Source organism: Oribacterium sp. HCP28S3_H8 (assembly GCF_052064775.1).
Taxonomy (GTDB): Bacteria; Bacillota; Clostridia; order Lachnospirales; family Lachnospiraceae; genus Oribacterium.
In genome coordinates this window covers 57,672-115,342 of record NZ_JBQHUZ010000004.1, presented here as the reverse complement: position 1 = coordinate 115,342, position 57,671 = coordinate 57,672, and the positions used below count along the sequence as shown (strand labels likewise).

Genomic DNA, 57,671 nt, shown 5'->3' with positions numbered 1-57,671 from the left:
GGTATTGATGTATCAAAATCCAAGAGTACAGTCGCCATTCTCAATGGGGATGGCACCATCCGTGCTAAGCCTTTTGATGTTCATCATGTCGCTGGTGAACTGCATGCATTGGTCGATTACATCAAAAGGACGTCCGAACCTCCAACCATCCTTATGGAGCCTACCAGCCACTATCATTATCCACTTCTGAAAGCCTTTCAGGAAGCGGAACTCCCAGTCTGTCTGATCAATCCATACCAGATGAAGAAGTATGGCGATACCGAACTCCGAAAGGCGAAAACAGACAAACGTGATTCTCTGCGAATCGCTCAGTACGCACTTGAGAAGTCGTACTCGCTGATTCCTTACACTCCTCAGGACCAGAAGTATGAAGATCTTCGCTTTCTGTCCAGGCAATACAGTCAGAGGATATCAACCCTAACTGTTGCCAAAGTTCAGCTGCTCAGCCTTCTGGATGAAACAATGCCTGGCATTACGACCATTCTTCCTCTTAAAAGCAGGGATCCCGACAACTGTGTGCTTCTGCGTTTCATTAAGCGTTTCAAGTCTTTCGATGTAATCCGTAAGATGGGCAAGACACGTTTCCTGGACAGCTATCAAGTCCTAGTCAAAAAGACCAAGGATCGTTTTGCCGGTTCTAAGGGACTGGCTATCTATGAGCTGGTCCTTAACAGTGTTACCACCCGTGGAGAAAAACCCTTATCCGCAATGACTCAGGATCAATGTGTTGATCTCGTATCCACATCTCAGAAAGCTGCCGATGAGATCAATCTTTAAATGCGGATCATAGCAGAGACCATGCCGGAGTACAAAGTGCTTCGTTCTATGGCCGGCGTGGGGGACCGACTGGGACCGATCATTCTTGGAGAAATCGGTGACATTCGCCGTTTTCACAGTGGCAAAGCACTCAATGCTTATGCAGGCAATGATGCTCCGCCATATCAGTCCGGACAATTCGAGAGCCGGAATCGTCACATCTCCAAACGTGGCAACCCGGCTCTCAGAAAAGCTTGTTTTAAGGTAATGCAGGCTCTCAAACTGACAAAACCTCAGGACGATCCTGTTTACCTTTTTCTGCTCAAAAAGGAACAGGAAGGGAAACCATACAACGTAGCCAAAATGGCTGCCGTCAATAAGTTTCTGCGGATCTACTACGCTCGTGCAATGGAGTTGTACAAGTAAATCTGTCCGCTTTCATTATAGCTGTTAACTGCCGGCCTGCAACAGCAGGTCTTATTAAGGTTACTCTCTTTTTTGTTCTCAAGGTTCTCGAAATCATCAAAAATCTGCTTGACAAACATTAGCAAGATTTAGCCTTTTAAACCTTTCGCTTGCCTGTCCATATCTTCAATAACAATGTCGTAAATTTCTCCTAGCTGTGAACAGTATTCTAATACTTTCCATGGTTCATTTGTATGAAAATGAATTTTTATAAGTTCTTCATCTCCAACTGCTAACAAACAATCTCCGTTAAAATTGTTAGTGAAATATTCTCTAATTTTATCTTCCTCAAGGTTTTCGCCTTCTATTAAAAGTTGAGTATCATATTTAAATTCTAACATCTTATTATCCTCCAAATATCGATTTGTCAGCCAGGTACTTTATCGTATATCAACCTCTATTCCATACCTGACAAGAAGAGACGCGAATGTTAATCCGTTAATCAGAATAATTCCGTTTTCATCGGCTTTTTCTTTGGCTTCATCGGAGAATTCGTCTGTCAGATTGATAACCATCAAAATGGCATTTTTCTCCGGGATGCGAGCCTCCATCTTCACAAGCTGATCTACACCCACGATATCGCCCGTGTCTTTACCCGTCTTCTTCTTTGCCTGAACATAAATATGCGGCATCTTCACATCGCAGATTTCATAGATATTATACATCAGAGTATTCCGGTTAAAGCATTCAAAGACCAGATCTACATCTCCGCCTTCTCCGTCATACCAGTTGTTATCCGTCAGCGTGTAGCCGTTCTTTATAAACAGCTCTCCGATAATATCTTCAAATTTATGATTATCGATCTTCTGTAGCGCAGATTTGATCTGCTCGAGATATTGATTTCTCGCTGAAGCAGTCGCTCTGCTGACCATGGAAATCAGGTCTGTGCTGTCCTTTGCAAATTCGTCCGGCTGCTCTGCATGCAGACGCACAAGTTCATCTACGGATTCTTTGAAGGATTCACTCCTTACGCGGTTCAGGGGAGACTGATACGCTATGAACTTGCTCTTAATAGTCTGCGCATGCAGATTCTTATCATAGCTGCAGCTGAATACATCTTCAACTTCTATAATATGGCCGAAGTCCTCTGCCTCTGAAAGAACATCAAAGCGGTATTTCTTCTTACATTTCGCGATGACGAAGCTTCGGCATACATAATCTTCCTCCATGCTGACCTTCGGTACGATAATGTAATCTCCCGGTTTGATTTCCAACATGATTGAAAGATTGTTGTACCGGGCTCGCATCGTTTCGTCCGGGAGATCTTTTTCCCATTCAGCCTGCCATCCGGCCTTAAATGCATCATACGAAGAATCAAGGGCCATGCCATAGGTGCCCCAGCCCTGTCTCAGCAAATGCTTGCTCACCAGTTCGTTACGAATCAGCTTAAATCGATCATCGTAGTTTATTCGAAAAACGTAGTAATTACTCATTCTTTAACTCCTCAGTATCGCTATCCGATGCATCGATAATGACGTTGCTATTTTTATGACTTCTTACTTTTGTATCTTCTTTCACGCCGTAGTGAAAATTTCCTTTGATGAATTGATTATAAGCCGCCGATTGTAAAATGAAGTATAACGGCCTGATCAGAAGGTTCATACCCAAGGGTAAGCGGATTGATGACTTCACGTATTAAATTGTAATGCTATTTATTTTGCCATTGCATTTGTCACAAAAGGAAACTTAATAATAAGCTCCTTATCCTTCTCAATCATACTGAGAAGTCTGCTTGCAGCTCCTGATGGATGATTTGTTCCTGCTTCCCATGCTTCAACTGTCTTGTCTGAAACGCCCATATAACTTGCAAATATCTTCTGTGACATTCCGGTTGAATTTCTAATTTTCTTTACCTCATCTGCTTCATACACTTTAACAGGCTCAACTGTTACCTTTAATATACTCCCTATTCAATAGGGCATCAATTCGATTTTAAGCGACTTCATTATAATGTTCCCATGATTATGGAATGATATGTTTCATTCCCTTGTTCCAGAAACTGCTCATAATTCATATGGTGTCCTCCTTTGCATGAAATAAAAAAAGCCCGATCAGTTTATTCCAATAAAAGGAACATACTAATCGGGCTATGTAATGTAATAAACATTAAACACCTTCTAGCATCCTTGTAGCTTCCACAAGATAACCATATGCTTCAAGATTTCTCTTCCGGATATAAGCGAGGCGCTTATATTGATCGCCAGCAATACGTTCTTTCGCATATCCTGCTGCATCAGCAATCTTCGGATAATTCGTCTGTGTCAAAGCACTGGCGGCAAGACACATCACTGAACATGCTTTCTCAGCAGCGATTTCCGGTGTAAATTTCTTCCCAAGAATATGATCCGTCAGGGAGCGAATACCCTTCAGGTATTCCACATAGTCCTCTTTATCATATTCTCCACGGCTGATAATGCTGATGCAGGCCCGGATGGTATCTTTCAAAACTTTCTCTTTTTCCAATTCCAATCCCCGGAAAGCCAGTTCTTCTACAACGGCTCTGTCGTAGGTCGTACGAAACTGCTTCTGGTCCTGCATCCGCTCTGCCAAGATGGCTACATCAAACATTTGCTTGGCGATCTCCAGTTCTTTTCCCTCCCCCAGCAGGACGCCTGTGGTATGCGGGGCGAAAGCAGTCAGCTTGTCACCCAGAATGCATTCCATCGTTGGCATGGTTACCACAAGGTCGTCCGGAGCTGTGACAAGTAGATCATTACGAATGGGCTTTGTCACAACCTGGTCATACGGAGATTCCATGAAAACAATATCCAGCAATATGTAAAACTCTCTCTGCCGGACGGGGGAATAGTAGATAAATTTGAAGTGGCGTTTTTCTATATTGTTCCGCCCCTTACGGATATCCTCTTCCTTTCGCAGAAAGGGGAAGATGGTTCCCGCCTGCTCAATGTAGCTCTCCACATCAGTCCCCGGATCCACAATGATGTCGATGTCCGTGGATAGCCTGATCGGATGATCCAACAGGAGCATCAGGCTTGTGCCGCCCTTAAAGGTAAACTTCATCCCTACCTTAACGAGCGCCTCAAGAAGTCCAAATGCGTAAAGTACTCTCTCTAATAGGCCCGGATCTGTTTTGTACCTCGCCTGCAATTGGCGAATAAAGTCAAGATCATAGATTTTCTTATCAATCATGTCCATTCCTCCGATCTCAGCTCTATCTTTGTCTCATCCTCAATAAATTTTCGGATGTCAGATTTAAGATGACGCCTTCCGGCATAGCGAAAAAGTGCCAATTCATTGATTGCATATTTGCCAAATGCATCTTCGTATATCTGTCGATACTCAGCCTGCTCGATCAACTGGCCTGTCAGTTTCCGGCTGAATATATCCACCAGCAGCTTTTCAAGTGAAGCCTGCTTGCTTCCCGGTTGTGGTGCCGGAGCTCCGGATATCAATTTCTGGACGATAATCATATCGTCCGCGCGATATCGGTAATACTCCTCCATACCAGGATCCAGCAGCACCCGGGGATACTTTTCCAGCAGCATGTCAAAGACTGTTGTCTCCAGCCCACTTTCCACTTCAATAAAATAAGCGTTATGTGCCAACTGGTGGTTCACGAACTCATTCCACTGATAAAGCTCCCATGTCTGATATGTGATCAGCGGATACTCTTTATCAATCAAACCGACCAACTCATCCATCAGGGAGGATGCTTTGAAATGATAAGGCGATTTCACGGAAGTTTTTGAATAATGTCCGCGTCCAACCTTCATGATTCGCCCGTCGTCCTGAAGATCCAGCAGCATGCGGTATGCCTTCCGGTCCGAATAAGCTGCCTGGGATTCTTTTACCATCCCAACGAAATCCTTTGTGGTAAACGACAGGTTCTCTTTCAAGAAGCTTGTGATTCGATCTTGTTCGTTCATCCTCTCCATCTCCTTCATTATATTGCAACTTTGTCACTTTTATAAAAAAATGACAAAACTGCACCTATACTATACAGCATGTCATTGCCGGCTTCAAGTGCAGTTTTGTCACTTTTTATTCTTTTTGACGAAACTGTACAGTGAGGTAGGGACGGCCAGATGCATAGGGTGTCTGTCTTGAAGCAGTCATATACCCCGCAGTTCTACTGTGGGGCATATGACTCTCGCGGCATTCGCCATATGGACAAGCAAGCTTGTCCGCATAGCTCGTTGCTCGCGGAAATAAAAAAGGCGCTCACCTCTCATTCGCAATGAATTCATAGGTAAGCGCCAGACTTCACTAAGATATATTTATATTCTGTTATTTGTCGCATCGAAAAGCTTTCAATCCTAATGTTGATAAAACGTTGATAAAAGTCCTGCCCCGGTGGTCGCAATCCCGCATAAACACTGGGTTTTTGACCATTTAGTCAGATGCTGCCGTGGCAAACAAAAAGTATCCTCGTCATAGAAAACTTCCTTCCTCAGACGCTGCAAAGTGCCGTGTTCTGCGCTCATTTGCGGGGTTCCCTCTTCTCTTTCAAATGTACACCATGAGCCGAAAATTCCGGTAGTAAGGCCTTGGGCGGCAGTGTGCGGCAGGATGTGGTATACTGCGGACATTCAAGAGCCGTTTTCCCAGAGGGAAAAATGCCGGCCTGGCAAATGTACATTTTTTATCTGTTTTTTCAGTTTACTATGATACCGGAGACGACAAAAGACCCGGGAAACATTTGCACAATCGCATCCGTATCTTCCGCAGAGAAGCCAAGCGCACCGGCGACAGGCGCGGCATATTTGTCCCAGCTCCGGAGATCTTATCTCCGACATCCTGCATCTTCTTTCCTGCAGTCTGAATCTCCTGTCCGGCAACGGAGCCGAAGTTCTGATATTTTTTCGTCAGACTTTTCAGCTGCTGTTCGGTATCCGCGATTTCCCTGGTCAGCGCTTCCTGCTGGCGGATTGTATCATCAGTCTGCGGTCCGTTTTTCATCTGCTTGAAGGCTGACTTTTCTTCTTCCAACTTTTTCTAGGTCGCGTCAATCGCGTCTGTCAGATACTTCTGCTTCTGCGCCAGAAGATCGGCATTCCCTGGATCCATTTTGAGCAACCTGTTCACATCCCGGAGACTGCTCTGTGTGTCCCTGATCTGCTTGTCAACCTGCTTCAAAGCCGTAGTGAGCTTTGTGGTATCGCCGTCAATCTCGATTGTAATGCCCTTTATACGTCCGGATGCCATGCGCTCACCTCTTCAACTTCTGATGGAGATATACTTCTCCACATGATATATTTATCCGTGAAATCACAATTTGTGATTTCACGGAATTTACGAAAGGATATTTTTGAGGACCAGATTTATGATGCGTTCAGTTTAATCTCAACATTGATACAAAAGGCATCAAACGACATCATACTTATTGATGGCTATGTCGATACTGGAACGTTAGATCTTCTTTCAAAAAAGACTGATGGAGTCTCTGTTTCTCTTTATACAACGAATAGAGGTTGTCGCCTTACAGCATCCGAAATATCCACTTTCAATGGACAATATCTGACCCTGACTGTAAATTATTAAATACTTTTCATGATCGTTTTCTGATCCTTGATCAAAAAATCGGATATCATATAGGCGCATCGCTAAAAGATGCTGGCAAAAAAAGCTTTGGTTTTACTCATCTTTTTCTCACTTACAAGCTCATCCTATATATCTCTGCCACGTCTTCTTTCCTGAGATCTTTGATCCCTTTCAGCACGCCGCCCACACTATCACAGGCAGCCTGAGCCATGGCATCAATATTTTTATCATTCACACCAAGGTCAGACAGTCTGGAAGAAAGACCAAGTTTATTAAATGTCCAATCTTTCTGGGCTTCTATCGTCTTTTTAGCACCTTCCATGTCGGGAAGTCCTGCCTCCACGCCAAAGCATCTGCATCCGTATCGATAAAAAGCCGGAGCAGTGTTTTCATCGAGAACATATTCCATCCATCTGGGCATCAGAATACCGATTCCATGGCCGTGATTAATATCATAGTAAGCAGAAATCTAATGTTCCATCATATGGAGCACCATGCTTGTCTCACTTCCAAGATCCATGATACCTCCGGTGATCATTGTCTGTACCCAAGCCAGATTTTCTCTGGCTTTCAAGTTATCCGGTTCTGCAATGGCAATCGGCGCGTACTTAATCACAGAGGCTGCCATAGTCTCCATCAGTTCGTTAACCACATCCAGCTTATCTTCGCTGATAAAATAACGGCAGTCGGTGACATGAGAAAGAATATCCATACTTCCTGCAGCTGTCTGATATGCATTCACAGTCTTTGTATAAGCAGGATTTACAAAAGCTGCTGTTACCTGATAGACTTCCTTCCATGGAGACACTTTTTCCTTTGTCTCGAGATTTGTGATAACTGTCCAGGCGTCGTTCTCAGCACCGGCGGCGGAAAGAGTACCTATCGTAAATATTGGCAGCGCTTTTTCAACGGATGCTTTATCTGTCACAAGATCCCAGCAGTCTCCATCATACATAGCTGCTTCTGCTATTGCTTTTGCTGAATCAATTGTAGATCCTCCGCCTACAGCTAAAACAGCATCCACCTTGTTTTCTTTGCAGATTTTTGCTGCCTTGTTCACTGTAGTGTGCCTTGGATTTGGTTCAATTCCGCCACATTCCGCTACTTTTACACCGGCATCAATACAGATCTTCATAACCTGATCATATATCCCGTTACGTTTAATGGAACCTCCTCCGTAAACAAGCAGGACTGTTTTCACCTGATGTTTATGAAATTCATCCGCCAACTTTTCTAATTGTTTATCTCCAAAATATATTTTGGTAGGATTATGAAATACAAAATTAGTTGCCATATAATTACCGCCCTCGTCTTTGTTATGATTCCTTTTCGATGATTAGATAGTAAGAGCTACATTCATTGCATCATGAGTTGCTGCAAATACATTTCCTGCTTCTGAAGCATCTCCGATGGAATAAACTTCCTTACACACCTTGCTGGCAGCTTCTTTAAGAGGATTGTAGGCAACGGTACCCATGGCAAGAACAATGCTGTCAAATCCTGTCAGTTCACATGTCTCTCCATTCTTCTCATATACTACTCCATCCTTAGTAAACTTCAGTATTTTTGCATCCGTATACATATCGACACCATATCTGTGAAGGGCTTCCATCATCACAGGACGGTTATGGACAGGAAGATCACCGGCAATCATAGGCTTCATTTCAATAATGGCTGTCTCTCTGGTCTGTTCCTCCAGGAATTCCGCTGTCTCGGATCCAATCAGACCTCCTCCTGCAATCAGAACTTTGTGGCCTGTAACAGCTTTTCCGGTCAGCACATCATTTGCCAGTAAAATGTTCTCGTTATCGATACCTTCAATGTGCGGCTTCAAGGGGCTGCTTCCGGTAGCAAGAACAATAGCATCCGGTTTATCCTGTTCTAATAACCGGGCATTTACTTCGGTGTTCAGGAATACTTTCACTCCGTACTTCTTGCACTGGTGCTCATAGTAAGCAATCATTTTAGTAATATCTGTTTTCCCAGGGGGATATGCTGCAACAAGAAATGCACCGCCCAGATGATCTTCTTTCTCATATAATTTTACTTTATGCCCCCTCTTTGCAAGAATCCAGGCTGCTTCCAGTCCTCCCGGTCCTCCACCGATTACAGCAACATTTTTCTTTGTTTCGGCTTCTTTAATAATTTTCTCTGTTTCAAATCCATTAAATGGGTTAGATACACAGCTTACATGAGTATCTGCAAAGAGTTGATGGATACATCCCTGATTACAGCTGATACATGGACAGATATCTTCCAAATCTCCTGCAAGAACCTTGTTGGCATACTGGGGGTCTGCCATGCTCTGACGTCCAATGGCTACCATGTCCATATATCCGGAAACGACTGCTTCATTAGCTACATAGGGATCTTGAAGACGTCCGACTCCGATTACCGGAACACCGGCCATTTTTTTGATTTCACGCGGATAATCCCACATGTAACCTGGCTGATAATGGGAACAAGCAATGATATTCTGAATACTTCCATAAGTACCAATGGTAACATCTACTGCATCTATTCCTGCATCGACTGATGCACGAACGATTGCTTTTGCTTCCGCAAGACCAAGCCCACCTGTCATAAGTTCTTCGACAGCCAGTCGTATAATAATCGGGAAATCATTTCCACAGTTTCTGCGTATTCCCTTGATAATGGAAAGAAGAAATCTCATACGATTATGGAGGGTTCCACCAAACTCATCCGTTCTTTTATTAGAATGTGGGGAAAGGAACTGCTCGATCAAATAGCCACTTGCAACATGAAGTTCCACGCCGTCAAATCCGGCCTTCTGCACATTGACGCAGGCCTTTACATAAATATCAATCTGTTCATAGACTTCTTCCGTTGTAAATGCATGAGGAATCTCCTGCATAAGCGGACAGGGAACCGATGACGGGCCGCAAATCTGCTTGCCGCCATTGTAAGCCTGGCTTCCCTGTCGTCCATGATGAACAAGCTGCATAACGATTTTCCCGCCTGCTTCATGAATGCTTGAAGTCAGTCTCTTAAAACTCTCAACCTGTTCATCATTCCACATACCGCCTTCATATTTTAAGGACATGCCATCCGGTGTTACGGCTGTACATTCAGTGATGATGAGCCCCATTCCACCTCTTGCTCTCTGAGTATAGTATTCAATCAGGGCATCGCTGGCTAAACCTCCGGGCTCTCCAAGGTTCGTTCCCATAGCTGGCATGACCAGACGGTTCTTTACTGTCATACTTCCTATCTGTATTGGCTGAAATAATGCTTTAAACATAGTGGCTCCCTCCTTGTTGTAATAATGAACCATAAAACTCATTGACCGTAAGTCATCTGACCAATAGTCAGATGACTTACGGTCATTTTACTTTCCCTTCTGTTTTTTGTCACCAGCCATATCAACCAAAATCAAACGCTTTTTTTGTACAAAAAAACAAAGGAACGTTCAGTATCTCTTACTGATGGTTCCTTTGTGTATTCATTAATGCCGATTATACAGTTTATCGCTTTATTAATACAGGGGCCAGAAAACCTTCAATCTGTTCATTGAACATTTCTATCAGTTTTACAACCGTCATCTCCTCATTACAGATATGCCAGATAAATGCAGCTCCATAAATGTATGTGACTATCATCCAGGCAATCTTCCTGCAATCAGCATCTTTCTGTATCTCTCCAGAATCAACACCGGATTCAAGAATACTCTGCATCTGTCTTAAATCTTCCTCCAAACGTTCTGTACTCTGATATTCAATGACAATCTGACTCCATATATGACAGAAATCCCATCCAATTTCTTCGTACATTTTTTTTGCATATGCAAAGTTATAGTATCGAATCTTTTCGATGATTGACATATCATTCATTGACGATAATTCATTGTATACGTCCTGAATATTTAAGCCCATTACAGCAGCTTTAATGTAGTCTTCTTTATTTTCAAAATAATAATAAAACGTTCCTTTGGCAACATTGCATGCTGTAGTAATATCATTAATTGAGGTCTTGGAAATTCCTTTTTTCATTGCAATCTCCATTCCTTTTTTTATCAACAATTCTTTTTTCCCGGTCTGAGATGTCTCAGACTGCCTTGCAATCCTCTGTGCCGGGCTAATGTATTTTTCGTTCATTATCTCTCCATCTCTAATAGAACTGATTATGTGCTGAATCTCAATTAAAGAAAATATTGTGCTGAGATAAACTCCATCAATTCCGTCAATTGTTTATTGGGAATATGGCTCCCATTGCCTGCTAAAATACACCCTCCTGTTAATGACCTCATTTGGTCCAGGATTTCGTCCGCACCCCCAATATCCTGTTCATAAGTTTTCTGCCACGGATCATTGTGATGAATCACGTATGGCACAGCATCCTTATTCCGGCGGTCGGAAACCACCCCAATGTGATTCTCGAAGATCACGATATCTCCGCCCTGCCATTCCTGTGTATCGGATACGTCTGTTGTCAGACTGATTGCATTATTTCTGAACCAGACCTGCAGATTTTTCACTCTCCGGAAGTCGATATTCTTATCCGGCTCCACAATGTCATAATAATCAGGATGCGCAACAATGTCTTCTGACACAAGTTCCATCAGATCATAGCCTGCTGCCTTCATAGCATTCGCGACGACATCCGTGCAGACACCGTATCCGTCATCCGGATAGCCTATATTGTAATACCTGCTCTTATACTTCGGATGTGTTCCGACATAAGCAAGCGCGCCTTCCAGAACATCGACCTGCTCTATAGTGCCGCTATATTGATTGTCCGGTCTCCTGGAGGACGTATGCTGATAACATGACAGAACGGCAAACGCCACAGCAGCAATGACGCAGACCACTACAATCAGAATAGTCGTTATCGTACGCCTGGTTCTCCGCTTTTTGCCCGAAGTTGTATCGGCTGTCAAATCTTCCATGCTTTTTCCGCCTGACAAGCCAGCCATTCACCGCGCTTCTCTATTGACTCTTCTGTCCATTCGTTTTCTTTTAAGGCATCCTGAATGGTCGCAAGGCCAACCGCACACGCATCGAGTCCCGGCTTCGATTCTCCTTTTCCGGCCTTCTTCGTTTGCCAGTCTCCATCTCGAATTGAGGAGTTCAACGCCTGCGGGATAATCGCAAGGTTTCCCAATGTAAGAAGTTTGCTGTCACGCTCCTTTGCCTCTTCTTCCGTCGCGCAAGGCGGCCAGTTATTTCTCCACTTCTTTGGCATCATATGCTCAAGGCTGTAATTATTGAACCCCTGCAAAGCAGTCGCGGATTTATCCGATCTGATATAACTTTCAATCAAATACAAGATGCCACGCGTCTGAAGATTTGTAAGATGAGAATTCTGGAATCCATTCTCAACCTCTGCGTCTGTTGGAACATACGTTGTTGTCTCCTTGCTGTCTTCAAGCCTCTTAAGAAGCGAATCTGCATCTAAAGCCTGATTCCTGATCAGAAGTGTAAAGAGATTGTTGTAGTTCTTAGTAGAAACATGTGTGATCATTCTCCTCATCACGTAGCTCTCAAGGACATGGTAAATCTTCGTCAGTTCCTGTGGATCAGAGACATTCTTGACAACATAGAGCACATATGGAATCATCGTCGTATTCTTTAAGCCGAAGATCAGCACATTCATGCGCTCTACTCCGAACTCCTTCGGGATAGCCATATAGCAGTATTTCGGATCGAATGTCTTCCTGAAACAATCAGCATAGTCCTTCAGATTATCAAGGATAACTGTCTTGTCGCCTTTACAATACATTTTAATAAACTGCTGATATGACTGCGCGATCTTATCCACGCGAGCATACAGAATCTTGTCCTCTGTAGAGACATTGTATTGCTTATCCTGAATAAACTGTTGGAAGAAGGCATCGAAGAAGATATCGATCAGAGCCCGTTTCATACGGCCAGTTTCTATCTCGGTATCCCAGTACGCCTTGGTCTCATCATCTTTTTCGAAAACCTGCTCCCATTTGTCAACATATTCATTAACGGTTTCTCTGCTGAAGAAATAATTCTTCAACAGTTCTGACGTCGTCAGATTAACGCCCAGTGAATTGATCGTATCGAAGATCTGTTGCTCGTCTTCGTCTGTAGTAAGATCGATTTTTACAAACTGAACATTCTTCATGATACGAAGGACATCCAGCTTATTTGGATCTGCATGCTTCACAAAATAGTTGAACGCAGAAATCACCCTGGACTGAGGCTGAGGATTATCAATTTCTTCAGCCTTTTTCATAGCCATGGCTTTTTCAAACGCCGGCGAATCGTTTCTCCCGGCACGAAGAGCAATCTGCTCTCCATATACCCGGAACTGCGTGTCAAACAACTTCTGACCAGTTTTCAGGCATAATACTTTCAGAAAGATCAGAAATGTCGTCAGTCTTTGCTGTCCATCCACGACAGTCTTCCTGGCCGTAAAATTATCCCCCTTTTTCGGTGGTTCCCCTTCCTTCAGGATGATTGAGCCGAAGAAATGTGGTTTGTCCGTCTCTGTGACAAACTCCATATCGTTCTCGAACCGTTCCCAGAGATCCTCTTGCCAGACATAGGCGCGTTGGAAGAACGGGATTTCAAGCTGAGTGGAACTATTGAAAATATCCGCGATCAACGCTTTGTGTGCATCCATAATATTTAGTCCTCGACCTTATCCAGAAGTTGTTTTAATTTTGCGAGTTCTTCGCCATTCAGAGAGATTCCTTTTCCCATTTTTTCGTGTCCGGGAGCCCAGTCACGAATATCAAACTTCGGCGCAGCACCATTCCAGGACACGAGATTCAGTTCCCGTGTCCAGCCGCTCTTGCTTTCTGATAAAACTCCAAGTTCCTGTGTGATTTCATACTTAAAGTCAGCCATTATGTACCTTATACCTTCCAAGATCCTCCCCAGAGCTCACCTTCCATACTCTCATTCCATTAGAGATATTTCCTGTAACAAATGTTGCTGCTGTAGATACACTTTTGAAGGAAATATCTTTGAGCAATACATGATCTTGTTATCCCAAGTTCTATCTGCAAGATAAGAATAATCAAATTTTCGCAATGATAAGTTCTCCTTTCTCCCAAAGCGATCATTCATCACCCATTTTATCCGTTATTTTGGGAGATATTCTCTGCCGTTGGGAGAAAATCTCTACTCCCAATTATATTTTTTTTCTCCCAATATTCAATCATAATTGGGATCTATTTATGCTTTTCATTTGGATCCAAAGCACTTCTTCAGCAGACTATTATTGTTACATTCTCCCGCAAGATGATGGAATATCAGAGAAAAATACGGAACGCTCAGATTCTCCGGGCAAAAAAACTGCTTTTAAACCTGGACCCGGAGTCATATAAGAAGGGTCCGAATGACGTTACCCGCTTTATTAAAAGAGAAAACACTACCAAAAGTGGTTATATTTTGGACAAAGAGCGGATTGCCGAAGAAGAAAAATACGATGGCTATTATGCCATCGCTACAAACCTGGTTCCAGACAAGGATGAATCCGAGCAGGACTTTGTACGTAGTATTTTATCAATTAATGAACAAAGATATCGGATCGAAGACTGCTTCCGGGTAATGAAAACCAACTGGACACCCTCCGCTAGGCAGTAGCCTGGTAGATTCGGTCGATTTCCTCCTCAAAGATTTCATCCGGGGTCTTGTAACCCAGAACCTTCCTTGGGAGGCAGTTACACCAGGTCTCCACATCGGAGATCTGCTGACCGGTAAAGTCATCAATCCGCTTACCCTTTGGTATGAACCTTCTGATCAGGCCGTTATGCCGCTCTACGGTTCCCTTATCGCAGGACGTGTAGGGATGAGCATAGTAGACAAGCGTATCAGCCATCTTCTGTAAAGTGTTTCAGCACATACTCCAGAAACGCTGATCTGCTCAAAAAGTCATAATGCCTGCAACTTTGCTTTCGGTTGTTATCATAAGTTTTCTGACCAGCAGACGCCTTATAACGGGTCACGTGGCCGTTATACAAGGTAACTGAACCACGTGCCATTTCATTCGAGACAGTGCTCGGTGAGCAGTCGATCTCACGAGCAACTGCCCGAATGGAGTAGTTGTCTTTAAGACGAATCTGAATAAGAACTCGTTCCTCATACGAAAGATGTTTGCCTTTTATATGGGAAGTTATGGTAGCATAGGAGCAGTCCGTGGTGGCGATTCTCCTGTAGAAAGTTGGTTGTGGTGACTTACATTCTAACAAAGATCCTGCCATGGATCTTTATTTTATTCAGATGTCCAACTTCATTTTACAATCGGCGATTATTTTACTTTGTAGAAATTTTAGAATTTTTTCTCGGTTTAGAAGACGCATACAGACCGCCGCCGACCAGCATAATGATGCCGCCAACTGCAACAAATACCAGTCTTTGAACCGGAGGATTGGGAATAAAGATCAGCAACAGCACAAACACACCCAATACCAGAATCAGTTTGCCCAGCATGTTACGCTGACGATTGTCCAGTGCATCCTCTTCTTCGTTGCCTTCCGATACAACTTCTGTGGAGATATTTTCAAAGAACTGATCCACTTCCTTCTGTCGTTCTGGTTTCAGACCTTTGTAGAACAGTTTTGTTAAGAAGTAGAAGGGCAAAGTAATGCAAGCATGCAACACTACACCCAAAGTCAGAGACTGCATATCAGAGAATTCTCTGCTGGTAAGAGGGGTGGGGAGATGCAGGAAATTCTGAATCATCTCTGGAGTGACCACAAAGGCAACAAATGCGGAAACCAGACCACCGACCAGAATAGTCGCCCAGGCAGCCCAGTCAGGAGTCTTCTTCACAAAGAATCCCAACAGGGACGGAATCAGGATGGGCAATGCCAGCAAAGAAGAAACCATCATAGTCATATTGAACAGATTGGTATTTTTCAGGCTGTTGAGGAAGACGCTGGTTGCAATGATGACTGCGCCAAAGGCAAAAGTAGCAATTTGCCCTACCTTCAGCATTTTTTTCTCATCAGCCGATTTATTGATTACAACCTTATAGAAGTTGCGCACAAAAATACCTGCATTGCGGTTTAGTGCAGAGTCCATGGAGGACATGGTTGCTGCGAACATCGCTGATATCATCAGGCCAACCATGCCGGCAGGAAGTTCATTTTTCACAAAGATGTAATAAGTGGCGTCCTTGATGCTCTTACCCAGATTTGCCAGGTTCAATAAATCGGTATTGGAATAATTTGCAGCGACAAACCAATCCGAAATAAACCAGATAAACGGGCCGATCAGCATCAGGCCACATGCCAACAGTGCTGCCTTGCGTGCATTCTTGGTATCCTTTGCGCACATATAGCGATAGGAATCGATCATGTTATTGGTGCTGAGGAACTGCTTGCTGAAGGATGCGATCACCCACACGATGAGCAGACCCACATAATTATAACCAGAACCGAAGGGACCACTGTCCGGCAGACCATTCTGGAAAATCGGCACCAGGCCATCCGATCTGATCATGGCAACAATGGCAGCCACCACAGATACGGCCATAATCACGACCATCTGCAAAAAGTCGGTGGCCTTGCCTGCTGCACCGGTAAAGGTCCATGCGCTAAACTGGGTCATAAATGCCGTGGCGCCAACTATCCACCACAACATCTTCCAGCGCAATGGCGCCATGCGGTTCGTTGGGTGCAACATAATAGTTGTCGCCCTTGTGGAGAATGTACTTTTGGCCGTTCACTTCATATTCAAAACTGCCAGATAAAATATAGCTGACCTGCTCGTGCGGGTGCACATGCACTTCACCAACGGCTCCCTTTTCAAAAGTCACTTCCACTCCCATCATGTTTCCACCGTGTGTTAAATTCTTCTGGTGATTCCCGGCGCCGGATGGGTGGGTGTGATTTCTTTATACTTTAAAACCATTTTTATTTTCCCCCCCTTGTTCCGTAAAAACGGTAAATCAGATAAATGCCTGGCCGCCATTGATCTGAATCACTTCGCCTGTCAGGAAAGATGCTTTTTCCGATGCCAGAAATTCGATGACGTCTGCCACTTCACGCGGATCGCCCAGGCGCTTCATCAGGATGCCATCCTTCCAGCTCTGCACCAATGCCGGATCGGTCGCTGCATGGAACGGTGTATCGATGGTGCCGGGAGAAACCATATTGACACGGATGTTGAATTCTGCCAGATCCTTTGCCAGCGCACGGGAATAACTCTGCACGGCCCCCTTGGCTGCTGCGTAAATGGAAGCGCCGATGCCGCCGCCATTGGTCACAGCGATGGTGCTAAAATTGATCACCGATGCGTTGGTGCCCTTTTTAAGCAGCGGCAATGCTGCACGGGTGTTGAAAAATACGCTGTCAAAGTTCAGCGCCATGACCTTGCGCATAAAGTCTGTCTCCATCTCGGAAACACGCTGTCTGCCGCCCAGGCCGCCAACATTGTTGACCAACAGATCCAGAGAATCAAACTTTTCAGCAATCTTCTGGAAGGTCTCATTCACCTGCTGTTCATCTGTCGCATCACACAGATAAAAATGGGCCTTGATCCCCTTGCTTTCCAAATCTGCCATCACGGCGTCACGGCCCTGCTCATTGAGCCCGGTGAGGATCACTTCATAACCTGCCAGGCCTAAAACTTCTGCGGTCTTTGCTCCAATGCCACCGGTTGCACCTGTAATAACTGCTCTCATTTTCTTCCTCCATTATGTTTGATAAAATTTTATACTATCAGCTTCAACTGATATTTAGCATGTTCACCCGCTTGTCTAATCAACACCGTATGACGTGTTTGATTGACGGGATTATCCTTGGTCTTGAGCAAAAAGATCTCCTGCCCTTGCTTATGAACAACCTAAACCAGTCCTTCCCATATTCTTTTTTTAAAAGATACCATGCGACAAGCAGTGCAAAGATGCCTGTCAGTCCATTGCTGATCATCATCACAAGCCCCATAGCAATACCACCTGTCAATGTGGTATGATGTAAAAGAAACCGCAAGATCGGCAATCATCACAACGCCCTGATGCAACACCAGCACAAAGAATCCAGATAAGAGCACTTTGCTGACCGCCATTAAGATATTGACTGTCAAAATCTTTACCCCGTTGCCTCTTGCTTTTTCTATCATGATATACACGTTATTAAAAAAGACAAACACCAACGACAACATGATGACTCGATAATAGGTCCATCCGATATCCAGCAATTCCTGCGGGGTATTGGTCAAGCGCAAAATCCACTTACCTGACAAAATGAAAAATGCGGTGAGCAAAATCGAAATCACAAGTGCATAAAAGAAAGTGGTATTGACAGATCGTTTCACCAAAATTCATTGATCAGCTGAAAAAGCGCCATCGGCATGCAAACAGACAAAACACCTTGCAGCACATTGCCCTCCAAAAGAAATGTGCGTCTTTTTGTGTCCTTATCCTCTACCATGATTCTCATAAAATCTCCTGCATCCTGCTTTGCAAATGAGGGATTTCCACGCTCTCATTTACTGAGTTCATAATTATGAACTCAGTTCTGTTTTCTAAGTTAGTTATACGACATCCTATTGTTAATCGTCAATAATATTTTAAAAATTTTTTAAATCTGAGCATAACACCTAAAATATTTTAAAACACGTGTACATATATTACAAATCTCTTCTTTAGATTGAACTTCTCAATTTTGATGAACCAAGCTTTTTTGAAGATCATAATTGTCCTCTAGACAATTCCAGTATATTATGATAACCGTGAATAAAAAACACATAGTAAGTAAGGAACGAGAAATGAACAAGACTGTTGAACGTACCTTTGCCATTTTACAACTCATTGCCAATAGCAAACACGGAATCACCTTGCAGGAGATTTCAAACGAACTGGGGATTGCCAAAAGCAGTGCTTTTGTCATTGTCCATTCCCTGCTGGAACTAAACTATGTAAAGACACTAGAAAATAACGATAAAAAATATTGTCTTGGCGTAGAAACTTTTTCTCTTGGGATGAAGTATACCAATGATTTGGACCTGGTACAACAATGTGGCAATTATTTACCTGCTTTGGCTGAAAAGTATAATAAAACTGCTTTTCTGGGCATCCTCAATGATTGTAATATTGTTTATCTGTATAAATACGTTGCAAAAAACGCACGTCTTGCCACTTGTGCCATAGGCTCCAGTAAGCCTGCATATGCCACTGCACTGGGAAAAGCGATCATGGCTTTTTTGCCCGAACAGGAACAGCTACATCTTGCTGAAAAAATTCAATTTGATGAACTGACCACCCAAACTATACGGTCGAAAGAGGAGCTTCTTCATGAGCTGACTCTGACTAAGCAAAGAGGCTATTCCATTGAAAGAAAGGAGCTGGAAAGACTCACTTTTTGTTGTGGCGCTCCCATTTTTGACTACAAAAAAAATGTGATTGCTGCCATTTCCCTCTCTGATCTTGCCATTGAAAATAATAACGAAGAGCAAATGGCAAACGACTTAAAGGCGGTCGCTACAGAAATTTCAAAAATTGCTGGCTGCACATTTTCATGACTCTCCCCTTAGACCCTGTCCGAAAAATCCAATGTGTTGGTTAGTCTAGCAAAATGGCAATCATCCTTAGTAAAACCGCGCAGGCCATGAAGGACTTCCACGGCATCTCCATATCCCATCAGATGATTGAAACGTCTCAACCGCACTTATAAGGCTTCTTACCGCCCCCACAAACGGCTTTGACAACTACAATGGTGCTAACTATGACCTCGCGATATGGGTTGCTTACTACAACTTCCTGCGGCCACACAAGCTGCATAAGTTCCAGCCTCCAGTCAGGAATGACATCATTGCCAACGGCGAAAACATGCCGGGAAAATGGCAGCTCCCTAGCCCTCGGAGAGCTTTCAGCAGACTATATCTACAGATTTTCAAGGTTCGTCGGAGCCTTTTTCTTTGGCTCTTGGTTGTCATAGATTACTTGACACTATCATAGTCTATTCATCAAAAACGTATATGCAAACTGGTCAATTTCTGGTCCCAGTGATGGTCCATGCCCGCCCCAGGAATACTCGATCATCGTGGCGTCTGCGCCTGCTCTGGTCAGTGCCTGATACAGATGTTCGGTTTCTGACGGGTCGACCAGCGGGTCACTCCCACCGTGAAACAGGCAGACTGGAGGACATTCTTTAGAAACATATTGGATTGGACTCATCAGCTTAAGCAGCTCCACATATTTCCAGTCAGGATCCGTCGTGTCTCCCTTTTGGATTAACTCGCTCAACGTTTTCATATTATGTCCGGGACCGGTATAGCCGATGGCGAGCGCTAGAATCGAATTGGCATTATCATTGGACAAATTTTCAACCTCGGTTCCTGTAAGGTCCACCGGTTCCTGATCCATCTTTGCCGCATTTAACAGTACCTCCCGGGGAAGATCTGCCGGTGCATAAAAAAGGCAGGCAGCCTTAACGGAACTATCATACGCAGGATTTCCGCCAACATCTCCCTCAATTTCCGGATGTCCCTGACTTAACGCAAGCATTGCGGCAAGATGCCCGCCCGCAGAATTTCCAAGGGCTCCGATCCGATTTGGGTCAATGTGGAATCTTTCTGCATTCGCCTTAAGAAAGCGGATACATCCTTTCACATCATGCACGCATGCCGGAAACAGGCTTTGTGAAATCAGGCGGTAATCCGGGCAGACAATGGTATATCCCTGGTTTGTCAGTCTTACGAGATCCCGGCAGTACACTGCTTTCTGTGTTACCTGCTTATACTCTCCCCAGCTCCATCCACCTCCGAAGATATAGACAATGCAAGGACCGGGCTCAGTCTGCTGTGGATCCTGATAGATATCAAGCTTTAAGGTGTACGGCGTACCGTCCTTGAGCGTCACATCTGTATAAGGAATATCCTCAAACCGAGGCTTCTTTTCCGGCGGACATAATGGTTTAACCTTGGGTGACTGATACATTTTTATTTCCTCCTGCAAAAATTTAATGGTATAGCTGGTGACATCATATAATCATTATTCAATTGGAGTCATTACTTTCTGGTAAGTGTATCTTGCGCCATTTTCGGTGATTTTACTTCTTACAATAAAAAAGCTGGGACCAATCACATGAAATGGATATTTCTGCAATACATTTTCTGTATGGTAAAACATTGTCCTCTTTAATTTTTGAGGATAGTTATTATCACTTCTGGGTGGAACCAGACGCCGGTCAAATACGGTCAGATACTTTTTGACTGGAATTGCCTCTACTTTGTCATTGATCGGAAGTTCAAGCCTATCGTAGTTTTGCAGTATCTTCTGAGTTTAATATATGTTAAAATTGCCATGTACCAGATGAATTTTACAGCCGTTACTACAGATGTCAATGAAGAAAGTCTGTCTGTAAGACACTCATCTTCTTTTTTCATCACTATGCGTACTGCTAGTTTCAGTGCGGCGGAATGGAGATTTTTATGAAATGTTTAAAGTGTGGATATGAAAATCCGGAGGATGCAGTTTTCTGTGCCAATTGCGGCGCCAAAATAGTGGCTGCTTCTCAGGTTCCCGGATCACAGGATGTACATGCATCACACACGGGTAACTCGGAAACCGAACAAACTGTACAACAGACGGCTGCGCGGACTTCTGCGCAAACCGCAGAGAGCAAGACCAATCCGTCCATGGGAAATGCAGATTCATCGGCAGCACAGCAGGTGTACGGTCAATTCAAAGGACAAAGTCCGGAACAGGGAACACAGAACTTTGCACAGCATCAGGATAATTTCAATACTTATTACCATGAGCAGCAAAATAAACCGGGAAACGTATCCCAGTCTCCACTGCCGGATTTCAATCCCAATATTCCGCCAGAGTATCAGCCCATCACGATGTGGGGATATTTTGCATATGAAATTCTTTTTTCAATCCCGTGCATTGGTTTGATTGCGCTCATCTTCTTTTCCTTTGGAGGAGCTAAAAATGTCAATCTCCGGAATTTTGCCAGATCTTACTTCTGCTTCCTGATCATTGCATGTATTGTCTTTGCGCTGCTTGGAGGCTGTGGCATAGTTTTCAGCGCATTTGATTAAACATAAATTTGTATCAAGAAAAAAGTCATCCGAAAGCCACAAAGTTGTGGCAATCGGATGACTCTGCGTTATCAACGGATCATTGCAACATCCCTTTTTCCGCCATATCGAGATACCGGATGGCATTCCAATGTGTCGGCTCATAGGAAATGCATTTCCGGAAGGCTTCTGCGGCAAGCTGATCCTTACCGTATCCAAGATTTCCAAGCCCAATCAGATAATAGCAGTGGGCCTTATTTCGGCGGTTCCAGTCCTCCTCAAAAATCTGGAAATCCGGAAGCGATACAGCAAAATATCCAATTCGGACATCATCCTTCATATGACGCTCGCCATAGTCAATGAGCTTGTTGAAACGCGATTTTCCCGGAATCTCCTCTCCAAGCTGCTGCTTGGCAAGACCTTCAAACAGAATCATATCCGCAGGCTGATCATTGTAGTACATCATTCCTGCCGGTTCATCCGTGCCGAAGGTCGCTGTTACAAAATGCTGTTTCGCGGCATCAATGTTTCCGAGCTTCTGCTCACATATTCCAAGATAATAGTGAATGTGATTGTCCTTGGTGCCTTCCAGCTTGCCCTCTCCCAGGTTATCCGGGTAACGGAGAGCTTTTGTGAGCAGTTCCTTTGCTTCCGGCCAGTTTCCGTTACGCATTTCCTGTAAAGCCAGTCCGACAAGTGCATATTCATACTGCGTGGTTACCTTGCCTTCACCACCCTCCCACGGATGGAAGCGGTTTGCCATCATGAAATCATACGCTTTCTGGTACTGCCCGGTGAGATTTAACAGTGTTACATACTCCACCATGAGGTCATCGCGCTTTGTGAAGACGGAAGCATTCGCATCATAGTTTTTAAGACGCTCTGCTGCCGGGACATCAAGCTTCTTTAAAAGCTGGTCATACTCCAGGAAGATCCGGGGATCCTCAGGATTTAAAGTATAGGCATGGTCCATTGCGGATTTGGCGCGGGCAGGATCCTGTTCCTTGTTGTAATAGGCAATGGACAGATTTCGCCATACAATCGGGAAGTCCGGGCGGAGCTCCGACGCCTTTTCCCAGTCGCGGATGGCAGTGTCATATACGGTTTTGTCATAGTACAGGTTGCCAAGATAATACCAGGCATTGCCATCCTTCGGATTCCGTTTGACGGCACGTTGAAGGACAAGGATATCCTCAAGCTTGTTGGGAAATACCCAGTCCGTGGAGTCTGTCGAAGCCTTGGCATAAAGTGCGGTGGCGGTTTCCTGATCTCCACGTAAGTCAGCCGCGTATGCCTTGTAGTAATCCAGCATAGCCCAGTCTTCCGTGCAGAGAGACAGCTCCTCGATTGCTTCCGCATACGCACCGAACTCGATATAGTCCCGGGCAATGGTCAGGAAGTTTTCATGGTAGTTCCGGGCAAGCTTTACGACTTCTGCTCTAAGAGTGTCTGCATGCTCAGGATCCAGATATGCCTGCTCAAGGCGTGACACATAATCAAAAGGATCTACAACAAGGTTCTCGGAAATGCTTTGGAGAGCCGTATCTGTTCTGCCAAGCTTCCTGAGGATATACGTTCTGAGTCCTCTTGCCTTAACATTATGCGCATTTTTTACGAGACCTTTGTCCACAAGCTCCAAAGCGCTCTCAAAATTCCCACGTTTTGCCTCAATCGCCGCGAGATAATAGAAGCTCATCTCCTGCTGCTCATTGGACCAGCTTGCTTTATAAAATGCATCAAAGGCTTCATCGTCCCGCCCCTGATATAAAAGCGATAGCCCAAGGTTGTAATACGGCTCGGAATTATACGGATTAGGATTTTTCCAGGTTGCCCTGCGGATCGCTGTGCGGAAATACTTTTCTGCTTCCGTAAACTCTCCTCGACGCATCTTCAGAGAACCGTAGGCGTTGTTAATCCGGATGTCTCCCGGATCTCTCTTAAGGCCCTCAAGGTAGTACGGGTCCGGACGATAGGTTGCGTGCCGGTACTGCTCGATATGGAGACCTGTGAGATACAGCTCCTCATTGGTCATGATCTCGGCAGGATCCTTTGCTGCCTCTGCAGGATGCGGAAGATCCGGAATTTCCTTTTTGAGCGGTGTATAGCTTACAAGCTCTCTGCCATTGGCAAGTACGGTAAATGTAAGCTTTGTCTCATCCTCAACCCTGGTGTTCAGCGTCTTTTCATAAATATTCACAGGACTCAGATGTGCTGTTTCATCCAGTAGAATTTCGCCATCTAAGCTCAGCCGGAATTCAGCTTCCGGATAATCCTGCGTGCCATAGGCAATCATGTGAATGCCATCGTCCGTAACCTCCAGATTGATCGCGGCATCCTTGGACGCATTTTTGATCTGACCGACAGCCTTGTACGGCATGAAATACTGGGTGAAGGTTTTTTCCTCCATCGGTTTAAGCCATGTGAAATCCGGCTGATTATCGGTAAATACGCCGCACATCAGTTCAATATAGGGTCCGTCATGATCGGTGAGATTTCTGTCCCAGGCCTTACCGAAATCACCGCAGCCCCAGGTCCACTGCTTTTTACCTGGAGAGATATGATGATCCGCAACATGCAGAAGTCCTGCCCCAACCTTGTAATCGTATCCGCCGACAAAGTTGAAATCCGACTTTTCCGCCATATATGAGGTTGGAACCGGGATATTTTTATAACGGGAAATATCTACGCCGGCACTATAGTCATGCTTGTAATAGACACCGGTTGCAATCGGGAACCGGGAAACATCGCGCTTTCCATGATCCATAACGGCATGTACATCCGGCGGGAAGATAGACTGTGTGTAGTCATTGACCGGAACGGCAGGATTTGCCCACCAGAGGAAGGTCTGCGGCGTGCTGGTACGGTTGTAAAGCTGCCCCTTGATCTCGATATATGCCTTACCCGGATAGAGTGTGAAGCTTGCCTCGCCGCGGGTTCCGTACATCTGATCCGTATCGGAAATCCGGCAGGTTTTGGATCCGTCTGCATTTTCGATCAGCATATAGTCCACCGGTGCAAATGTTGTCGGGCGGTGATGCTGCGGCCAGTTGAATTCTATACCTCCACTGATCCACGGTCCTAAAAGACCTACCAGCGCTGGCTTAATCACATGATTATAGTATACAAAGTCATAGCCGTTGGTCTTGTCATAGGCACGCTGGATCCTGCCGCCAAGCTCGGGGAGAATCATCACCTTGAGGTATTCATTTTCCAGCCAGACCGCGTGATAGACCTTGTCTTCCTTTTGATCATATATTTTTTCAATGGTCGGATACGGGTAGATTCTGCCGGAGCTTCCCTGATAAACCCTCTTTTCCAGGAACATCGGATTCTTGTCTGGTTCACCGATGCCATAGGTCGGGATCTTGACCTCTTCCTCCCAGATTTTTACGACTGACATGACTGCCTCCTATTCCAAATGAAATCAGATAGATTTACTTATTTTTATTTCTTGCTTATAATATATCCTGTAATAACACTTAATTCATTAAGCACTTTTGCGGTTTAATTTTAAAAACTTGCTTTAAAGAAGCGGAAAGGAGCCTCTATGCTTTCCACTGAAAAATACATACGTGAGGGTTCGGATTTTTATGTGTATACACCCGGAGCTATGGCAAAGGGACTGCTTTTATATCCTATGATTATCGGTTATTTCCGTTATCTGCCCGGCTACTGGATCCGCCGCCAGTCCTTTGACAGCTTTCTCATCATGTATATCCGTAAGGGATCCTGTACGGTCGAGCTTGACGGCAGGACCTATCATGCGTATGAGGGGAATGTTGTCCTGATCGACTGCTATCGTCCTCATGCGTATGGTACGGACACCGGATGGGAGGCAGAGTGGATCCACTATGACGGCAGGCAGGCCAGAGGATATTACAATGCAATCGTGAATGATGCCGGTCCTGTGATTACGCTTAAGGATACATATCGTTTTGAGAAGTATCTCCATAAAATATATGTAAGCTTCCGGGATTCGCTTTCCATCCGGGAGGCGTTATTTAACAACTATCTTGTCAATCTCATGACAGAGCTTCTGCTTGCCCGGAATCAGGATGCTGCGGAGCAGGGCTCCCGAGGGGTCATTGATGATACCATTGCATATATCACAGAGCACATCAGGGATGAGCTTGCGCTGGGACAGCTTGCAGAACAGGCTGCGCTCAGCCCCTTTTATTTCAGCCGGCTTTTTAAAAAAGAAACCGGATTTACCCCGCACGAATATGTGATTGAAGCAAGAGTCAACGCTGCTAAATATTTCCTGCAGTCCGGAAAAATGAGCATTAAGGATATCTGCTTCAGCTGCGGCTTTACCTCCGAATCCAGCTTCTGTACGACGTTTAAAAAGGTGACAGGGCAGACACCCTCCCAGTATCGCACAAGTGTGGATGTACAATGAAGATTCATTGTTTTTTAGAACATGAAAGCCAGAAGCGTGAGGATATGTGCACACGATCGACAATCAGGGAGGCACGGTCCTAAGGACCGTGCCTCCCTGATTGCTTTTTCGGACCGGGATTGGTCCATATATTTTTTGGAGTTACAGGTTTAACAGTTTATTCCGCATCCTTACCCATGGTATCCTTATAGTTATCCGGAGTTACGATAACTGCAGGTACTGCGGTTTCCATATCCGGGGTTTCACCGTTAATGAGCTGATACAGAACTTTTACAGAGCCTTCACCGACAGACTGGGATGAGAAGTATGCAGCAGCCTTCATGCAGGTACCGTCAGCGCCCTTGTTGTTCCACTCATCCTTTGCCATATATGCACCAAGTCCTACAACGCAGGCATCCTTATCAAGACCTGCGGACTCCAGTGCACGGCAGGCACCAATAGTTCCTTCCTCGTTGGCACCGGTTACAAGCCATTTTTTAACTTCCGGATGCGCTGTGATGACAGAAGATGCAGCGGTGTTGCCCTTATCGGTTGTTCCATCGTAATCTGCCTTATAGATCTTGGACTGATCAAAATCCGGGCAGTCTTTTGTGAACTGATCAATTTCGCCTTCGGCTCTTGGTACGCAGGAAGATACGGTATCCATCGTAAGGATCAGAAGTGCCACATCATCCTTGCCAATAAGATCATTATCCTTGGCATATTTTGCGAGCCATCCGCCATTTGCCTGACCGATCACATAAGCATCAATACCTACCCAAGGTGCTAGCTTCTTGCCATCTGCATCCTGCAGAGCATCATCTGCTGCGACGATCGGGATTCCGGCACCCTTTGCTTTGTCCACTGCTGCCTGCGACATGGTCTGGTCAGGAATACAGGTAACAATACCTTTCGCATTGTTTGCGATTGCGTTATCAATCGCCTTTAAATATTCCTCCGGATTCATTTTGGCATCCACATAGGTGAAGGTGTCGCCCTGCGCTTCTACTGCTGCCTGGGCTGCTGCGCCCTCATCAATAAACCAGGTCTGGTCACCGGCCTTGTAAATGCCATATACAACGCCGGCCTTGCCACTGTCTCCAGCCGGTTTTGCAGCCTCGGTTGTATCTGCTGCTGCACTACTGCCGGCGTCGGCTGCTTTCGTCTCTGCCGCTGTTGTTGCCGCAGCTGCTGCGGTTGTAGCGGAAGCGGATCCTCCCTCAACGGAGCATGCCGCCAGAGATCCGGTCATAGCAATTGCCATACCGAGAGCTGCCATTTTTCTGAGATTAGACTTTTTCATGTATTTCCTCCTCTGCGCTTGGCGCAATAATAATAGTTCAGTTGGTTTAGATTGTTCGGATTAGAGTTATCGATTTGACGGATTTTCCTCTCCTGAATTTTTAATTTAATTTTACCTGCTCTTGATCTGCGGATTCAAAATTGCTGCTTCAGAATTTCTGCTGTTTAAAGGTTCTTCATGGAGAGTTCCAGCAGCTCCTTCTCTCTCCTCTGCTTACGGATATAGTCGGTTGTCAGTGCAAAGAGAAGCAGTCCGCCTTTGGCTACATACTGCCAGAAGGATGGTACATTTACCATGGTGAGTCCTGTATTAAATGCCTGAATCAGGATAATACCTAGAATTGTGCCTCCCATGTCTCCGACACCACCCTGGAAGGATACACCACCAAGGATAACAGCAGTGATGGCATCAAACTCAAGGTTGACATTGGCTGCCGGCTGTCCGGAGTTCATACGTGCCGAGAAGATGATGCCGCCGATGGCGCAGAGTGCACCCATCATGATAAATGATGTAGTAATGATCCGTTGCGGATTTAAGCCTGCAAGTCTTGCGGCTTCCTGTGAACCGCCGATCGCATAGATGGAACGACCGAATTTGGTCTTGGATAGTACAATACCAAAGACAACAATGCACAGGATCATGATCCATACGGAAACAGGGATATTGAGGATCCGGAGCTTACCCAGTAAAAGATAGGATTTGTTGGAAATCGCAATGGGTTTTCCACCGCAGATGATGTAGGCAAATCCGCGGATTACAGACTGCGTTACGAGGGTTGCAATAAAAGCTTCCAGATGGATCTTATTGACCATAAAAGCATTCAACACACCAACAACCATACCTGCGGCAATCGTGATGATGCAGGCAAGTAAGAAGGGAAGTCCCATGCTTACAAGCGTCGCGGCAAGCACACCTGAAAAAGCGGCAAGAGATCCCGGGGACAGATCGTTCTGCCCTGCGATGATCAGGTAGGTATGTCCGATTGCCACGAGACCGACGAGGGAAGCGGCAATCAAAATGTTGATGACATTGGTAATGGATAAAAAGTTACGGTTCAGCAATGTAAAAAGGATAAATACGACGATGATTGCTGCAATGAGGACCAGCTTATCGCCGGAAATTTTCAGTTTTTTCATTTTTCAACCCTCCCGATCATAGCGAGACTCAGAAGATTTGTCTCAGTTGCTTCCTCTCTTGAAACCTCTCCGGCGATCTGCCTGCCTTTCATAACGATAATCCGGTCGGATAAGCCGATGACCTCCGGAAGCTCGGAGGAAATCAGTATGACGCCAAGTCCCTGCTTTGCAAAGCGACAGATCATGTTGTAAAATTCGGATTTCGCGCCGACATCAATACCCTTTGTCGGTTCGTCCAGAATCAGCACTTTAGGATTTGTTCCAAGCCATCTGGCGACAATCACCTTCTGCTGGTTTCCGCCGGACAACTCAACAATTTTTTTATCCGGTGACGGGGTTTTGACACGGAAATTACGGATACCCTCTTGAGCGGCTTCCCGCTCCTCCGCGGTATTTATAAATCCGAGCTTGTTGGAGTGCTTGTCCAGCATGGAGATATTGATATTATCTGCTACGGAAAGGTTTGCAATGATGCCCTGCAGCTTCCGGTCCTCCGGCACCAGTACAATACCCTCATCCATTGCATCATGAGGCGAATGAATATTCAGCTTCCTGCCTTCAAGAATCACCTCACCGCTTTTCATCCGGTCAGCACCGATGATCGCCCGCATAAGCTCGGTACGTCCTGCTCCGACCAGTCCGGAAAATCCGAGCACCTCACCTTTACGGAGAGAAAAGGAATTGGGCTTTACATAATCCGAGGAAACATTTTTTACTTCAAGCAGAACCTCACCGATTTCTTTATTCCGGTCCAGATTGTTGTAAATGTCGCCGAGATCCCTGCCTACCATCATGCGGATCATCTCGGACTGAGGACATTCACCGGTCTTAACCGTATCGACATAGTGACCATCCTTAAAAATTGCCACCTTATCCGTGATTTCCTCAATTTCTTCCATCCGGTGTGAGACATAGATGATGATCTTGTCTTCTGCCTTAAGCTTACGGATAATTTTAAATAATGACTCGATTTCAGAATCGGAGAGGGATGCTGTGGGTTCATCAAAGGCAATGACCTTGAGATTCTCCCGCGAATACGCTTTCATGATCTCGACCATCTGCTGGTAGGCGATACTGAGATCCTTGACCTTTGTATCCGGCCGGATTGGGAGACCGAAATCCTCGATGATTTTTTCTGCCATGCGGTTGGCTTTAGCAGTATCGATCATGCCGAATTTCCCAACGGGCATCCTGCCGAGATAGATATTTTCCGCGACAGAGAGCTCAAGCAGGATCTGCCGCTCCTGATAGATGATCGAAATACCTTCCTCGATGGCTTCGTGCGGAGATTTGAAATGCTTCTCTGCTCCATCCAGGAGATACTTTCCGGAAGTCGGCTGATAATCGCCGTTAAGCGTTTTTAGCAAAGTGGATTTACCTGCGCCGTTCTCCCCGAGAAATGCCAGAACCTCACCGGAGTATGCCTTGAATGAAATGTCATCCAGCGCCTTCACTCCGGGAAAGTATTTTGAAATATGCTGAAATTCCAGGACATGTTCCATGCCATGCTCCTTTCATCTGTAGAATACGTATTTTTTTAACTGACTTTATTGTAAGTTAGTTTTTCTGCAAAATCATTGCCTTCATTTGCCGATGCATTTTCAAATCTTGCTCTCATTACCATGATAATTTCTTTTTCGGCAGTTTTTAAATATACTGTAAAATGTACAAATAAATGGAGAAAAATGCCATGAATATAGAAATTGTGAAAGATCATACGATAAAAAGCAGAGAATACTTCAGAATATTTACCAGTTCTGGCATGCAAGTGACGCTTGGAACGTATGGAGCTGCTATTGAGGACATTGCGCTTCCGTTTACAGATCATGCGGTAGGTCGATATTGTCCGGCAAGTGCAGACCGTTCTGAGCTTAGACATTCGATCGTGCTAAAGGAAGCAGATGAAGCTGCGCTTTTGCGTTCCGGATCCTATGCCGGGAGGACGCTTGCCCCCAATGCCGGCAGGATCAGCAGAAGCGCTCTCAATATAGAAGGACATTGTTATACGCTGATGCCCAATGAGGGTCAGAATCAACTGCACGGAGGTCCGCATAATCTTGCGCATGAGGACTGGGAGGTCGAGTCTCAGGAGCAGGCGCCGGATTCTGTACGGATTACCTTCACGGCAGAGCAGGCGGATGGCGTGGACGGATATCCGGGCAATCGGAAGTACCGGGTGGAATATTCTGTGGAGGATACGGGCTGGATCCGGGTGAAATATCATGCGGAGTCTGATCAAGCGACCTATATCAATATGTCCAATCATACCTACTGGAATCTGACAGTTCCGGAGATCCTGCAAAACCAGGTGGCGGATGGGTCTAAGGAATATCAGGCTGATCCATGTCAAGGCTCCGGACTCAGGCAGGAGCTCGAGATTTCCGCCAATAATGTAGTGTTGAATGATGATCAAAGTCTGCCGAGAGACATCATACCGGTATCCGGCACGGCATTTGATTTCCGTACGCCGGCAGTCATTGCCCATATGCTGCATTCTGAAATCCTGAGGGATGATATTACGGACCGGCAGTTTCTGATTGGCAGGGGCTATAACAATGCTTATATCCTGACGCGGGCAAATCTTAATCGTAGGGTACGAGGCGTAAAGCGTGAGGATGCTCTGAAAAAAGCCTGTACCTTGCTGGATCCGGTCTCCGGGCACAAAATGATTATGATGACGGACGCACCGGCGCTGGTGCTTTATACCGGTGGGTATCTCGATGTGCCCTCGTCTTATATCGCATTGGAAGCGCAGGACATCCCGGATGTTGGTAATCTCCTCCCGGAGCGGATGCAGATCACCGATCCGGAGCATCCATTTCACAGAGAAATCCGGTATCGTATCTCGTAACCATAAAATGAATCAATGTAAAATTCTGTAATATTAAATCTTTGAATCTGAAACAAAAATGCCTCCTGTACCGTCAAGCACCGGCATGGGAGGCGTTTTGCGCAGTTGTATGAAGGACATCATATTTACTGCGGCATTATTATAGCATGATTATTAAATATTTATAAAGTAATACCGATTTTAATCTGCTAAAAATATTTAATAGACAGTATTTAAAATATTTATCCAAAATGATAGAGATCTTAAAAAATCATTTCTCCGGATCTCCGCTCTCATTTCCGCTTTCGGATGTGGCATCCTTAACCAGGTGTGGACGTGACGCTACTGTTTCCGTGGTGCCTGTCTCAGACGGAGCAGCAGCCGGCTGCTCCTGGCGCTGCATTACCAGTCCCTGACCCTTGGGGTTAATGATAAAACCATCATACTTTGCTGCCATAGCGAGCACATTTTGATAGTTCAGACTGTTGGGACGGAATTCCGTATCCTTAAAAGCCTTGATGAACTCAAACACATCTGTAAACACGGGTAGAAAACGCTTACCGCCAACATTCAATCCAGGAACCTCGACACTTTTTCTTGGAGCCTGCGCGGCAGTTCCCTCTGCAGCAGTGCTGCCAGTCATGGCTGCACCGGCGTTTCCGGAAGTATCACCATTTGCAGTGGCATCCGGAGTTACCTCCTCTACCTTGGCTGGTACCAGGAAGACCGCCTTGGACATAAATGCAAGGATCCGGTCAAAGCGCTTTTTGAGAAGTTCCTGCCGTGTCGGATAATTTACCGGCCATTTAAATTCGCAAAGATAATCGTTAATGGCAAAAACCAGTGCCGGATTATGAGGCGGGATGGTCTTGGGATCCTTATTGATATAGAAAGGTGCGGAAATCTCCGAACGCTTCAGAAATCCCTTGTAATAGCCATTATCTACGATGATATTTTCATCCCCGAGGAAGTACAGCACATCAAAAAGTCCAAGTGCCTGCGGCTTCTCCGGATCCTGCGGTGCAAACATCCCCGGAAACTGCATAATCCGGATCGCCCGGTATTGCTGCTGATAGAGTGCGGCACCCTTTTTGGCATGCTCCTCGTCAAGATACAGCTGAACAAACTCATTATCAATCAGTGGATAGCCTGTGCGATTGTCATAAAGCAGATAGTAATTTTCGGACCGCCGGATGGTATTTAAAAACTCTGTATGGATTGCCTGGCGGTTCTCCTCAAAATTCTGAAGCTTTGCCTGTGCCTGGGCAAGATTAATTGCCGCCTCCAGGAACAGAAGCTCCTGCAGGTTAAGCTTCTTAAGATCAGATGGCTTAAGCTCCGGTTCATAGATCAGATTTCCAACCCGGGTCTTTTCCTCCTCGGTAAGCGGATCCTCGATCACTACCGGTGCTGCAGCGTCATTGTCCGGGCGCTTGACATTCATCTGATTGATCCTTGGCATAACCGGCCACTGAAAACCCTCGTGCGCCTTTTTCTGCTCTTCCACGAGCTCCTCATGCCGCTTTACCTTCTCCTCCTCAAGGGCAGCCTCCTCAGCTTCCTTTTCCTTCTTGCTTTTGCCAAATATATTAAAAAAACCCATGCGTTTCTGTCTCCTTTGCTGAAATGATAACTTTTTAATTATAGCATAGATGTATCCGGCAGAACAATCAATTTTACTGTTGCGATGACCTTCCGGGTTCTATTTAGCTTCCATGACCACCGTACTCAGGTGCCTGCTCCATTTTCAGATACGTTTTTTTGCCTTTTCTATAGGCAGAAGACAGCAAGGCCATAGACTGAAAAATGCTCAGCAATCCAGAAGCTTCGCTACGGTATCCTTTGTGAATGTCACTGCCCCGGCATGCCGCGTTTCAATCTGGTAGAGTGCATTTGCCGCAAGATGCTCCGCGACCTGCTCCAGATCCCGGATTCCTGTGGTGTCCCGGTACTTCTTTATAATCACATCTGCAGCGTCCGGTGTAACAACACACTCTTCCGGGGACATGCTCATGCGCTTCAGCACTTTTGGCAGAGAGAAATGCAGGAAGATCTCCTTTTTCTCTTCCGGCGTATAATCCGGAATGTCGATCACGGCAAAACGGCTCATCAGCGGTGCGGAAATCCGGGACTTATCATTGGCAGTGGCAATCGGATAGACACCACTTGTCGGAATCATGCACTCTATGTAATTGTCCGTGTAGCCAAGGTTATCCAGCAGCGTCAGCAACGCGTCTGCCGGATTTCCGTTGACACTTGCGCTGTCCGCTTTATCAAGCTCATTGATGATAAAGACGATATTGGAGGAGCCTGCCTCGGAAAAGGCTTCCATGATCCGCCCTGCTTTGGCATTGGCATAGACTCTCGGACTTCCGGTGAGCGCCTCAGAATCGTGAATGGCACTCATGTCCAGCGCGGTCCATGGAAGCCTGAGGATCCGTGCCACGGAGTATGCAATCTGTGATTTTCCGATTCCGGCGGGACCTGCGAGCAACAGTCCGTATGCCGGAAGCGTATGGGTCCGGTTGATCTGAATGATGGTTTCCATGATGCGCTGCTTTACCCGTTCCAGACCATAGAGCTCCTCATCCAGGATCTTTCTCGCTTCTACCGGATCAATGGACGCAAAGTAGCTGCTCTTCCATTGTACATTCAGCACCATCGAGAGGGCGCGCTGTGCGTGACGCCGCTCTTCCGGACTGATGGTATTGGTTTTGATAAGCGTAACATTTCGTTTTGCCCAGGACCGGATGTTTGCGGGGAGACTTCTGCCGGCGCAATTCAGATAATCCAGCATCGCGTGCAGGTCTGTCATCCGGAGAATTTCTGATTCCTGTTCCTCCTCTGGCGCCTCCTCTCCCATTTCTTCAGCCCGGCTCTGTAAAAGACGTCGGATGACGAGCTGCAGGAAACTGTCCCGGGAGGGATTCACCGCATAATCCATGCTGTCCACTGCACGGATTTTGTATACACCATATCCGCTTCCATCCGGGGCAGAGGCGCCGGTCAGCCGGACAAAAACCTGATTCTCGCCGAGCCATCTCACAAGATCCTCAAAACGCTGGTCTACAAGAAGCAGATCCGTTTCTTTTTCTGCGAATGCAGCTGCCTCGACGGGTATCGTTTCCCCGGAAGCTACAGAACCGCTGGAAGCTGTCTCTGGACTTGTTCCGGAAATGCTGCCTGCGGCTATAGCAGGAGTGGCAATAGTAAACTGCGTACCTCTCAGCGGATTTTTAAAGCTGCCATAGAGATGATGGGGAAAATGCTTCCCCTCATCCTTCAGCACAAGAAACGGATGTGCAGCATCTGCTGTTTCCTGCTCCGAGATAAAGGTGGTATACGTGATACGCGAAGCTTCCTGATTCTTTATGTCTGTGCTGCCATCCGACGCAGCATTAAAGTCAAAAACTCGATCCATAAAAGCACTCCTGTGGTTTATTCTCCTAAATAAAGCTAATACTACCATACCCGGGAGATTTCGGATAGAAAAATTCTCTTAATAAAAAATACTCCCTCTTACTGCTGATCCAGTAAAAGGGAGGTATCTTCTATTTTAGAATCTTATCATCGCTGCAGCTTGTCATTTATTTCCTGCCATGCAGTACCGGCGAGAGATATGGATATACCATAAAGGCAATTGCCACATCAATCATACCCTTTACAAAAGTAAATGGCACGTTAAAGGTCAGAAGTGACTGGAAAATGCTCTGCATGGAAGGGATGATTGCCTGGTATGCTGCAAGAATCGTCTGCTCCGGCATGAAATTGTAATATACCGGATAAACGATATAGTAGTTAGACGGCAGAGAAAATACTGCCATGGCAATGGCGCCGACGATTGAGCCAATGAGCGCGCCACGCTTGTTTTTCTTAAACTTATAAACTGTGCCGGCGGTTCCGACAAAGACAGCACCCAGCAGGAAGTTGGACAGCTCTCCCACGCCAAAGCTACCGGAGTCCAGGACATGCAGGAGATTTTTGATAAATTCAATGGCAACACCGCAGATCGGACCCATTGCGAAGGCACCGATCAGAGCCGGCAGGTCGGAAAAATCAAATTTGATAAACGGCGGCATCAGCATCGGCACCGGGAGCTCAAACAGCATCAGCACAAATGCTGCTGCGGAGAGGATACCGGTCATGGCAATAATGCGGATACCCTGTGCGGTCCGATCGACAGATACGGTTTTTGTTTTCATGTTTGTGTTCATAAATGTCCTCCTTAAAGATCTCGTCCTAAGGGGGTCTGCTCTCCGTCTTGCCCGGTCAGTATCCAGCTGTTAGCGAAATGCTGCCAGCAAAAAATCCCTGCATCCAAAAGGATCCAGGGACTCATAAAGCAAAGCATATAAGCAAAACCTCTTCTTTCATCCAGACTATACTGTTGGTACCGGAGTTGCACCGGTTCGGCTGCTATCGCAGGTCGCGGACTTTACCGCCAGTGGGGAATCACACCCCGCCCTGAAGATCTTTTTTTATTTTCAAACATATTCTACTGACTTACGGTGAAAAAAGCAATAGTTATTATGTGTGAATGTATTTTTCTCCACAGATACGCTTTTTTCCATTGTGCTTGGACCCATACAAAAGCTGATCAGCATTACGGATCATTGGATTATTTTATTATGAATCTATAATTCTATTGCCTGAAATGTGAAAAGAATGTGAATTTGCTGCATGAAACATTCACAAAAATAAATAAGAGATATTTAAAAATATTTGGTTAATCATTTTTATCCGACAGGGGTAAAATACAAGATACAGATAACTAATCTGTATACCGTATTCACCTTGGGGCTGCATTCCGCGATGCAGATTAATCTTTAACGGGGTTGCTGCCGAGGATGCATACGATGTTTCCTTCCGACGCCCCAGGCATAAGGACGTACGACATTGACAGCGGAATCATCCGCAGAAAGAGGTATAGTTATGGAAACATTACAGGCACAGAAAAGAGATCTTAGTGTAAAGGCCAAGAAGTTAAGACGTGAGGGTCTGATGACCGGTTCGATCAGCGGCAGAGATCTTAAGGAGTCTATCTCTCTTGTATTAAGCCAGAAGGATGTTGCAAGACTGATGCAGGATCATCATGTTGGCAGCCAGGTAAATGTGAAGGTTGACGGCGAGGATCACAGAACCATGATTAAGAGCCTGAACTTTAACGGTCTTGCGCATCAGTATATTGACATTACATTCCAGGAGCTTGTCAAGGGTGAAAAGATCAAGACTTCCGCTCCGATCGTACTTGAGCATGAGGATCAGGCACAGGGCTTCCTGACAAGAGGTATTGAGGAAGTGAAGTTTGAGACCTATCCGAGAGATCTTGTTGATGAGATCAAGGTTGATGTTTCAAAGTATCCGGTTGAGAGCAGCATTACTGTAGGTGATCTTGACATTGCCAAGAATCCGGAATTTACAATCCTTACTCCGCTTACAGACATTGTGCTTCATGTTGCAGCACATAGACATGTTAAGGCAGAGGAGACAGAAGCTGCAGAGACCGCCGATGCAGCAGCCGTTCCAGCAACAGCACAGGCGAGCAACGATAAGCAGTGATGAGCTTTCCTGTGATATAGATGGCATGAAGTCATCCGATTATCCGCGACTTTGCGGATTTCGGATGACTTTTTTTAAAATTCCCATGGAAAAATCATCCGAACTTAGATAGATCAGTTTGCTTCGGTCTCGGTTACTGTCGTAATCCCCTCTCCTACATTGGGATGAAAGGCGGAATGTACGGCATCTATCACAAAAAGCAGGATCAGACAGATACAGATTCCGCGCCGCGCACCCGCGCTAAGCCACGCATAAATATTGTTTAGGATCGGGGCAAATACATAGGTAAAAGCCACACCACCCAGTCCAAAAACAAGAAGTCCTTCCAGGCAGATCCTGCCCTGGAAATTAAGGAAGTATCCGTCATAGTTCCACCACTCCTGATGATAAACGATTTCCAGAAAGACCGCCGTAAAATACTCTATGGTACCGCAGACTGCGACAGAACCAAGAAACAGAAGCCACGGACGATTCCTTAATGGCCGCAGCAGAAGCAGGATCAGTACACCGCCAAAACCGTAAATTGGAAGCCATGGACCAAGGAGCACACCGCGATTTACAAATTCACCGTTTTCCGCAAGATGCAGACTTACCTCCCAGACCCATCCCACAAAGGAAAAGGTAAAGAAAAACAAAATATAAGTTGTCGGAGAGTATCGCTGCTCTGCTTCCCGGATCATAAGCCATTGCCGCTCTGCAAGAGGACTTGTAAGATACTGCTCCTCCGGATAGCTTGAAGCCACCGGAGATGGCAGATTAAGCTCGGAATCATCAATTTGCTTTCCATTCACAAGCTCTGCCCGCTTTGCTTCCTTCAGCTGCATATAAAGCTCCGCATGGATCGTCTCGAGATACGGCCTTAAATAAAAAACCGAAGTCAGATTAAACGTCACAAGTCCCAGGAGACGCCAGCCAAGCAGACTCCAGTCCAGACAGAACATCCTCCACTTCTCTCCATCCGTAAGCTGTCGGGACAGTGCGAATGCATCTGCCTCGGAGATGCCCGGGTTTTCCGCGAGGATATACGGAATCATACGGTATTCATAGTATTTTACCGGTCCCATCACGATGGTGAGCATCCAGAGCAGCGCACGGATATAGCGCAGCAGCATGATTTTGGCAACATTCAGAGTTTTGCCCACCCGATAGACATGGAAAATCCGGTCAGCGCTTGTATCAAGATAGCGGCGATGCTCGAGAAAGTACCGCTTGAGACCTACCTGCAGCACATTTTTGACAAAAATAAAGACAAAGGCTGTAAGCACCGCCATCAGAAAGATAATGACAGACCGTGCCACATGCCCGTGAAAAACAATTTCATTGATGCCATTTAGTATTCCGAATGTCATGGATCCGGAGCTGGTCGCTTCATTGACAAATACCGACAGCACACCACGGGTGTATTTCTCTGTAGTGGTCTCAGGATTAAGATGCACCGGAAACAGATCCTGCGATAGAACCAGATCCTCCAGGATTTCAAAGTTTGTTTTTTTACTTGCAATGGCACCCAGAGAATCCGATAAATTACCGGAAAGATCAACTCCTGCAGCCTTAAGATTCCCAGGAAGATTCCGGAGCTGGTCCGGTGCAGTCGATGTCACGATTTCCGAGGCACGCTGCTGCAGCGCGGTACGGGTATCCGTCGCAAAGCGGTAACCTCCCTGCGTGATCAGCCCGACCATAAATACTATGAGGACATTCCGGAAAAAATTACGTTTCAGATCCACCCTCGCATTTTTTTTAACTTCTCTTATGGAAAACATGGGCACCTCCCGTCCAGGCTCATTTATAAACCACTATAGCATGGAGGAGAGGTGCCGGCAAGATTTTAGAAATTTTCTGTTCCGGGCTCGGATTTTAAGATATCAGGCTCTGCCTGAACCTTTTTTTCAATATTTACAACAGGCTCCGTGACCTTTGGTTTCGCGGCTGCAGGAGTCCTGGAGGTTTCTACAGTCTCCGCTGCTGCACTTACGAGCGATACAAGATTTGCGAGATCCGAGGGGATAAAGAGCTTGGTTGCATTCCCGTCTGCCACCTTGCCAAGGGTTTCCAGGCTTTTAAGGCGAATGACGGCTTCATCGGCGCCTGCGTCCTTGATCATCCGGATACCTTCCGCGGTCGCCTGCTGGATCTGACGGATGGCCTCGGCACGACCCTGCGCCTGATCAATCAGCGCCTGCTTCTCCGCTTCTGCCGCAAGGATACGTTTCTGCTTGTCAGCCTCAGCATCCAGAATCAGTGCTTCCTTATGACCCTCTGCCTTAAGGATATCTGACTGCTTGTGACCCTCCGCTTCCAGAATCTCTGCTCTCTTGTTGCGCTCCGCCGTAACCTGCTTCTCCATTGCCTGCCGGACATCATCATTAGGCGTCAGAGACTTGATCTCCACACGGCGCACGAGAACGCCCCAGTCATCCGTTGCCTCGTCCAGGACGCTCCGCATGGTATCGTTGATTTTGTCCCGGGAGGTGAGCGCCTCATCGAGTGTCATTTCACCGACCACATTACGCAGTGTCGTTGCCGCGAGCAGTTCGATCGCCTTTTCCGGATTGGTGACACCATAGGCATATTTCCGCGGATTATCGTCATTTTCCCGTACCTTGTAAAAAACAACCGAGTCTACCTGCAGCATGACATTGTCCTTGGTGATGGCTTCAATTGCGGCAAAGTCTCCGACCTGCTCCTTGACATTGACACGTTTGGCAACTCTCTCAATGAGCGGAATCCGGAAATGAGGTCCGGCGTACCAGGTCGAATGATACTTGCCGAGGATTTCCATGACATAGGAGTAACCCTGCGGCACAATCACGAGTACGGACATAAGCACGGCGAGTGCCAGGATAACGAGAATTAGAAGAAACATCAGAAAACCCATACTACCTTCCTTTCTTTTCTTTCAAGCACTTAACAAAATAATACATTACCTTTGCTGTGAGACCCCAGATGATGCCGCGTTCGGTCCGATAAAAATAATAATCTCTTGGGGCGCCGGTCCACTTGTTTTCAGTAAATTTACGGAGATCCTCGGGCAGATCAGCATTCACCTCTGTGTTTTGACGGGTGTGCCATATGACCGGTTCTGTTTCCATAAAAAAGCTGAGTGGCTGAATGATGATATGGTCAATTTCATCCGGAGCATAGGTAGCTTTGTAATTATGGAGCTGACCGAGATAGGAGGTGACTTCAATGCTCCGTGGACCTTCAATCACATGCATGGGCGCAAGAATGTCAATATCCTGCGGCTGTATCAGCAGTTCCTCGGAGGTTTCCCGGACAGCGGCCTCCTCCGGCGTTTCTCCGGGCTCGATTTTTCCACCGGGAAAACAGATGTCGCCTCCCTGCGTGATTCTTGCATTACGGATTTCAAACAGCACAAACAGCTCTCCGGCAATATCCAGCAGCGGGATCAGCACTGCAGCACGATTGTGTTCAGCGACATGTGTCAGCGGATGCTGAGCGGTTTTGGCAATAATTTCGTTTATGGTTAATGCTTGATACATAGGTATTGATTTCGTTGCAATTATTTTATCTTTGGTAGTTTTGACTACCGTTTCCATTGTTACTCTAAAGCTGCGGCGCACTTCTCAAGGAGAGAAATAATCGGCAGGCGCTGCGGGCAGGCACCTTCGCATTGACCACACCGGATGCAGTCGGAAGCCTTGCTGCCATCCTTTACCGCGCGGGCATAGCTTGCAAGCGCTCCCTGATGATTGTTGAGCAGATTTTTATTCATCGCGGCAAAAATATCCGGGATGTGCATCTCTACAGGACAGCCTGCAGTGCAGTAATGGCATGCCGTACATTTGATGAGATTCAGCTTCTCAAGAGCATCCTGCGCATTTTTAATTACCTGCTGCTCTGCTTCTGTCAAAGGCTGGAAGTCTTTCATATAGGACAGATTATCATCCATCTGCAGGATGTCAGACATACCGGACAGCACGGTGATGCAGCCGTCCAGTGAAGCTGCAAAGCGAATGCCCCAGGACGCAACGGAGCTCTCTGGTGCCGCGGATTTTAAAACAGACGCGACACCTTCCGGCGGGTTGGCAAGCGTTCCGCCCTTGAGGGGTTCCATGACTACAAAAGGAACCTTGTGCTTTCTTGCGATTTCATAGTTTGCGCGGGACTCCACGGATGGATTATCCCAGTCGGCATAATTGATCTGAAGCTGAATGAAATCTACATCCGGATGCTCCGTCAGAAGCTCATCTAAAAGTTCAGGTCCTGCATGAAAGGAAAAACCCCAGTGACGTATTTTCCCTTCTTGCTTTAAATTCCGGACAAAATCCCAGATGCCATATGCCGTATAGGTTTTATAGTTATTTTCCTGCACAGCGTGCAAAAGATAATAATCAAAATACCCTGCGCCGGTCCGCTCCAAAGAAATGGCGAACTGCTTTTTTACATCCGCTTCACTGGGGTGTCCAAGCGATGCGTTCATTTTGGTCGCCAAAGTAAAACGATCCCGTGGATACCGCTGCACCAAGGCTTCTTTAATGGCTCTTTCTGAAGCACCGGCACCATATACGTATGCGGTATCAAAATATGTAAAACCTGCTGCCATGAAATGATCTACCATGACCTTAAGCTGCTCGATGTCAATGTCTTCCGTGCCGGGCAGAACCGGCAGACGCATGAGACCAAAGCCAAGCTTGCCCGTAGCTTTGCCAAGATACTCTCCATATGTTTCCATACTAAACCTCCTATGATCAGCTTGTTTTACAATGTAGTATATTGGTGATGACAAGTGATTTCGTTACGACGATGCATACGATCGGTGCCTTTTTAGCTGGTATTTCTTATTATATGATGAAAAATCTTTTCTGAAAAGAAAAAGTTGGAATCTGTTAAAAGCAGAAGTACCCGGAAATACCCGGGGATTGAAATCAAAGGATCATTCAAGAGGAACTCAGTCATAGACAGAAAAATGCAGATCAGTCATTGAACTGATCTGCATTGGAAATCTTATGTAGATTTAATTGTATTTCTTACGGAAACTACAGCTTAAGCCTTTCGGTAATGCAGTGATTATGCCTTGGCAGCATCAACAATCAGCTGAATGTAGTTGGCAGTATCCGCAAGCGTTGCGCCGGAAACGGAATCTACTGCGTTGTCCTTGCCTGCAAGAGACTCGGCATCCGCAATTGTCATGGAATCTACTGCGGTCTGAATTGCATTATAGTTGTCATCAATTCTGGTGGTAGCCTGTGCGTGCTCCTTCATGAGCTCGGAATAATAGTCGGCATTCACTCTCTTGGACCCAAGAACCTTACCCTCTGCATAGCCCTGTGCAAAGTCTGCATCGGAGTTTGGAACACCTGTCACACCATCTGTGCCGGCATCAAAGAACTGGAACTCATCGATGTAGCTCAGAACAATCTTCTCTCCATCGGTAACAACAGCTGCAGTTGAGAAACACTTTGTGCCGTGTGCAGCACCGATAACAGCATTTAAGCGGAGAGGCGCATCTGCTTCATAATCCACAGACTCATTCTTCTGTGCATTCTTAGCAGCCTCGGCGATTGCCTTGAGATAGTTTGCGGTATCCTTAAGTGTTGCACCAGAAACAGAATCAACTACATTGTCCTGTCCGGCAGCCTTCTCGATTTCATCAATGGTCTTGCCTGCAGCAAATGCTTCAATGGCATCGTAGTTGTCATCGATTCTTACAGTAGCCTGTGCTTTTTCCTTCATGTTCTTGGAGTAGTAATCTGCAGATGCTCTCTTGGAAGCAAGCGCAACACCCTGCGCATAGCCCTGACCGAAATCGGAATCCGAATTTGGAACAGGATTCACACCCTCAGCAGTTGGATCCATGAACTGATATTCATCGATATAGGCAGCAACGACCTTATCACCGCTTACTACAGCATAGGTCTGTGTAAAGCACTTTGTGCCATGAGCGGCAGACAGAGCTTCACCGATCTGGATCTTTCCTTTTACGGTAAAATCTGCACCCTTGGTGGTTTCTGCCTTAGCCGGAGCTTTGGACTCTGCTGCAGCCTGTGTGCTTTCCTTGGCAGCTTCACTGGCAGCCTCGGTCTCTACCTTCTCTCCCAGTGCCTGCGCAGCCGCATTTTTAGCTGCGGTTGATGTAACTGTTGCACCGGAAACACCATCGATATTGGAACCATTGGCAGCAACGATCTGCTTGCCAAGCTCCTCCAGTGCCTTACCGCCGACATCCGGAGTCTCATCCTTTCCCTCTACAGTTGCAGCGGTGATCTTATCACCTTCCTTGGTAATGGTTACGGTAACGGTACCGCCAAAACCTTCGGCTTCTCCTTTAAGAGTCTCTGCCTGAGCAGCGGCTGAGCTTCCTGCTGCAGCAGTAGTTGTTGCATTTCCGCTTGCACCACATGCAGCCAATCCAAGTACCATTGCAGATACGACAGTAGCTGATAAAACTTTCTTCATCGAGATATCCTCCTCGTAAAAATGACATTTGCGTCACAGAGATAGCATATCTAAGACAGAGCATATTGTCAATTAAATAACAGAAATCATTATTAAATTTAAGAATTTAATGGCTGCTATAATATTTTCGATAATGCCGACTTTTTATATATTCGAAGCAGCCTGCAATAACAAATCCTCCCAAAAGACCGCCCAGATGTGCAATCAGATTAATGGAGCCATCTTCCAGCGCAGGGCTTAGAGAAATCAGGATGGAGAAAAGAACCCGCTTTATGGGGAAAAGTCTGCGTAATTCCGGCAGCATTGCAAAAATAAGAAATACAGCGGTAAGTCCAAAGATTCCGCCTGAAGCGCCTGCGGACAGGCGTGCGGTTCCGCTCAAAATATCCCATGCCATTGTGGCAAGATTCCCGGAGATGCCGGCAAAGCCATAAATGGCAAGAAACCGGATTTTACCATAATATCTCTCGACGATCGGACCTTCGACCATCAGGGCAAGCATGTTGCTGGCAAGATGCTCAAAGCCAAAATGTACAAACATAGCGGTGACAAGACGATACCACTCTCCCTGCATCAGGATATATGGTGTATACATGGCTCCGAAGCGGAGTGCAATATCGGGATTTTCGCTTCCGCCTGCAAGGGCTTCCAGGAGGTAAATCAAAATATTGATTGCAATTAATAAGAACGTTGCCCATGGAATATCTGCGCGAGTTTGCTTCATGCTAGGTACCTCTCAGAGATGTTGCGTCTGTAAATGCAAAAAGCTCAGTGACCGAAATCACTGAGCTTTTATGTACATGCGCCTTCAGGGACTCGAACCCTGGACAAATAGATTAAGAGTCTACTGCTCTACCAACTGAGCTAAAGGCGCCTGACGGAAATATACTATACACATTGAGAACCATTCTGTCAACTGGAAATTTTAAAAAAAATATTCATGCGCCAGCTGCAGCCTACCGGAACGCCGGCAGGTTCCAGCGGAAATAGATGGCAAGGAAACGAATCAGAACCGTACAAAGCATGCTGATCACAGCGGCAATCAATTGCTGCAATCCTACCGTCTGAAGCTCTGTATATAGCAATGCTCCGGCAATTGCCGCAATTCCATAAACCCGCTTCCGCATAATGAGCGGCATCTGCCCCGCCATGATATCACGCAGGATACCTCCGCCGATTCCCGTAAGGACGCCGACAAAGGATGTAAGGAAGGTATTGTCGCCATAGCCCGCATTCACCGCAGTGCGGCATCCGACCACTACAAAAGCAGCGAGCCCGATCGAGTCGGCAGCATTCAGGATCAGAGCTGTTCTGGCATGTGTCTGGTCAAAGCGGTCAAAAAAACGTTTGCCTAGACGATGCCGTTCCAAAACAAATGAAATCAGGCATGTCACAAAGGACACATCCACATAAATCGGACGGCGGAACATTGCAGGCGGTGTTTCTCCGAGAATCAGATCCCGGATCATTCCACCACCGACCGCGGTGACGCATCCCAGCAGGATCGCTCCAAAAATATCCATTTTCCGCTCTTTGGCAACCATTACACCGGATACGGCGAACGCAACGGTTCCGATCATTTCCAAGGCAAAAATAAGGTGATCAAAATTCATATGTTCAATTTATAGTATCGCTCTAAAATACACTCTCATATAAGATGCCGCAGCACTTATTTACTGCACTTGCTTAGTTTAACAATATTTATTTCAAAATACAATTGACAGACATGTATTCCTGTGATAAATTATACGAGTTCTCAGAAATGAGACAAGCTGGCATAGCACAGTCGGTAGTGCGTCGCATTGGTAGTGCGGAGGTCACCGGTCCGATTCCGGTTGCCAGCTTTTTTATTTTTGTTTTAAGACCTGGAAATGAGTGTTGCTTTATACTACTTTTTCCCTGGTCTTTTTTTTATCTGAAATACATGAGTTTATCTGTTCATCCGGAATGCATGAATTGTTATTTGTCATAGTCCCGTTTCCCAAAGATTCCGGTGCCGACCCGGATCATGGTGGCGCCCTCTTCCACTGCCACTGTGTAATCGGCGGTCATGCCCATAGAGAGGATGTCTGCATCGACGCCGGGATATCCTGCGGCTTTAAGACGTTCCTCTAAAGCCTTGAGATTTCTAAAGTGAATGCGGTTGGTCTCGGCATCTTCCGTGTAAGGCGCAGATGTCATAAGACCACGGACATGGACATGAGGCAGAGCGCCGATTTTTTCAGCCATCGGCAGTGTTTCCTCCGCAGTGAATCCCCATTTACTTTCCTCTCCTGCGATGTTTACCTCCAGCAGGATATCCATCACCTTATCGTGCTTTGCCGCCTGCTTCTCGATCTCTGCGGCAAGTTCCAGACTGTCTACGGAATGAATCAGAGTCACCTTGTCAATGATATATTTAACTTTGTTTCGCTGCAGATGACCGATCATATGCCATTCCGCCCGGTCGCCGAGTTCCGCATACTTGGCAGTAATTTCCTGTACGTAATTCTCGCCAAACAGATGCTGCCCGGCAGCCATAGCGACTTCAATATCATTGACTGATTTTAGTTTGCTGACCGCGCAGAGGGTTACTTCTGCCGGATTCCGATGAACTCTCTCGCAGGCAGCAGCAACATTGGCATGCACCTCCCGGAGATTTTCCCGGATTTCCTCTGGAGTCAGTTCATATTTATCTTTCTCTAACTGCATTGTTTTCACCTCACAAAAACTACAAGCTGCTAAAACCTATCCTCAGAACCTCGTCACGGATTCCAGCATCCGCACAACAAGCTCAAGTCCCTCGCGATCCTCCGGATGAAAACGGTCCAGGAAAATACTATCAATATCCAGCACACCGATCACCGGGTGCTCTGGTTTCCGGAGGTCATGGATCGGGATCACAATTTCGGAGTTCGTCTTACTGTCGCAGGCAACGTGTCCCTCAAACTCATGTACATTTGCGACAACCAGGGGTCTGTCCTCTGCCCATGCGGTGCCGCAGACGCCTTTATGCGGATACAGATGAATGCAGGCAACCTTACCTTGAAACGGTCCCAATGTCAGATGGTCCCCATCGACAAGATAGAAGCCCGCCCAGTTTACATCCGTCACCGTATCATAAATCAGAGCCGAAGTATTGCTCAGTACCGGAATCCGGTCCGGGTCCTCTTTAGCGATTGCCTCAATTTGCTTTGCCATCAGTTCATATTGATTCATACTATGATCCTTTCGTTGCCAGGTGGATTCGTTTCACCATTTTAAATCAGTCTGTTTCCGGGGCAAAAAACTCGATGATTTTCTGGATGGCAAGATCCATGCAGGTGGGATTGGAGAAGGGATGGTCTGCATTCTCGACCTTAACAAGCTCGATCACATTTTTATCTGAGAACTCCTCTGCTTCGGAAATCGGTACCATCTCATCCTTTGTTCCGTGAATCATCAGGATGCTGTCCGCATAATCCATAAAATCGGGCTTACTCATGTCATGGACCTTCAGGTCATCAAAAAAGTCCTGAGTGAGCTTGATTTTACGGTCAAATCCGCGGATAATCTCTTTTCCTTTGGCAAGCTTGTCCTCCTCTTCCGGGGTTACTCCGGCATGCAGTGAGTCGTACATCTTGATTGCCGGGCAGCGGAATGCGATCCGGTCGTAAGGATTCGCACCTCGTTCATTAAGATACCGGAGTGTAATGTAGGCACCGAAGCTTGCACTGTAATTATACACCCGCTCTGCGTGCATCTCCGATTTCACATACTTTGTTACAAGATCCAGATAGGTTATACACTCCTCCGGGATCAGCTTGTTGCGGGCGTCCTTGCCATGGCAGGGCCAGTCAAAGCAGACCACGCCGTAGCCATGATATTTTGTGGTAATGCGCTCTGCGAATTTCTCAACCGCGTGATTATCCTTATTGCCGCCAAAGCCATAGGTTGCCACGACAATGTTTGGCAGTTTGTGGAGATCTTTAGCATAGTAAAGCTTGCACCGGATACTAAGTCCGTCTTCATTCAGGTCAAAATATTTCTGCATTTTATTATCTCTTTTCCAGTTTTTTCTAGTCTTTTTCTCAGCGCCTTTTTCTCAGTTTCCTTTTCTTAAACCCGATTTCAGGCTTAGAAATATAAAGCCCCAGCCATTTTGTATATGCCCGGGGATCAGATGTAACGATTTCAAATCTCTTTCATTTTCTGCATGCATCCTTATCAGATTTAAAACCTTGATGCAGGTTTAAGTCGATCGTCTGATAGGGGATCTCAATGCCCTCTTTACGGAAATCCTCGACGATTCTCTCGCGGAGATTGCTGCAAGCCGTGAAGTTCTCATTCACAGTATCCGTCCATACGGCAAATTTAAAAATTACGCCGTTTGAGGTAAGGTTACTGGTGGTGATGGTGATATCCTTGCGGGTGACATAGGGCTCGGTTTCCAGCGCATGCCGGATCACCTTCCGCACCTTGTCAAAATCCGAGTCATATGCCACTTCAAATTCCAGGAAATTTCCGGTTCCGGCTACATAGTTTGCATTGACGATCACCGCCTGATCAATGACGCTGTTCGGCACAATGTTGCTCTGTCCATCATAGCTCTCGATCACTACATGCCGGAAGGTCATATCCTTTACGATACCCTCCGCGATGAGGCTGCCGCCCTGCAGGATCTTAACCTTCTGCCCGATCTCAAGCGGGCGGGAAGCGGACAGCATAAAGCCGGAAATCACGTTGCTGAGCGTCTGCTGCGCTGCAAAGGTTGCAACTGCAATGAGTAAGGTACTGCTCTGCAGGATCACGGTACTGATTTCCCGCGTTACCTCAAACTGTGACAGGATGGAGTAAATCGCGATAAAAAGCAGCACAATATTTAAGAAGCTGTGCAGAAACTTGGTAAAGATACTGTTTCGTCGCTTCTGGATCCTGCGGAAGGTAAGATTGCTGAAATAAATCAGCGCGGCAAACACAATGACGATCATGAGGATCGAGAAAATTTTCTGGAAGTGTCCGTCTGACAGTAAAAGCTTTTCCATGCCCGAGTGAGACCCCTTCCTATGTTACAGCACCATCACAAGAGTTCCGGCGGTAAGCAGGATGATACCGATCAGGGACTTTGCGTTAAACGGCTCATGCAGCAGTACAAAGGCAAGGATCAGAGTAAGCACGGTACTCATTTTATCTACCGGCACAACCTTGGAAGCCTCTCCGATCTGCAGCGCCCGGTAGTAACAGAGCCAGGATCCGCCGGTGGCTAGACCGGACAGGATCAGAAACAGCCAGCTTTTCCGGTCAATACTTCCGAGTCCGGTCTGGGCATGCGTGAGAAATACCATTCCCCATGCCATGATGAGGACCACAAAGGTGCGGATCGCAGTTGCAAGCGTGGAATTTACACCGTCGATTCCGATTTTGGCAAGAATCGATGTAAGAGCTGCAAAAACAGCAGAACCAATTGCAAAAAACAGCCACATAAGGATACCTCCTGTTAAGTTCAGAAATATTTTGCCCGGATCTCTTCCACCGGCATGTCCATCCCGGTCCAGAGGCGGAAGGACGCAGCACCCTGATACAGCAGCATATCGGAACCGTTCATCGTGACAAGATTTCGCTCCCGAGCCATACGGAGGAGCTTTGTCTCCTTGGGATTATAAATGACATCTGTCACCGAGAGCCCCTCATGAAAACAGGAAGCATCCGGGATAAGGCAGGCATCGGTATTCGGAGCCATGCCAACATTGGAAGCATTGATCAGTACATCTGAGCCTCCGATTTCCCTTTTAAGCCCGCATTCCGTATAGTCAAAGAGCGCGACCTTACAGTTCGTTTCTGCATTCAAACGGGAAACGACCTCGCGGGTGCGGTCGATAAAACGGCTGCTGGAACGTGCAAAAACACTGATTTCTCTTGCACCGTCCAGCGCTGCCTGCACCAGGATCGCGGTTCCCGCACCACCCGTGCCCATGAGCGTAAGCTTCCTGCCACGGTACTGGATATTTTCTGATTCCAGTGCCCGGAGGAAGCCGGTTCCGTCTGTGGTCGTGCCTGTAATGCTGCCATCCTCCTCAAAAATTACGGTATTCACCGCACCGCAAATCCGGGACGCCTGGGACAAGCTATCGCAGTATTTCACAATATCATTTTTGAGTGGCATTGTGAGATTCATGCCCCGCACATGCATCGCTTTGAATGCGGGCAGAATCTCGGGGAGACGCTCAGGCTTCACATCAAAGGCAAGATAGCAATAGTCAAGTCCCAGCTTCCGGAAGGCATAGTTATGCATTGCCGGAGAGAGACTGTGTGCGACCGGCGAGCCCAGAAGGCAGATCATCCGGGTGTGTCCGCTGATTTCATATGGTTTTAAGGTCTCGTTATGCTCCATGACGGATCATCCTCATTTCATAATCATTTCATAAGCCGCTGCCGTACAATCTCATACGCAAGTACGCCGCATGCGACAGACGCATTCAGGGAGTCGATATCTCCCTTCATCGGGATTGATGCCACCATATCACACTTCTCCCGCACGAGCCGGGAAACGCCCTCGCCTTCGTTGCCGATCACAAGACCGATCGGACCGGTCAGATTGAGCTTGTACATGCTCTCTCCGCCCATATCCGCGCAGACAAACCAGAGCCCCTGCTTTTTCAGCGTATCAATGGTACCTGCGATATTGGACACCTTGGCGACTCTTGTATACTCAAGCGCGCCGGCACTCGTTTTGGCCACCGTTGCCGTGAGTCCCGCAGCCCTTCTCTCGCGAATGATTACGCCGTGAGCGCCTGCGAGATTTGCGGTACGGATCATTGCGCCCAGATTATGCGGATCCTCAATGCCATCCAGGACAAAGATAAAGGGATCCTCCCCCTTCTCTTTTGCATAGCTCAGGATTTCATCTACAGTATAGTACCGGAAGGACGCAAGGTATGCTACAGCTCCCTGATGATTGCTGCCTTCAGAGATCTCGTCCAGACGGGATTTCTGCACAAATTCAGCTTTGACACCCGTCTTTTTTGCCTCCCGTAAAATTGTGGAAATCGGTCCGTCCTTCAGACCTGCCTGGATAAACAGGCGGTCAATCGTTTTGCCGGAGCGGAATGCTTCCAGCACCGGATTTCTGCCGATCAGCGTGAGCTCTTGGTCTCTCATGATTCAGTGTTTCCTTTCTTTGCAATCTCCAGAAGATGCCTTGTACCTATGCCGATCAGCTCAATCATCCGCGCATATTCTTTACGGATGTAAAGCCAGCCGATCAGCGCTTCAAATCCGGTCGCGCGGTGATACTCGAGGATCGAGGAATTTTTAGAATGGGTTTCAGACTTCTGGTTTCTTGCACGGCGGTAAAGATTCTGTTCCTCCTCGGTGAGCATATTGTTTCCGAGGAAATAACCCATGATCTCGGACTGGGCATGTGCGCAGACCAGCATGGTTTTCTGCTTGTTCATCCGGTTGATGTTTCCGGGATAATGCTGTATGACGTATTCGCGAACTGCAAGGTCGTAGAGACAATCCCCGAGGTAGGCGAGCGCCAGTGGAGAGACGGCATTCGCATCCATATCCTGGAGCTCCATGGTTTGCCGATACATCTGAAGAAGAGAAGTTTCTGACGGATTTACAGCAGAACTTATAACAGAAGAAACAGGAACCGAAGCTTCTGCCACGGCCCCTGCGGTTGTATCATTGATTTTGTGATCCGTATCACGCAAGCGATTGACCTCACTTTTCTGCTTCAGACTCTCGACCACTTTACACCCTCTCTGGTGTCCTTAAGGACGATACCCATCTTGAGAAGCTGGTCACGGATTTCATCGGCGCGGGCAAAGTTTTTAGCCTTGCGGGCAGCCTGACGATCCTCAATCAGTTTTTCTACTTCCTGATCCAGATCCTCGGATTTCTGCTCTGTGCGGATACCGAGAACGGAAAGAAGGGTTTCCAGGGTTTTCAGCACATATTCCGTCCATGCCTTGGTGGAGGACTCGGTCACAGAAACATTCGCAAGACGTACCAGCTCAAAGATTGCGGTAATGGCATCTGCGGTATTGAGATCGTCGTCCATCTTGTCATTAAAGAACTGTACCTGTTCCTCGATCAGTTTTTTGTTTTCACTTTCCTCAGCGGTCATGGTATCGCCATGGTTTTTTGCCTCCAGATCTCTCAAACGCTCGAGAGCGGTCATGATCCTTGCCAGAGAGGTCTTGGCGGAATCCATAAGCTCCTTGGAGAAATTAAGCGGATTGCGATAATGCGCCGAGAGCATGTAGAAACGAAGCACCATCGGATCGTACTGGCTTGTAATGTCCCGGACAGTAAAGAAGTTACCGAGGGACTTGGACATCTTCTGGTTATTGATGTTGATAAATGCGTTGTGCATCCAGTAATTTGCAAAGTGCTCTCCATGGGCGCACTCATACTGCGCAATTTCATTTTCATGGTGCGGGAAGATCAGATCCTCGCCGCCTGCATGGATATCCAGACGCCCTCCACAGTATTTCGGCGCCATAACGCAGCACTCGGTATGCCAGCCCGGACGACCGTCACACCATGGGCTATGCCAGAAGGGCTCTCCTTCTTTTTTCGGTTTCCAGAGTACAAAGTCGGTGGAGCTTTTCTTCCCTTCCTCTCCGCTGACCTTGAGATCACGGAAGCCGGACTGCAGATCCTCGATATTCTTATGGGATAATTCGCCATAATCCGGGAATGAGGTTGTGTCAAAATATACGGTGCCGTCCTTTGCAACATATGCATGTCCGCCGTCAATCAGCTCCTGAATCAGGTGGATCATGCCGTCGATTTCCTCGGTTGCCTTAGGATGCGCGGATGCAGGCTCAATGTTTAAATCAGACATGTCCTTCTCTACCTCACGAATGTATCGTTCCGTAATGGCTTTGCAGTCCGTGCCCTCCTCATTTGCCTTTTTGATGATTTTATCGTCTACATCGGTATAGTTGGAAACATACGTTACCTTGTAGCCACGATACTCCATATATCTTCGGAAGGTATCAAACACAATCATCGGACGGGCATTACCGATATGAATGAGGTTGTAGACCGTCGGTCCGCAGACATACATCCGGATCTTACCTGGCTCAATTGGTTTGAACTCCTCTTTACTGCGTGTTAATGTATTATAAATTTTCATAATTGAAATCCTTTCATTCTTTTGCTGCTCGCATTATACAAATTTAATCAATTTAAGAGTTCACCTTATGATTTACGTAAATTCATCTTACTCGTTTCAGAGTGGCAAGTCAACATAAGTACCAGGGCAGTTGTGAAATACCCAGTTGTGAAATATACACAGTCCTCCGAAAAGATGGATCAGTATGGAGATCATCCGCAGGATGGTCCTGAACGTATGCACATGCTGTCCGGAGAGATTAGATTAAAGGAAATATAAGACGGAAAACTAAAAAATACCGCAGCAGATTTTTACATCTGCCGCGGTATATATCAGCTATTGCCCTTGCGGGGCAGGCTTTATGTAACACTTATTCAACGCTGATATTGATTAAAGAACTGCTGGAATTGCTTCCAGAGCTCATCATTATTGTTCTGCTGGTTTCCATCATTGCTGTTTCCATTGCTGCTGTTGCCGTTATTGTTTCCGCCATTACCGTTCTGACCATTGCTGCCCTGCTGGTTCTGGTTCGGCTGTGAAAACGGATCCTGCCCGCTCTGCCCGTTCTGGCTGTTGCCGTTATTGCTGCCGGAGGAGCTGTTGGAGGATGCCTGCGGATTAGAACCAAGTGTAACCTTTACATCCTGCTCCACATACTTTCCGGTACCGTCCATACGTTCTACGGTTACTGTTACCGTTTCTCCCGCACGGTACTTTGCAAGAAGGGACTGCAGATCATCAAAGTTTGTTACGCCTTGTCCGTCGAGCTTGGTAATGATATCCTTCTCCTGCAGACCGGAATTTTCCGCGCTTGAGCCTTCTGTGAACTTATAGATAAATACACCCTGCGGCATACCAAAGGACTGTGCGGTTTCCTTATCAATATTCTTGACCTGGACACCAAGGTATCCACGTTCATTTTCCGGAACCTGCTCTCTTGTTGTAAGAGTTGACAGAGAGTCAATGACCTTCTGCGCTTTGGCACTTGGGATGGAGTAGCCCATACCCTCAACATCGGTGGAGCTGTACTTCGCAACATTGATACCGATGACCTGACCCTGCATATTAAGGAGTGCGCCGCCGGAGTTACCCGGATTAATTGCGGCATCCGTCTGCAGCAGTCCGGATTCGGTACCTTCCTCTGTCTCAACATCACGGTTCATAGCGGAGATAATACCAGTGGTAACGGACTGACCATACCCAAGAGCGTTACCGATGGCAACGACCTGATCTCCAACGGAAAGTGCATCAGAATCTCCGAGCGTTGCAATGGAAATGGCATTCATCGTGCTTTCCGGAATATCTGAAAGCTTTACTGCAACTACAGCAAGATCCTGTGAAGCATCGGTTCCCTTGATCTCTGCATTGACATTTTGATTATCTACAAATGTAACGGAGAGTGAATTGGAATCGGTAACGACATGATTATTGGTTACGATCAGAAGCTCACTATCGGTCTTTCCGATAATAACACCCGAACCACTCGCCGGGACCTCTGTCTCCTGTGATTCGTAAGAACCAAACAGAGAGAACCCGTTTTGCTGATAACGCATCATGTTGGTGATGGCTACAACGGAAGGCATTGCCTCCTTTGCAACCTCAGACACGGTTTTGCCGGAGGCAGTGACATCGGATGAGGATGCGCTGTTGGTAACCGTGGCAATTTTATTACTATCAGATGCGGATGTTTCCGCGGTATTACTATTGCTCCCCTGTGTTGCTTCCTGGACGATCTGATTGGTAACGCCTGCCTTCTGGGCACCTACATTCACACCCACCATGGCGGCACCTGCAACCAGTCCAAAAAGCAGCGCGCTGGCAACTACCTTTGCTACTTGTTTCATATGTGATCCTCCTCAGTACTATATTCTTAAAATAATTTTTAATGCTACTGCAAACCTCTTTTTGTTTACATCCGTAACTATACGGGATATCTGTGTCCGAATTGTGTCCGAGGTTTGATGAATTTGTGAATCGGATTCTTTATACTCTTTTTATAGTCCGATCATGCACTGCATGTTATAATCTGATGCATTGGAGGATGTGAATGCATTATTTTATAGTAAATCCACAGGCAAGCGAGGGCAGAGGCCTTAAGGTATGGCAGCAGGTGATGCGGCGGCTCGCAAGGATCGGAGAAGCCCAGAATTATGAGGTTTTTGTAACGGAAAAAACCGGAGATGCGAGGGATATTTCCCGGAGACTTACCCGCTTTTGTAAGGATGCCAAAACCATCACAGTCATTGGAGGTGATGGTACACTTAACGAGGTGGTGGACGGCAGCTGCCTGGATCAGGATAATATTACCTTTGTCTTTATTCCAACAGACAAATCCAATGATTTTGCCCGCTGTGTCGGTAAAAATCTGAGCCTCCGGAAGCGGCTGAAGCATCTTTTTACATCCAGTGAGGAACGGCGCTATGATTATGGCATTATGAACTGTCCCAATGGGAACCGCCGCTTTGTGGTGAGCGCGGGTATCGGCTTTGACGCTGCGATGTTCCATGATCTGATTATGGAGCGCTGTGAGGGAAACAAGCATCTCCTGCGTTCCGACAGGCTTACCTATCTTTTTACATTTATAAGAGAGCTTCAACGTGCAAAACAAACTCCGGGATATATTGTCCTGGATGGAGAACGAAGAATTGAATTTAATAATGTTCTCTTTATTTCGGCGCATGTGCATCCCTATGAGGGTGGCTATAAACTGGGACCGACAGCCAATGGAGAGGATGGATATCTGGATCTCTGTGTTGTCAGCACCAGGCAGAAGTACCGACTGATCCGGATTATGATCTCGGCATTGACAGGGATGCATGTCCGGATGACCGGAGTGCACTGCTACCGCTGTCAGCAGGCAGAGATTCATACGGCGGCTGCATTGCCAGTGCACACGGATGGTGAGAACTGCGGCAATACGACGGATCTCACGATCAACTGTGTGCCTAAAAAGCTGCGGATATTGGTGTGATATGTTACGGGAATCTTAAAACTAAGGGCTTATATGGGAGGCAGATATAGTATGAGGATAGGAACTGGATATGATGTTCATAAGCTTGTAGAAGGACGGAAGCTGATCCTGGGCGGGGTGGAAATCCCATATGAAAAGGGACTTTTAGGGCATTCGGATGCGGATGTGATACTCCATGCCATTATGGATGCACTGCTTGGGGCGGCTGCGCTTGGAGATATCGGACAGCACTTCCCGGATACGAGTCCCGACTATGAGGGAGCGGATTCACTGGATCTCTTACGTGAGGTAGGCAGGATCCTTGCGGATGCAGGGTATCGGATTGAGAATATTGATTCCACGATTATCGCGCAGAAGCCGAAGCTTATGCCCTATCTTTCACTCATGCGCCAGCATGTCGCGGAAGCGCTGGGAATTGATCTTGACCGCGTTTCCATTAAGGCAACGACAGAGGAACACCTTGGCTTTACCGGCCGCGGCGAGGGGATTTCCGCGCAGGCAGTGGCGCTGCTGGATTAGCAACAAAAATAAAGCTGCCCTGCATTGATCAGGGATCCGTCATTTCGGATCTCCGCCAATGCAGGGCAGTTTTTGAAATGGTCAAATCACCACACCCGGGTCTATGAATGGTGACGGAGCAGAGCGAACCGGATTCATCAGTACTCGTTATTTTCCATGTATTTCATATACTTCACAACCATCAGAGCAATCTTAAAGGTAATGGCATCGTCAAAGACACGGAGGTCCAGTCCGGTTGAACGTTCCAGCTTGTCCAGACGATATACCAGCGTATTACGATGGATATAAAGCTGTCTTGAAGTCTCAGAAACATTAAGATTGTTTTCAAAGAACTTATTGATGGTGGTCAGCGTCTCCTCGTCAAAATCATCCGGAGAAACCTCGGTAAAGATTTCCTTTATAAACATCTTGCAGAGTGGTATTGGCAACTGGTAAATCAGACGCCCGATGCCTAGATTGCTGTAGGCGATAATGTTCTTATCGGAGTAGAAAATCTTGCCGACATCCAGTGCGGTTTTAGCTTCCTTATAGGACTTGGATACCTCTTTGATCTCATTTACAATGGTACCAAAGGAAATACGCGCCTTAATCATTGCTTCGGTATTAAGCATGTCAAGCATCGTCTCCGCCACATGCAGCGCTTCCTCATAGCCCTCGTTCTGCTTCAGCTCCTTGACGACAATGACATTCTTTTCATCCACAGCAGTTACAAAATCCCGGGTTTTGGCGGCAAAAAGCGTCTTTAACGCATCAAGCGCACCATTATCCGCGCCGTTTTCGGTTTCTACAATATATACAATTCTCCTGACTCCTGCATCGATGTGCAGTTTCTTGGCACGATTATAGATATCAACCAGCAGCAGGTTATCAAGCAGCAGGTTCTTGATGAAATTGTCCTTGTCAAATTTCTCTTTATAAGCAACCAGCAGCGTCTGAATCTGGAAGGCAGCAAGCTTCCCGACCATATAGATGTCATCGGTATCGCCATGGGCAATCAGTACATACTCCAGCTGATGCTCATCAAAAATTTTAAAAAACTGAAATCCCGAAGCTGCCTGGGAGTCAGCCTGAGAGTCGGCAAAGGATGTTACCATACCGGATACATCCCGCTCGTTGTTAAATGTGGTTGCGAGGATCTTTCCGTCCACATCTGCGATTGCAATATCAACTCTGGTGATGCCCTTAAGGGAGTCTATTGTACTCTGTAAAACCTGATTTGATATCATGTGTACTCCATTCTTTATTCTGCACGGGGTCTCCTTAGATGGCCCTTACAGGACTTGCTAGGAAATATTCCCAAATTGCATATATGTTAATCATACTTTATTTGTGAATGATTTTCAATCAAAATAAGGGAAACGGTGATAAAAAATATCAATGTTTCCCTTTAATTAATACATCTATGTGATTTTTACTATAATTTCAGCTTAAGTTTCGTCGTTTTTAAATTTTTCAATTTCCGGGGATCCCATGAAATCCGCGACAAATCGATTGGCAGGATGACGATACAGCTCTTTGGTGCTGCCCCGCTGCTGGAGACTTCCGTTATTGATCAGCGCAATGTCCACACCCTCGGCACCGGCTGCCTTTGGCTCATCCTCTGCATATACAATCGTGCATCCAAGCATTTCACAGAGCTTCATAAAACCGATCCAGGCATGCCGCCGCTCGGATGGCTGGAGGTCCATAATCGGATCATCCATCAGCAGGATGGAGGGCTTCCGTACAATTGCTTTGCCTACGAGCGTTTTTTGCCGGTCCGCTGTAGATAGCTGCTCCGG

51 protein-coding genes, 2 tRNA genes, 5 pseudogenes and 1 riboswitch (2 of these 59 cut by a window edge) are annotated in these 57,671 nt (G+C 46.4%); of the genes and pseudogenes, 11 read left to right on the top strand and 47 right to left on the bottom strand.

Annotated features, from left to right (window positions below):
• Positions 1–1,182, top strand: a pseudogene (locus ACTNEN_RS06245) (IS110 family transposase) (it extends 12 nt beyond the left edge of the window).
• A gap of 128 nt (positions 1,183–1,310) precedes the next feature.
• Here the strand turns inward: ACTNEN_RS06245 and ACTNEN_RS06240 are convergent.
• The 14 genes and pseudogenes from ACTNEN_RS06240 to ACTNEN_RS06175 all read right to left on the bottom strand — a co-directional run bounded on the left by ACTNEN_RS06240 (position 1,311) and on the right by ACTNEN_RS06175 (position 13,689).
• The gene (locus ACTNEN_RS06240) at positions 1,311–1,562 is read right to left on the bottom strand and encodes a kinase to dihydroxyacetone kinase (protein WP_441205180.1); all 252 of its coding nucleotides are present in this window, start codon (positions 1,560–1,562) and stop codon (positions 1,311–1,313) included.
• Between the two features lie 39 nt (positions 1,563–1,601).
• The gene (locus ACTNEN_RS06235) at positions 1,602–2,654 is read right to left on the bottom strand and encodes a restriction endonuclease (RefSeq protein WP_441205179.1); all 1,053 of its coding nucleotides are present in this window, start codon (positions 2,652–2,654) and stop codon (positions 1,602–1,604) included.
• Between the two features lie 219 nt (positions 2,655–2,873).
• Positions 2,874–3,092 carry a helix-turn-helix domain-containing protein gene (locus tag ACTNEN_RS06230; RefSeq protein WP_441205178.1) on the bottom strand — a complete coding sequence of 73 codons (219 nt, stop codon included), beginning with the start codon at positions 3,090–3,092 and terminating at the stop codon, positions 2,874–2,876.
• A gap of 235 nt (positions 3,093–3,327) precedes the next feature.
• On the bottom strand, positions 3,328–4,371 hold the full coding sequence (locus tag ACTNEN_RS06225) for a nucleotidyl transferase AbiEii/AbiGii toxin family protein (RefSeq protein WP_441205177.1): 1,044 nt from the start codon (positions 4,369–4,371) through the stop codon (positions 3,328–3,330).
• Positions 4,368–5,108 carry a DUF6577 family protein gene (locus tag ACTNEN_RS06220; RefSeq protein ID WP_441205176.1) on the bottom strand — a complete coding sequence of 247 codons (741 nt, stop codon included), beginning with the start codon at positions 5,106–5,108 and terminating at the stop codon, positions 4,368–4,370. The genes ACTNEN_RS06225 and ACTNEN_RS06220 overlap by 4 nt, the downstream gene beginning before the upstream one ends.
• 736 nt (positions 5,109–5,844) lie before the next feature.
• Positions 5,845–6,141 carry a hypothetical protein gene (locus ACTNEN_RS06215; protein WP_441205175.1) on the bottom strand — a complete coding sequence of 99 codons (297 nt, stop codon included), beginning with the start codon at positions 6,139–6,141 and terminating at the stop codon, positions 5,845–5,847.
• Between the two features lie 36 nt (positions 6,142–6,177).
• The gene (locus ACTNEN_RS06210; RefSeq protein WP_441205174.1) at positions 6,178–6,387 is read right to left on the bottom strand and encodes a hypothetical protein; all 210 of its coding nucleotides are present in this window, start codon (positions 6,385–6,387) and stop codon (positions 6,178–6,180) included.
• A 448-nt stretch (positions 6,388–6,835) separates the two neighbouring features.
• Positions 6,836–8,017 (bottom strand): annotated as a pseudogene (locus ACTNEN_RS06205) (iron-containing alcohol dehydrogenase).
• A gap of 42 nt (positions 8,018–8,059) precedes the next feature.
• Positions 8,060–9,985 (bottom strand): oxidoreductase, encoded by a 1,926-nt coding sequence (locus ACTNEN_RS06200; protein WP_441205173.1) that lies wholly within the window; start codon positions 9,983–9,985, stop codon positions 8,060–8,062.
• A 223-nt stretch (positions 9,986–10,208) separates the two neighbouring features.
• Entirely contained in the window at positions 10,209–10,838 is a 630-nt protein-coding gene (locus ACTNEN_RS06195) for a TetR/AcrR family transcriptional regulator (protein WP_441205172.1), read from the bottom strand.
• A gap of 44 nt (positions 10,839–10,882) precedes the next feature.
• Positions 10,883–11,629: a DUF1287 domain-containing protein gene (locus ACTNEN_RS06190; RefSeq protein WP_441205171.1), complete on the bottom strand. Its 747-nt coding sequence runs from the start codon at positions 11,627–11,629 to the stop codon at positions 10,883–10,885.
• Positions 11,617–13,335: a DUF262 domain-containing protein gene (locus ACTNEN_RS06185; protein WP_441205170.1), complete on the bottom strand. Its 1,719-nt coding sequence runs from the start codon at positions 13,333–13,335 to the stop codon at positions 11,617–11,619. Before ACTNEN_RS06185 ends, ACTNEN_RS06190 begins: the two co-directional genes overlap by 13 nt.
• A gap of 5 nt (positions 13,336–13,340) precedes the next feature.
• Positions 13,341–13,562 (bottom strand): YdbC family protein, encoded by a 222-nt coding sequence (locus tag ACTNEN_RS06180; protein WP_441205169.1) that lies wholly within the window; start codon positions 13,560–13,562, stop codon positions 13,341–13,343.
• The gene (locus ACTNEN_RS06175) at positions 13,555–13,689 is read right to left on the bottom strand and encodes a DUF4357 domain-containing protein (protein WP_441205168.1); all 135 of its coding nucleotides are present in this window, start codon (positions 13,687–13,689) and stop codon (positions 13,555–13,557) included. The genes ACTNEN_RS06180 and ACTNEN_RS06175 overlap by 8 nt, the downstream gene beginning before the upstream one ends.
• A gap of 221 nt (positions 13,690–13,910) precedes the next feature.
• Between ACTNEN_RS06175 and ACTNEN_RS06170 the strand changes: the two are divergent.
• Positions 13,911–14,282 (top strand): annotated as a pseudogene (locus tag ACTNEN_RS06170) (IS1634 family transposase); the annotation flags it as partial.
• 10 nt (positions 14,283–14,292) lie between these two features.
• Here ACTNEN_RS06170 and ACTNEN_RS06165 read toward each other — a convergent pair.
• The 5 genes and pseudogenes from ACTNEN_RS06165 to ACTNEN_RS06145 all read right to left on the bottom strand — a co-directional run bounded on the left by ACTNEN_RS06165 (position 14,293) and on the right by ACTNEN_RS06145 (position 17,978).
• Positions 14,293–14,866, bottom strand: a pseudogene (locus ACTNEN_RS06165) (transposase).
• A 106-nt stretch (positions 14,867–14,972) separates the two neighbouring features.
• Positions 14,973–16,271, bottom strand: coding sequence for a sodium:solute symporter family transporter (locus tag ACTNEN_RS06160; protein WP_441205167.1), 1,299 nt, complete (start codon positions 16,269–16,271; stop codon positions 14,973–14,975).
• Entirely contained in the window at positions 16,258–16,494 is a 237-nt protein-coding gene (locus ACTNEN_RS06155; RefSeq protein WP_441205166.1) for a cupin domain-containing protein, read from the bottom strand. Before ACTNEN_RS06155 ends, ACTNEN_RS06160 begins: the two co-directional genes overlap by 14 nt.
• A gap of 117 nt (positions 16,495–16,611) precedes the next feature.
• Entirely contained in the window at positions 16,612–17,346 is a 735-nt protein-coding gene (locus ACTNEN_RS06150) for an SDR family NAD(P)-dependent oxidoreductase (protein ID WP_441205165.1), read from the bottom strand.
• 161 nt (positions 17,347–17,507) lie between these two features.
• Positions 17,508–17,978 carry an MATE family efflux transporter gene (locus ACTNEN_RS06145; RefSeq protein ID WP_441205435.1) on the bottom strand — a complete coding sequence of 157 codons (471 nt, stop codon included), beginning with the start codon at positions 17,976–17,978 and terminating at the stop codon, positions 17,508–17,510.
• Between the two features lie 453 nt (positions 17,979–18,431).
• On the opposite strand from ACTNEN_RS06145, the gene ACTNEN_RS06140 reads away from it, so the two are divergent.
• Entirely contained in the window at positions 18,432–19,184 is a 753-nt protein-coding gene (locus ACTNEN_RS06140) for an IclR family transcriptional regulator (protein WP_441205164.1), read from the top strand.
• A gap of 126 nt (positions 19,185–19,310) precedes the next feature.
• A pseudogene (locus ACTNEN_RS06135) lies at positions 19,311–19,620 on the top strand (hypothetical protein); the annotation flags it as partial.
• On the opposite strand, the gene ACTNEN_RS06130 reads toward ACTNEN_RS06135, so the two are convergent.
• Entirely contained in the window at positions 19,615–20,601 is a 987-nt protein-coding gene (locus tag ACTNEN_RS06130) for an alpha/beta hydrolase fold domain-containing protein (protein WP_441205163.1), read from the bottom strand. The pseudogene ACTNEN_RS06135 and the gene ACTNEN_RS06130 sit on opposite strands and share 6 nt — an antisense overlap.
• Before the next feature lie 494 nt (positions 20,602–21,095).
• On the opposite strand from ACTNEN_RS06130, the gene ACTNEN_RS06125 reads away from it, so the two are divergent.
• Positions 21,096–21,710: a zinc-ribbon domain-containing protein gene (locus ACTNEN_RS06125; protein WP_441205162.1), complete on the top strand. Its 615-nt coding sequence runs from the start codon at positions 21,096–21,098 to the stop codon at positions 21,708–21,710.
• 79 nt (positions 21,711–21,789) lie between these two features.
• Here ACTNEN_RS06125 and ACTNEN_RS06120 read toward each other — a convergent pair whose 3' ends face one another.
• Positions 21,790–25,089 (bottom strand): DUF5107 domain-containing protein, encoded by a 3,300-nt coding sequence (locus ACTNEN_RS06120; protein ID WP_441205161.1) that lies wholly within the window; start codon positions 25,087–25,089, stop codon positions 21,790–21,792.
• Positions 25,090–25,236: 147 nt separating this feature from the next.
• Here ACTNEN_RS06120 and ACTNEN_RS06115 point away from each other — a divergent pair, with 147 nt between their 5' ends.
• Entirely contained in the window at positions 25,237–26,088 is an 852-nt protein-coding gene (locus ACTNEN_RS06115; protein WP_441205160.1) for an AraC family transcriptional regulator, read from the top strand.
• A 157-nt stretch (positions 26,089–26,245) separates the two neighbouring features.
• Here the strand turns inward: ACTNEN_RS06115 and ACTNEN_RS06110 are convergent, their stop codons facing one another.
• From ACTNEN_RS06110 to ACTNEN_RS06100, 3 genes are all read right to left on the bottom strand, one after another.
• On the bottom strand, positions 26,246–27,370 hold the full coding sequence (locus ACTNEN_RS06110; RefSeq protein WP_441205159.1) for a substrate-binding domain-containing protein: 1,125 nt from the start codon (positions 27,368–27,370) through the stop codon (positions 26,246–26,248).
• 164 nt (positions 27,371–27,534) lie between these two features.
• The gene (locus ACTNEN_RS06105) at positions 27,535–28,506 is read right to left on the bottom strand and encodes an ABC transporter permease (protein ID WP_441205158.1); all 972 of its coding nucleotides are present in this window, start codon (positions 28,504–28,506) and stop codon (positions 27,535–27,537) included.
• Positions 28,503–30,008, bottom strand: a complete 1,506-nt coding sequence (locus ACTNEN_RS06100; RefSeq protein ID WP_441205157.1) for a sugar ABC transporter ATP-binding protein — start codon at positions 30,006–30,008, stop codon at positions 28,503–28,505. The genes ACTNEN_RS06105 and ACTNEN_RS06100 overlap by 4 nt, the downstream gene beginning before the upstream one ends.
• Positions 30,009–30,196: 188 nt before the next feature.
• On the opposite strand from ACTNEN_RS06100, the gene ACTNEN_RS06095 reads away from it, so the two are divergent.
• Positions 30,197–31,357: an aldose epimerase family protein gene (locus ACTNEN_RS06095; protein WP_441205156.1), complete on the top strand. Its 1,161-nt coding sequence runs from the start codon at positions 30,197–30,199 to the stop codon at positions 31,355–31,357.
• Between the two features lie 250 nt (positions 31,358–31,607).
• On the opposite strand, the gene ACTNEN_RS06090 is transcribed toward ACTNEN_RS06095, so the two are convergent.
• The 3 genes from ACTNEN_RS06090 to ACTNEN_RS06080 all read right to left on the bottom strand — a co-directional run bounded on the left by ACTNEN_RS06090 (position 31,608) and on the right by ACTNEN_RS06080 (position 35,538).
• Positions 31,608–32,939, bottom strand: coding sequence for an SseB family protein (locus tag ACTNEN_RS06090; protein ID WP_441205155.1), 1,332 nt, complete (start codon positions 32,937–32,939; stop codon positions 31,608–31,610).
• 207 nt (positions 32,940–33,146) lie between these two features.
• Positions 33,147–34,757 carry an AAA family ATPase gene (locus tag ACTNEN_RS06085; protein ID WP_441205154.1) on the bottom strand — a complete coding sequence of 537 codons (1,611 nt, stop codon included), beginning with the start codon at positions 34,755–34,757 and terminating at the stop codon, positions 33,147–33,149.
• Positions 34,758–34,923: 166 nt separating this feature from the next.
• A complete protein-coding gene (locus ACTNEN_RS06080) occupies positions 34,924–35,538 on the bottom strand; it encodes an ECF transporter S component (RefSeq protein WP_441205434.1) in 615 nt (204 codons plus the stop codon).
• Between the two features lie 156 nt (positions 35,539–35,694).
• Positions 35,695–35,812: riboswitch (FMN riboswitch) on the bottom strand.
• A 456-nt stretch (positions 35,813–36,268) separates the two neighbouring features.
• Between ACTNEN_RS06080 and ACTNEN_RS06075 the strand changes: the two genes are divergently transcribed.
• The gene (locus tag ACTNEN_RS06075; RefSeq protein WP_441205153.1) at positions 36,269–36,895 is read left to right on the top strand and encodes a 50S ribosomal protein L25; all 627 of its coding nucleotides are present in this window, start codon (positions 36,269–36,271) and stop codon (positions 36,893–36,895) included.
• A 113-nt stretch (positions 36,896–37,008) separates the two neighbouring features.
• Here ACTNEN_RS06075 and ACTNEN_RS06070 read toward each other — a convergent pair whose 3' ends face one another.
• The 8 genes from ACTNEN_RS06070 to ACTNEN_RS06035 all read right to left on the bottom strand — a co-directional run bounded on the left by ACTNEN_RS06070 (position 37,009) and on the right by ACTNEN_RS06035 (position 44,928).
• Complete coding sequence (locus ACTNEN_RS06070) at positions 37,009–38,658, bottom strand: DUF975 family protein (protein ID WP_441205152.1); 1,650 nt, start codon at positions 38,656–38,658, stop codon at positions 37,009–37,011.
• A 65-nt stretch (positions 38,659–38,723) separates the two neighbouring features.
• On the bottom strand, positions 38,724–39,773 hold the full coding sequence (locus tag ACTNEN_RS06065) for an SPFH domain-containing protein (RefSeq protein ID WP_441205151.1): 1,050 nt from the start codon (positions 39,771–39,773) through the stop codon (positions 38,724–38,726).
• A gap of 1 nt (position 39,774) precedes the next feature.
• On the bottom strand, positions 39,775–40,398 hold the full coding sequence (locus tag ACTNEN_RS06060; RefSeq protein WP_441205150.1) for an NUDIX hydrolase: 624 nt from the start codon (positions 40,396–40,398) through the stop codon (positions 39,775–39,777).
• Between the two features lie 59 nt (positions 40,399–40,457).
• On the bottom strand, positions 40,458–41,591 hold the full coding sequence (locus ACTNEN_RS06055) for an aldo/keto reductase (RefSeq protein ID WP_441205149.1): 1,134 nt from the start codon (positions 41,589–41,591) through the stop codon (positions 40,458–40,460).
• Positions 41,592–41,926: 335 nt separating this feature from the next.
• Complete coding sequence (locus ACTNEN_RS06050; protein WP_441205148.1) at positions 41,927–43,315, bottom strand: FMN-binding protein; 1,389 nt, start codon at positions 43,313–43,315, stop codon at positions 41,927–41,929.
• Between the two features lie 106 nt (positions 43,316–43,421).
• Positions 43,422–44,039 carry a rhomboid family intramembrane serine protease gene (locus ACTNEN_RS06045; protein WP_441205147.1) on the bottom strand — a complete coding sequence of 206 codons (618 nt, stop codon included), beginning with the start codon at positions 44,037–44,039 and terminating at the stop codon, positions 43,422–43,424.
• A 77-nt stretch (positions 44,040–44,116) separates the two neighbouring features.
• Positions 44,117–44,189 (bottom strand) — tRNA-Lys (locus ACTNEN_RS06040).
• 82 nt (positions 44,190–44,271) lie between these two features.
• Positions 44,272–44,928, bottom strand: coding sequence for a trimeric intracellular cation channel family protein (locus tag ACTNEN_RS06035; protein ID WP_441205146.1), 657 nt, complete (start codon positions 44,926–44,928; stop codon positions 44,272–44,274).
• A gap of 158 nt (positions 44,929–45,086) precedes the next feature.
• Between ACTNEN_RS06035 and ACTNEN_RS06030 the strand changes: the two genes are divergently transcribed.
• A tRNA-Thr gene (locus ACTNEN_RS06030) sits at positions 45,087–45,159 on the top strand.
• A 115-nt stretch (positions 45,160–45,274) separates the two neighbouring features.
• On the opposite strand, the gene ACTNEN_RS06025 is transcribed toward ACTNEN_RS06030, so the two are convergent.
• From ACTNEN_RS06025 to ACTNEN_RS05980, 10 genes are all read right to left on the bottom strand, one after another.
• Positions 45,275–46,006, bottom strand: a complete 732-nt coding sequence (locus ACTNEN_RS06025; RefSeq protein WP_441205145.1) for a YggS family pyridoxal phosphate-dependent enzyme — start codon at positions 46,004–46,006, stop codon at positions 45,275–45,277.
• Between the two features lie 42 nt (positions 46,007–46,048).
• Positions 46,049–46,513 carry a GAF domain-containing protein gene (locus ACTNEN_RS06020; protein WP_441205144.1) on the bottom strand — a complete coding sequence of 155 codons (465 nt, stop codon included), beginning with the start codon at positions 46,511–46,513 and terminating at the stop codon, positions 46,049–46,051.
• A gap of 46 nt (positions 46,514–46,559) precedes the next feature.
• Positions 46,560–47,327, bottom strand: a complete 768-nt coding sequence (locus tag ACTNEN_RS06015) for an alpha/beta hydrolase family protein (protein ID WP_441205143.1) — start codon at positions 47,325–47,327, stop codon at positions 46,560–46,562.
• A gap of 151 nt (positions 47,328–47,478) precedes the next feature.
• Entirely contained in the window at positions 47,479–48,318 is an 840-nt protein-coding gene (locus ACTNEN_RS06010; protein ID WP_441205142.1) for a mechanosensitive ion channel family protein, read from the bottom strand.
• A 24-nt stretch (positions 48,319–48,342) separates the two neighbouring features.
• On the bottom strand, positions 48,343–48,756 hold the full coding sequence (locus ACTNEN_RS06005; RefSeq protein ID WP_441205141.1) for an EamA family transporter: 414 nt from the start codon (positions 48,754–48,756) through the stop codon (positions 48,343–48,345).
• Between the two features lie 20 nt (positions 48,757–48,776).
• Complete coding sequence (gene aroE, locus ACTNEN_RS06000; protein ID WP_441205140.1) at positions 48,777–49,664, bottom strand: shikimate dehydrogenase; 888 nt, start codon at positions 49,662–49,664, stop codon at positions 48,777–48,779.
• Between the two features lie 23 nt (positions 49,665–49,687).
• Positions 49,688–50,431 carry a 23S rRNA (guanosine(2251)-2'-O)-methyltransferase RlmB gene (gene rlmB / locus ACTNEN_RS05995; protein WP_441205139.1) on the bottom strand — a complete coding sequence of 248 codons (744 nt, stop codon included), beginning with the start codon at positions 50,429–50,431 and terminating at the stop codon, positions 49,688–49,690.
• Entirely contained in the window at positions 50,428–51,027 is a 600-nt protein-coding gene (locus ACTNEN_RS05990; protein WP_441205138.1) for a Mini-ribonuclease 3, read from the bottom strand. Before ACTNEN_RS05990 ends, rlmB begins: the two co-directional genes overlap by 4 nt.
• Positions 51,012–52,421, bottom strand: coding sequence for a cysteine--tRNA ligase (gene cysS, locus ACTNEN_RS05985; protein ID WP_441205137.1), 1,410 nt, complete (start codon positions 52,419–52,421; stop codon positions 51,012–51,014). Before cysS ends, ACTNEN_RS05990 begins: the two co-directional genes overlap by 16 nt.
• Before the next feature lie 353 nt (positions 52,422–52,774).
• Complete coding sequence (locus tag ACTNEN_RS05980; RefSeq protein ID WP_441205136.1) at positions 52,775–54,244, bottom strand: S1C family serine protease; 1,470 nt, start codon at positions 54,242–54,244, stop codon at positions 52,775–52,777.
• Positions 54,245–54,447: 203 nt separating this feature from the next.
• Here ACTNEN_RS05980 and ACTNEN_RS05975 point away from each other — a divergent pair, with 203 nt between their 5' ends.
• Positions 54,448–55,371, top strand: a complete 924-nt coding sequence (locus tag ACTNEN_RS05975; protein ID WP_441205135.1) for a diacylglycerol/lipid kinase family protein — start codon at positions 54,448–54,450, stop codon at positions 55,369–55,371.
• Between the two features lie 51 nt (positions 55,372–55,422).
• Positions 55,423–55,890, top strand: coding sequence for a 2-C-methyl-D-erythritol 2,4-cyclodiphosphate synthase (gene ispF / locus ACTNEN_RS05970; protein ID WP_441205134.1), 468 nt, complete (start codon positions 55,423–55,425; stop codon positions 55,888–55,890).
• Between the two features lie 137 nt (positions 55,891–56,027).
• Here the strand turns inward: ispF and ACTNEN_RS05965 are convergent, their stop codons facing one another.
• Both ACTNEN_RS05965 and ACTNEN_RS05960 read right to left on the bottom strand, forming a co-directional pair.
• Positions 56,028–57,116: a PucR family transcriptional regulator gene (locus ACTNEN_RS05965; RefSeq protein ID WP_441205133.1), complete on the bottom strand. Its 1,089-nt coding sequence runs from the start codon at positions 57,114–57,116 to the stop codon at positions 56,028–56,030.
• 201 nt (positions 57,117–57,317) lie between these two features.
• Positions 57,318–57,671 carry the 3' portion of an ABC transporter ATP-binding protein gene (locus ACTNEN_RS05960; protein ID WP_441205132.1) on the bottom strand. 393 nt of this gene lie beyond the right edge of the window, so the window shows 354 of its 747 coding nt (coding positions 394–747); its start codon lies off the right edge, out of view — the gene reads right to left on this strand; it ends in the stop codon at positions 57,318–57,320.

Excerpts from the sequence above, each read along its gene's own strand:
- ACTNEN_RS06240 (WP_441205180.1), bottom strand. The coding sequence starts at position 1,562 with ATGTTAGAATTTAAATATGATACTCAACTTTTAATAGAAGGCGAAAAC.
- ACTNEN_RS06235 (WP_441205179.1), bottom strand. The coding sequence starts at position 2,654 with ATGAGTAATTACTACGTTTTTCGAATAAACTACGATGATCGATTTAAG.
- ACTNEN_RS06225 (WP_441205177.1), bottom strand. The coding sequence starts at position 4,371 with ATGATTGATAAGAAAATCTATGATCTTGACTTTATTCGCCAATTGCAG.
- ACTNEN_RS06220 (WP_441205176.1), bottom strand. The coding sequence starts at position 5,108 with ATGAACGAACAAGATCGAATCACAAGCTTCTTGAAAGAGAACCTGTCG.
- ACTNEN_RS06215 (WP_441205175.1), bottom strand. The coding sequence starts at position 6,141 with ATGAAAAACGGACCGCAGACTGATGATACAATCCGCCAGCAGGAAGCG.
- ACTNEN_RS06210 (WP_441205174.1), bottom strand. The coding sequence starts at position 6,387 with ATGGCATCCGGACGTATAAAGGGCATTACAATCGAGATTGACGGCGAT.
- ACTNEN_RS06200 (WP_441205173.1), bottom strand. The coding sequence starts at position 9,985 with ATGTTTAAAGCATTATTTCAGCCAATACAGATAGGAAGTATGACAGTA.
- ACTNEN_RS06195 (WP_441205172.1), bottom strand. The coding sequence starts at position 10,838 with ATGAACGAAAAATACATTAGCCCGGCACAGAGGATTGCAAGGCAGTCT.
- ACTNEN_RS06190 (WP_441205171.1), bottom strand. The coding sequence starts at position 11,629 with ATGGAAGATTTGACAGCCGATACAACTTCGGGCAAAAAGCGGAGAACC.
- ACTNEN_RS06185 (WP_441205170.1), bottom strand. The coding sequence starts at position 13,335 with ATGGATGCACACAAAGCGTTGATCGCGGATATTTTCAATAGTTCCACT.
- ACTNEN_RS06180 (WP_441205169.1), bottom strand. The coding sequence starts at position 13,562 with ATGGCTGACTTTAAGTATGAAATCACACAGGAACTTGGAGTTTTATCA.
- ACTNEN_RS06160 (WP_441205167.1), bottom strand. The coding sequence starts at position 16,271 with ATGACCCAGTTTAGCGCATGGACCTTTACCGGTGCAGCAGGCAAGGCC.
- ACTNEN_RS06155 (WP_441205166.1), bottom strand. The coding sequence starts at position 16,494 with ATGATGGGAGTGGAAGTGACTTTTGAAAAGGGAGCCGTTGGTGAAGTG.
- ACTNEN_RS06150 (WP_441205165.1), bottom strand. The coding sequence starts at position 17,346 with ATGAGAGCAGTTATTACAGGTGCAACCGGTGGCATTGGAGCAAAGACC.
- ACTNEN_RS06140 (WP_441205164.1), top strand. The coding sequence starts at position 18,432 with ATGAACAAGACTGTTGAACGTACCTTTGCCATTTTACAACTCATTGCC.
- ACTNEN_RS06130 (WP_441205163.1), bottom strand. The coding sequence starts at position 20,601 with ATGTATCAGTCACCCAAGGTTAAACCATTATGTCCGCCGGAAAAGAAG.
- ACTNEN_RS06125 (WP_441205162.1), top strand. The coding sequence starts at position 21,096 with ATGAAATGTTTAAAGTGTGGATATGAAAATCCGGAGGATGCAGTTTTC.
- ACTNEN_RS06120 (WP_441205161.1), bottom strand. The coding sequence starts at position 25,089 with ATGTCAGTCGTAAAAATCTGGGAGGAAGAGGTCAAGATCCCGACCTAT.
- ACTNEN_RS06115 (WP_441205160.1), top strand. The coding sequence starts at position 25,237 with ATGCTTTCCACTGAAAAATACATACGTGAGGGTTCGGATTTTTATGTG.
- ACTNEN_RS06110 (WP_441205159.1), bottom strand. The coding sequence starts at position 27,370 with ATGAAAAAGTCTAATCTCAGAAAAATGGCAGCTCTCGGTATGGCAATT.
- ACTNEN_RS06105 (WP_441205158.1), bottom strand. The coding sequence starts at position 28,506 with ATGAAAAAACTGAAAATTTCCGGCGATAAGCTGGTCCTCATTGCAGCA.
- ACTNEN_RS06100 (WP_441205157.1), bottom strand. The coding sequence starts at position 30,008 with ATGGAACATGTCCTGGAATTTCAGCATATTTCAAAATACTTTCCCGGA.
- ACTNEN_RS06095 (WP_441205156.1), top strand. The coding sequence starts at position 30,197 with ATGAATATAGAAATTGTGAAAGATCATACGATAAAAAGCAGAGAATAC.
- ACTNEN_RS06090 (WP_441205155.1), bottom strand. The coding sequence starts at position 32,939 with ATGGGTTTTTTTAATATATTTGGCAAAAGCAAGAAGGAAAAGGAAGCT.
- ACTNEN_RS06085 (WP_441205154.1), bottom strand. The coding sequence starts at position 34,757 with ATGGATCGAGTTTTTGACTTTAATGCTGCGTCGGATGGCAGCACAGAC.
- ACTNEN_RS06080 (WP_441205434.1), bottom strand. The coding sequence starts at position 35,538 with ATGAAAACAAAAACCGTATCTGTCGATCGGACCGCACAGGGTATCCGC.
- ACTNEN_RS06075 (WP_441205153.1), top strand. The coding sequence starts at position 36,269 with ATGGAAACATTACAGGCACAGAAAAGAGATCTTAGTGTAAAGGCCAAG.
- ACTNEN_RS06070 (WP_441205152.1), bottom strand. The coding sequence starts at position 38,658 with ATGTTTTCCATAAGAGAAGTTAAAAAAAATGCGAGGGTGGATCTGAAA.
- ACTNEN_RS06065 (WP_441205151.1), bottom strand. The coding sequence starts at position 39,773 with ATGGGTTTTCTGATGTTTCTTCTAATTCTCGTTATCCTGGCACTCGCC.
- ACTNEN_RS06060 (WP_441205150.1), bottom strand. The coding sequence starts at position 40,398 with ATGTATCAAGCATTAACCATAAACGAAATTATTGCCAAAACCGCTCAG.
- ACTNEN_RS06055 (WP_441205149.1), bottom strand. The coding sequence starts at position 41,591 with ATGGAAACATATGGAGAGTATCTTGGCAAAGCTACGGGCAAGCTTGGC.
- ACTNEN_RS06050 (WP_441205148.1), bottom strand. The coding sequence starts at position 43,315 with ATGAAGAAAGTTTTATCAGCTACTGTCGTATCTGCAATGGTACTTGGA.
- ACTNEN_RS06045 (WP_441205147.1), bottom strand. The coding sequence starts at position 44,039 with ATGAAGCAAACTCGCGCAGATATTCCATGGGCAACGTTCTTATTAATT.
- ACTNEN_RS06035 (WP_441205146.1), bottom strand. The coding sequence starts at position 44,928 with ATGAATTTTGATCACCTTATTTTTGCCTTGGAAATGATCGGAACCGTT.
- ACTNEN_RS06025 (WP_441205145.1), bottom strand. The coding sequence starts at position 46,006 with ATGCAGTTAGAGAAAGATAAATATGAACTGACTCCAGAGGAAATCCGG.
- ACTNEN_RS06020 (WP_441205144.1), bottom strand. The coding sequence starts at position 46,513 with ATGAATCAATATGAACTGATGGCAAAGCAAATTGAGGCAATCGCTAAA.
- ACTNEN_RS06015 (WP_441205143.1), bottom strand. The coding sequence starts at position 47,327 with ATGCAGAAATATTTTGACCTGAATGAAGACGGACTTAGTATCCGGTGC.
- ACTNEN_RS06010 (WP_441205142.1), bottom strand. The coding sequence starts at position 48,318 with ATGGAAAAGCTTTTACTGTCAGACGGACACTTCCAGAAAATTTTCTCG.
- ACTNEN_RS06005 (WP_441205141.1), bottom strand. The coding sequence starts at position 48,756 with ATGTGGCTGTTTTTTGCAATTGGTTCTGCTGTTTTTGCAGCTCTTACA.
- aroE (WP_441205140.1), bottom strand. The coding sequence starts at position 49,664 with ATGGAGCATAACGAGACCTTAAAACCATATGAAATCAGCGGACACACC.
- rlmB (WP_441205139.1), bottom strand. The coding sequence starts at position 50,431 with ATGAGAGACCAAGAGCTCACGCTGATCGGCAGAAATCCGGTGCTGGAA.
- cysS (WP_441205137.1), bottom strand. The coding sequence starts at position 52,421 with ATGAAAATTTATAATACATTAACACGCAGTAAAGAGGAGTTCAAACCA.
- ACTNEN_RS05980 (WP_441205136.1), bottom strand. The coding sequence starts at position 54,244 with ATGAAACAAGTAGCAAAGGTAGTTGCCAGCGCGCTGCTTTTTGGACTG.
- ACTNEN_RS05975 (WP_441205135.1), top strand. The coding sequence starts at position 54,448 with ATGCATTATTTTATAGTAAATCCACAGGCAAGCGAGGGCAGAGGCCTT.
- ispF (WP_441205134.1), top strand. The coding sequence starts at position 55,423 with ATGAGGATAGGAACTGGATATGATGTTCATAAGCTTGTAGAAGGACGG.
- ACTNEN_RS05965 (WP_441205133.1), bottom strand. The coding sequence starts at position 57,116 with ATGATATCAAATCAGGTTTTACAGAGTACAATAGACTCCCTTAAGGGC.